Genomic DNA, 42,092 nt, shown 5'->3' on the forward strand with positions numbered 1-42,092 from the left:
GGGGGGGGGGGGGGCCCGGGGGGCGCCCCCGGGCCCCGCGGGGCCCCCGGGGGGCCCGCGCACGCACTCCGTCGCGAACCGTCACAGGGGAATGTTTCCATGCTTCTTCGGCGGGAGCGAAACCATCTTCCGCTCGAGCAGTCGCAGCGCGGAGACGATCTGCCCGCGGGTGTGCGACGGCGGGATGACCGCGTCGACATATCCGCGCTCGGCCGCGATGTACGGGTTGACGAGGGTGTCCTCGTATTCGTTCTGCAACTGCAGGCGCAACGCATCGACGTCCTCGCCGGCTGCGGCGGCGTCCTTGAGCTGCTTGCGGTAGACGAATCCCACGGCTCCGGATGCGCCCATCACGGCGATCTGCGCGGTCGGCCACGCGAGGTTGACGTCGGCGCCCATGTGCTTGGAGCCCATGACGTCGTACGCGCCGCCGTACGCCTTGCGGGTGATGACGGTGATCTTGCCGACCGTCGCCTCGCCGTACGCGTACAGCAGTTTCGCGCCGCGGCGAATAATGCCGTTGAACTCCTGCTCGGTGCCGGGCAGGAAGCCGGGGACGTCCACGAGCGTGATGATCGGGACGTTGAAGGCGTCGCACGTGCGCACGAAGCGGGCGGCCTTCTCGGAGGCGTCGATGTCCAGGCAGCCTGCGAACTGGGTCGGCTGGTTGGCGACGATGCCGACGCTGCGGCCGTCGATGCGGCCGAAGCCGATGATGATGTTCCGGGCGCGCTCCGCCTGGACCTCGAGGAACTCGTCGTCGTCGAGGAGACGGCGGATGACCTCGTGCATGTCGTACGGCTGGTTCGCCGAGTCGGGGATGATCGTGTCGAGCTCGAGGTCCTCGTCGGTGAGCGAATCCTCGATCGCGCCGTCGATCGGATCGGTCGGGGCGGTACGCGGGGCAGCAGCCTGGTTGTTGCTCGGCAGGTACGACAGCAGGTCGCGGACGTAGTCGAGCGCGTCCTGCTCACCCTCTGCGACGTAGTGCGCGACACCCGACTTGACCATGTGGGTATGTGCGCCGCCGAGGTCTTCCATCGTGACGTCTTCGCCCGTGACGGTCTTGATGACGTCGGGGCCGGTGACGAACATCTGGCTGGTCTTGTCGACCATGACGACGAAGTCCGTCAGCGCGGGGGAGTACACGTGACCGCCCGCGGCGGGGCCCATGATGAGGGAGATCTGCGGGATGACGCCGGAGGCCTGCACGTTGCGGTGGAAGATCTCGCCGTACAGTCCGAGCGAGACGACACCTTCCTGGATGCGCGCGCCGGCACCCTCGTTGATACCGACCAGGGGACGACCGGTGCGGACCGCGAGATCCATGACCTTGACGATCTTCTCGCCGTAGACCTCACCGAGGCTGCCACCGAAGACCGTGGCGTCCTGAGAGAAGACGCAGACGTCGCGGCCGTCGATCGTGCCGTAGCCGGTGACGACACCGTCGCCGACGGGGCGGTTCTCGGCCAGACCGAAGTTCGTGCTGCGATGGCGGGCGAGAGCATCGAGTTCGACGAACGAACCTTCGTCGAGCAACGCGGTGATGCGCTCGCGGGCGGTCAGCTTGCCTTTGGCGTGCACCTTCTCGATGGCGGCCTCACCGACGGGAGCCTGAGCCGTGGCCTGACGATTGCGCAGGTCGGCGAGCTTGCCGGCGGTGGTGTGAATATCGGGCGTACTCGCCGCCTCGGACGCGGAGGGCTCCTGGACAGTGGTCATGGGCAGTCAGCTTAGCGAGCGTCACATGCCTGTGCCGCGCCGGTCCCGGTTGTGTTGAATTATTGAACTGGACCTACCGGCGGGTAGGGGATTTCGACCCACCCTAGGCTGGGCGCATGGCCGGAAACCGCGAAACGCCAGATCTCGCTTCCCTGCGCGCACCCCTCGACGTGGCTCGCCTGCGCAGCGCTCTCACCTCGGGTGGGAGCGGCGCGTTCTACACCCGGCTCGACGTGGTGGACGAGACCGGCTCGACCAACGCGGACCTGCTCGCCGTCGCAGGAACGGGCGCCGATCGCCGCGCGCTGCTGGCGGAGTTCCAGAGCGGTGGACGCGGCCGGCACTCGCGTACCTGGAACGGTGTGCCGGCGGCCCAGGTCATCGTCTCGGTGCTCGTGCGCCTGCCCGGGTGCCCCCTGCGCGACCTCGGGTGGCTGCCGCTGATCGCCGGGATCGCCACCGTCGACGCCGTGCGCTCGGTCGGCGGGGTCCCGGCACAGCTCAAATGGCCGAACGACGTGCTGGTCGGCGGACGGAAACTCGCGGGGATCCTCGTGGAGGTCGCGTCCACCTCACCGGAGCCGGCAGCCGTCGTCGGCGTCGGGGTCAACGTGACCCTCACGGCAGAGGAACTGCCCGTTCCGACCGCCACGTCGTTGTTGCTCGAGGACGCCGGCGATCTCGACCGGACGCTGCTCGCGGAGACGCTGCTGGCCGCGTTCGCCGACCGGATCCGTGCGTGGGCGCGCGCGGGCTGGAACACGGCGGGGCCCGCCGCCGCGTACCGCGAGCGCTGCGGCACGATCGGGCAGCAGGTGCGGGCGGTGCTGCCCGGCGACACCGAACTGCGTGGCCTCGCCGTGGACGTGGACGACCAGGGCCGTCTCGTGATCCGGCCGGACGGCGGCGGCGACACGGTGGCCGTGGCCGCGGGGGACATCACGCACCTGCGTCCCGCCTGACAACCACGCCGACGAGGCGGGCGGTCACCGGTATGTGCCATCGTGGGCGCCATGGGATATCCCGACGACGCGCTGGCACCAGGGGAAGAGCTGCTGCTCCACCGTCATCCGCACTGGAAGGCGTTGATCGTTCCGGCGGCAATTCTCCTCGTCGCGACGCCGCTCGCAGGCTTCCTGCTGGGGGTCGTTGCCGCTCGGCTCGACGGTGCCGCAGCGACCGTCCTGAGCGTGGCGGTCGTGCTGCTGTGGCTCGCGGTCGTGGTGTGGCGCTCCCTCGTTCCGCTCGTGAGCTGGCTCAGCACGCACTTCATCGTCACCGACCGGCGCGTGCTGGTTCGCACCGGTGTCCTCACGCACACGGGAATCGACATTCCCATGGGCCGGATCAGCAATGTCCAGTTCCGGCACGGGCTCGTCGACCGAATGCTCCGCACCGGAACCCTCGTGGTGGTCTCGGCTGCCGACGATCCGCTCGAGTTCGACGACATTCCCGAAGTGCGGCAGGTCCACGCCCTGCTCTACCAGCAGGCATTCGACGCGCAGGACCGCACCGCGGCGGAAACCCGCCCCGCGCGGCACCCGCACGAAGAGGACACCCGGCGCAAAGCGTGGTAATCCCGACAACCGGGCCATCGATCCGTACGCTGAATCCGTGACTGCCGTACTACTCGCCGAAGACGACGACGCCATCGCGGCACCGCTTTCGCGCGCGCTCGGCCGCGAGGGTTACGAGGTGACGGTCGAACACAGCGGCCCGGTGGCGCTCGAACGTGCGCTGTCCGGCGACTACGACCTCCTCATCCTCGACCTGGGCCTGCCCGGTATGGACGGTCTGGAAGTGTGCCGTCAGATCCGCGCGGATCGGTCCGAGCTGGCCGTCCTCATGCTCACCGCCCGGACAGACGAAGTCGACTTCGTCGTCGGGCTCGACGCGGGCGCCGACGACTACGTCGGCAAGCCGTTCCGGCTCGCCGAACTGATGGCGCGGGTCCGTGCCTTGCTGCGGCGCCGGGGCTCGGGCGAACAGGACGATATCGTCGACGTGTCGGGGATCCGGCTCGAACGAGCCGCCCGGCGGGTTCTCGTCGACGGGTCCGAGGTCGCACTCGCCAACAAGGAATACGAGTTGCTGCGGGTCCTGCTCGAACACGCGGGGCAGGTGGTCTCGCGCGACATCATCCTCGAAGAGGTCTGGGGTGACACCGATCTGCGGGGGTCCAAGACCCTCGACATGCATATGTCGTGGCTGCGTCGCAAGATCGGCGACGAGGGACCCGCGGGGGAACGACGCATCGCGACGGTGCGCGGTGTCGGTTTCCGTTTGAATACCGACTAGCGGCCCGCGCACGTGCGTAGTCGCATCCTCAATGCGGTGATGGCCACCGTTCTGCTCGTCGCCCTCCTGCTCGGTGTTCCGCTCGCCTATACGGCCTACCTGTTCGTGGAGGACACCGCGCGGCGCGACCTGCAGGACCGTCTCGGGCGGATGGCCGACGAGATCATTGCGCAGGAGGGTACCGGTGGCGTCGTGGTCGGCGGACTCGACACCAGTTCCCTGCGCCTTCTCGTTCCCGCCGACGGCCGGGTCGTGGTGGTCTACCCCACCCCGGAAAACGTGGCGGCGCGCCTCGACATCGGGGCACCCGTCGTGGAGTCCCCGATCGTGGAGTCGCTCTCGATGGGCACATCGGGTTCGCTGCGGATCGAGGTTCCGTCGGAGAGCCTGCGCACCCTCCAGCAGCAGGTGCTCGCGGCCGTGACATTGCTCGTGCTGCTGTCCGTCGCCGTCGGCGCACTCGTAGCGGTGGCGACCGCCCGACGGCTCGCCGACCCCCTCCGGGACGTGGCTCGTCGCGCCGCCCGGCTGGCCGAAGGTGACTTCCGGCCCGCCCCACGCCGCCACGGAATTCCGGAACTCGATCGCGTGTCCGACGTGCTCGACGCCGCAGCCGTCGAGATCTCCAACCGCCTGCAGCGCGAACACGGCCTGGTCGGCGACGTCTCCCACCAGTTGCGGTCGCGCATGACGGCGATCCGGCTGCGACTCGACGAACTGTCCACCCACGACGACCCGGCGGTCGTCGAGGAGGCCGAGGCCGCGATGGCGCAGGTGGACCGGTTGACCGCTGCGATCACCGACCTGGTCCGGCAGTCCCGCAACAGCGCCGCCGAACTCCGCACCGAGGTCTCTGTGGTGGGCGACCTCACCGGCGTGATCGCGGATTGGCGCGGCCCGTTCCAGGAGGCCGGCCGCGAACTGGTGCTGAGCGGCGACCCGTCGTTGCGCTCGTCGGTGACGGGATCACGGTTGCGTGAGGCGGTCGCGGTGCTCGTCGACAACGCACTCGTTCACGGTGGCGGAACGTGCACGGTCTCGGTGCGCTACGTCGCCACGCGCGGAGATTCGACCGTGTGTGTCGAGGTCAGCGACGAAGGCGAGGGAGTGTCCGACGACCTGGTTCCGCACATCTTCGACCGCGGCTTCTCCGGTGGCGGCTCGACCGGACTGGGCCTGGCACTGGCACGGGCGCTGGTCGAAGCGGACGGCGGGCGCCTCGAACTGCAACGTCGCAGACCCGCTCTGTTCGCGTTGTTCCTCGGCGCGAGCAAAGATCACGCAGCGCCGGAGCGGCGAACCCGGGAACCGAGATGATCCGGACGGCCTGCCCGCGCTCGGGATCGGATCAGGTCCGGGGCTCGTCGGTGAGTTCGCCGGGCACGTTCTCGGGGGTCATCTCCTCGGGGAAGACGAACCGCCGGAAGCAGTAGAAGCGGAACATCATCTGCAGCAGGTTGCCGATGATGTACGCGCTGACGAAGTCCGCGATGTTCTCGACCGTGAGGCTCACTTCGGGAACCCGCAGGTTGAACACGTAACTCGAGATGTACAGCGGGATGAAGGACAGGACCACGCCGATCCCGCTCACGAAGAAGAACAGGAACGCCTCGTGCGCACGCTCGCGGCCGCCGCGATTCTTGAAGGACCATTCGCGGTTGAGGACGTAGGAGCAGAGCACCGCGATCACACCGGCGATGATCTTGGCCGTGACGGGCTTCTCCGACAGAACCGTGAGCTTGAGGGTGTAGAAGATCGTGGAGTCGATGACGAACGTGGTGCCGCCCACGATCGCGAACTTGATGAGCTCGCGATGACGAACCAACAAGTCCCGAAGGGGCTGCGGAACTCTGTTCAGGGTTTCATCAACGAATGACACTCGGAGAAGTCTACGAAACGTTTGCGTGAATTCACGAACCTTGCGAGAAACTATCAGCCACGCCACAGGTTCGTATCGTGCGCGACGGCCGGGCGGCGCACACCCTTCCACGAGCGCCGCACGATGCCCGCGACGTGCGGTGACACCGCTGCGAGGCACCTGCGACGGCCTGTGACAACATGGTTACCCGTGACCGGCAGATCCGATTCGTCTCCTCGATCCGACACCCCACGTGCACTCACCGGCGGTATGCCGGTCGTCACCATGATCGGTGGGGGCCAGCTCGCCCGGATGACCCACCAGGCCGCAATCGCGCTCGGCCAGACGCTGCGCGTCCTCTCCGGCAGCGCGGACGAGCCCGCGGCGCAGGTCAGCCCGGATGTCGTGCTGGGGAGCCACAACGATCTCGACGCGCTCCGCCGCGCCGCCACCGGCGCACACGCACTGACCTTCGATCATGAGGGCGTGCCCACCGAGCACCTCGAGGTGCTGCAGCGGGAAGGCGTGAACGTGCTGCCGCCGCCGCAGGCACTGATCTTCGCGCAGGACAAGATCGCGATGCGGAACCGGCTCGGCGCGCTCGGGGCACCCATGCCGAAGTTTGCCGAGATCACCTCCGTCGACGATGCGATCGCCGCACTCGACACCCTGGGCCGGCCCTACGTGCTCAAGGCGGCACGTGGCGGATACGACGGGCGCGGCGTGTGGATCCTCGACGACCGCGCCGAACTCGAGCGTGTCGTCGCCGAGCAACTCGCCGCCGGTGTGCCGCTCCTCGCGGAAGAGAAGATCGAGTGGACGCGCGAGCTGTCCGCGATGGTCGCCCGGTCCCCGTTCGGGCAGGGCGCATCGTGGCCCGTGGTGGAAACCGTTCAGCGCGACGGGCAGTGCGCCGTCGTCATCGCGCCGGCACCGGACCTCCCCGCCGACGTCGCGGCCGCAGCCGAACAGCTCGCCCTGCGCATCGCCGGTGAACTGGGCGTGGTGGGAGTCATGGCGGTCGAGCTCTTCGAGACCCGGTCCGGCGAGTTGATCGTCAACGAACTCGCGATGCGCCCGCACAACTCCGGCCACTGGGGTATGGACGGCGCACGCACCGGTCAGTTCGAACAGCACCTGCGCGCGGTGCTCGACTACCCGCTCGGCGACACGACTCCGCTCGCCCCGGTGACGGTGATGGCCAACGTCCTCGGTGCTGCCGAAGCACCCGAGATGAGCATGGACGAGCGCCTGCACCACCTGTTCGCCCGGATGCCCGACGCGAGGGTGCACCTGTACGGGAAGGGTGAGCGCAAGGACCGGAAGATCGGGCACGTCAATCTGCTCGGCGATCCGAGCGGCTCGATCGACGACCCCGCGTACGTCGCCGCGGTGCGGGAGCGCGCCGAACGTGCCGCGCACTGGCTCTCGCACGCGGTCTGGACCGATGGTTGGAACGAACACACGGGAGACAACGGTGAGTGACGTGTCGCAGGGTGCGCAGGTCGGCCTGATCATGGGCAGCGACTCCGACTGGCCGACGATGGAGGCCGCCGCCGAGGCGCTCGCCGAGTTCGGAATCCGCTTCGAGGTGGGCGTGATCTCCGCGCACCGCACACCGCAACGGATGCTCGACTATGCCGCGAACGCGGCGGGCCGGGGAATCAAGGTGATCATCGCCGGAGCCGGTGGCGCCGCGCACCTGCCGGGCATGGTCGCGTCGGCGACGCCGCTGCCGGTGATCGGTGTGCCGGTCCCGCTCAAGTATCTCGACGGCATGGACTCGCTGCTGTCCATCGTCCAGATGCCCGCCGGAGTGCCCGTGGCAACCGTGTCCATCGGGGGCGCGCGCAACGCGGGCCTGCTGGCGGCACGGATCCTCGGCGCGTCCGATCCGGCGCTGCGCGAGCAGATGGAGCGGTTCCAAGCCGGTCTCGAAAAAATGGTGCTCGAGAAGGACGACGCGCTGCGACGCACGCTCCTCGGCTGACAGACCGCCGCCGTGCAGACGACGTCGCTGGTGGAACGATGGAACCGGTGGTCCCGGGCGCACGTCGGAACGGTCGACGCCGTCCTCGCGGGACCGATCGTGTTGTTCGCGGTGGCCGCTGCGCTTGCCGTCGACGAGAGCTCACCGGCGGTCGTCGTCGTGGCTCTCGCTCTGTCCGTCCCGCTCGTCTGGCGGCGCATGTATCCGGTGGCCGCGGGCGGAATCGTCGCTGTCGCCTCGTACGCGCATCTCGCGTTCCTGCCGGAACTCGGGCCCGGGACCGCGATCGCGGTTCCCGTCGCGGTGTACTCGCTTGCGGCCTACGCCCCGCGCTGGGCCGCGAACGTCGCTCTCGTCGCCGCGGTGGCGGGAGGCGCGGGTGCCGGGGCGCGGTATCTGTCCCCGCCGGGCAGCCGACCGTTCGACGTCGCGGTCATGGCGGTGCTGGTCGCCGTGTTCCTCGGCGGGATCTGGGCGTTCGGGCGAGTTCGCGGCCTGCGGTTGCGGGAGGTGACGTCGCTGACCGAACGGAACCGGCTGCTCGAACTCGAACGGCTCAAGGAAGCGGAACTCGCCGCCACCCAGGAACGCACCCGGATCGCGCGGGAGATGCACGATATCGTCGCGCATTCGCTCACCGCGATCATCGCGCAGGCGGACGGCGGACGGTATGCCGCCGCGCAGCACCCGGAGACAGCCACGGAGGTGTTCGCCACCATTTCCGAGACGGGCCGCGGCGCACTGACGGATATGCGGTCGCTGCTGTCGGTGTTGCGCGAGGACTCGCCACGGGAGTTCACCACGACACCCGGCCTCGGCGATCTCGGCGCCCTGATCGACCGGATGGGCGACAGCGGTCTCGACGTGACGTTCACCGAGACCGGAACGCCCCGCGAGGTCTCCGACGGGCTCGGCCTGTCCGTGTACCGCATCGTGCAGGAGTCGCTGACGAACGTTCTCAAGCACGCCGGACCGAGCGCACACGCCGAGGTGACCCTGGACTGGCGCCCGGACCGCCTCGTCGTGGAGACCGTCGACGACGGGCGGGGTGCGGCCGCGCGGGTGGGGGCGCGGGCCGGGGGGCCCGGGCGCCCCCCGCACCCCCCGCCGGGCCCGGTTGCCCGCCGGCCCCCCGGGGGCGGGGCCGCGCGCGCGAGACGGCGGTGGGTACCGTGTTCGCGTCACGGTCCCTGCCTAGGCTGACGGACGTGTCCGATCCCGAAGTTCCGATCCGCGTCGCGCTCGTCGACGACCAGCAACTCGTCCGCGCGGGTTTCCGCATGGTCCTCGAATCGCAGCCAGACATCGACGTGGTGGCGGAGGCGTCCGACGGAGCAGCGGCCGTGGCCGAACTCGCGCGTGTGCACGCCGATGTCGTCCTGATGGACGTGCAGATGCCGCGGGTCGACGGGATATCCGCGACCCGGATGCTGCTGGCGGAACCGGATGCGCCCAAGGTCGTGGTGCTGACGACCTTCGACAACGACGAGTATGTCGTGCAGGCCATCGCCGCCGGAGCCAGCGGATTCCTCCTCAAGGATGCGCCGCCCGAGGATCTGCTCGACGCGGTACGGACGGTGTACCGGGGAGACGCGATCATGGCGCCGCGCGCGACGCGGCGACTGCTCCGGCACATTTCACCGATGCTCGGAGCGTCCGCGCATCCGCCTGCCGCGCAGGTGGACGTGCCCGCCGAGTTGACGCCGCGTGAACTCGAAGTCCTGGTCGCGATGGCGCACGGGCTGACCAACGGCGAGATCGCGCAGCGGTTCGTGTTGTCGGAGGCGACCGTGAAAACCCATGTGGGGCGGGTGCTGGCGAAGACCGGTTCCCGCGACCGGGTGCAGGCGGTGTTGTTCGCGTTCCGGTCCGGTCTGGTGCGCCCCGACGAACTGCTCGGCGCGGGCGAGTAGGCCCGCGGTCGGACCGGGACACGGCGATGTGTCCTACCGTGGGATGACACGGCCCCACGAGGATCGCTCCGCGCTCCGATGCGCTGCGGCCGCCGGATTTCTACGGTCGAACCATGACAAAACCTGGTTCTTTCCTGCCGGCGTGTTCGGCGCACGACGTCGTGCGTGTCTACGGTCGCGGCGACGCCGAAGTGCGCGCCCTCGACGGGGTGACCGTCGCCTTCGAACGCGGCCGGTTCACCGCGATCATGGGGCCGTCCGGCTCCGGAAAATCCACGCTCATGCACGCACTCGCCGGCTTGGACGGAATTGACGCGGGCCGCGTGGTTCTGCACGGAGACGCGCGGCGGAGCGACATCGACATCAGCTCCGCGTCCGACGCGGTCCTGACCGGATTACGACGCGACCGCATCGGGTTCGTGTTCCAGGCCTTCAATCTGCTGCCGGTGCTCACCGCCCGCGACAACGTGCTGCTGCCGATGCGTTTGGCCGGAACGCGTCCGGCCCCCGAGTGGTTCGACGAAGTGATCGGCCGACTCGGTCTCACCGAGCGCCTGGACCACTTCCCGCACGAGATGTCGGGTGGGCAACAGCAGCGGGTCGCGGTCGCGCGCGCACTGCTGGCGCGACCGGACGTCATCTTCGCCGACGAACCCACCGGCAACCTCGACTCGCACTCCGGCGCCGAGGTGCTCTCGCTGCTGCGGTCCAGCGTGCGCGAAACCGGTCAGACCGTCGTCATGGTCACGCACGACCCGGTCGCCGCATCGTATTCCGACCGGGTCGTCCTGCTGTCGGACGGCCGGCTCGCCGGCGAAATCCATGAGCCCACAGCAGATTCCGTGCTCGAAACGATGCGCGATCTGAGCGCGGGCCCGGTGTCGGTCGGATGAGACATCTCGTTCTCGCTCAGGCACGGGCACACCGCGGCCGATACGTCGCGTCGGCACTCGCAGTGGTCGTCGCGGTCGCCTTCGTCGTCGCGACGCTCGTTCTCGGCAGCACCGTCGACTCCGCGATCACCACGTCGACGGCGGCGCAGTACGACGGTGCCGCCGCCGTCATCACCGAGTCCGACTCCGACCTCGACCCCGACGGGGTCCTCACCGCGATCTCGGCTGTGCCGGGCGTGGAAGCCTCTGCCCTCGATGTGACGGGCCCGATAAAGGTCGCCGGAACCGATGGTTACAGCACCGCATCGACGGTGTCGGGCGACGTGTCGTTGCGGTGGCAGCGACTCGCCGACGGGCGCTGGCCGTCCGGCCCCGGCGAGGTGACGGTGGGCTCGTCGTCGCGCCACGCGATCGGTGATTCCCTGGCGATCACCGATATCGACGGGAAACCTGCGGCCGGCGACGTCACGGTGGTCGGTACGGTCGACCTTGCGGGGTCACCCCTCGCGCTGGATTCGCGCCTCGTGTTCGGCGACGTCGCGCAGGTCCGGGCCTGGGCGGGGGAGTACACCGAGTGGGAGATCAGGGTCGCGGGCCGGGGCGGGTCCGCGCTCACCGACGCACTCGCCGCCGCAGTTCCCGGCGCGCAGGTCACCACAGGTGCCGACCGGGCGACCGCGGTAGCGGGAAGCTATGTCGGCGACATCGGGGTACTCCGCAACGTGCTGCTGTGTTTCGCTGCCATCGCGGTCGTGGTCGCCGGATTGGTCATCTCCAACACCTTCGCGGTCCTGCTCGCGGCCCGGACGCGCGAGTTCGCGCTCATGCGCTGTGTGGGCGTCACATCCGCGCAGGTGCGACGCAGCGTACGTGCCGAATCCGTGATCGTCGGCTTCGTTTCGGCGGTCTTCGGCGTGCTCGCCGGATGTGGTCTCGCTGCCGCGGTCGTCGCGGTCGCCCGCGCCGCGGACGTGCCGATCCCGCTCACCTCGATCGCGGTGACCCCCGGCGCGATCGGCCTCGGCCTGCTCTTGGGCACCGTGGTCACCGTGATCGCCGCGAACGGCCCGGCCAGGGCTGCGACACGCGTGTCCGCACTGGCTGCGATGCATCCGCTCGAGACCCAGCCGGAACCGGTGCGGGACACGTGGGTGCGCAGGGTGTGCGCACTGCTGGCGATTGCCGGCGGTGCGGCACTGCTCGGGATCGGAGCGGCGGTGGGCAACGTCCTGATGGCGTGCCCCGGTGGGCTGATGCTGTTCGTCGGCGTCATCTTGGCCTCCCGCCGGATCGTGCCGGCCCTGGTGGGGGCGGTAGGGCAAGCGCTGGCCCGGTTCGGTGGCCCCGTGGCCGCGCTCGCCGCCGGTAATGCCCGCCGCAATCCCCGTCGTACCGCGTCGACCGCGACCGCGCTGTTCATCGGTGTCACCCTGACCTCCACGATCGTGGTGGGCATCGGCACACTCAAGGCCGGCGCACCGGCCTTGATCGACGAGAACTTTCCCGTCGACGTCGCGGTGATGTCGGTTCCCGGCGCATCCGACGGCACCGTGGACCGGTTCAGCGCACTCGACGGTCTGCGCGCGGGAACCGCGGTCGCGAATACGACCGTCGGGGTCGGGGAGACCGAATTCTTCGTCACCGGGGTGGATCCGGACTCTGCCGCACAGACACTGCGGGACGACGTTCGGTTGCCGCAGCCGGGAACGATCGCCCTCGAACCGGCGCTGGCCGAGACGCTGGGAGTCCGTGAGGGCGAGGCGGTCACCGTGCGTGGCGACACCGGGTCGCGCGAACTCACGGTCGTGACGGCGGGCCCCGGTGCGCCCGACCTGATCACGCTCGCCGACCTGCAGGCCATCGATTCCGAGACTGCCGACACCGTCTGGTTGCGGCTGGACGACGGTCTGACCGACGACCGGCTCGTCGCGGTCTCGGACGACATCGCGCGGGTGGCGGCCGACATCTCACCCGGCAGCGAGGTGGTGGGCGCGGTGGCGAACCGCCAGATGCTCGAGAAGGTGCTCGACACGATGTTGCTGGTCGTCGGGGGTCTGCTGTCGATCGCGATTCTCATCGCACTGATCGGCGTCGGAAACACGATGGCTCTGTCCGTGATCGAACGGCGTCGCGAGACCGGGATGCTGCGCGCGCTGGGCCTGTCCCGGTCCGGGGTGCGCAGTCTGCTGGTGCGGGAAGGCGTGATCATCGCCGGCGTCGCGTCGGTGCTCGGGGTCGCTCTGGGCCTGCTGCTCGGCACGGCCGGGACCGCGTCCGTGATCGGCGCCGGCTACGTCACGCCGGGCGCCGTCCCGTGGGCGCAGCTCGTCGCAATCGTCGTGGCCGGGAGCATCGCAGGTGTGGTGGCCTCATTGATCCCCGCGCACCGCGCCGGCCGCACCAGCCCCGTGGCGGCGCTGACCGGCTGACGGTCTCTGCGCGGCGCCGCCGTCGCCGTGACGGCGGCACCGGATCGCTAGGCTCGGAACCGTGCCCCCCGAACGCAGGGTCCCGAGCCGCGCGGTCCGCGCATCGCGCGGTGTGCCGTCCGCGCGTGTCGCCACCGCGGCTGCATTGCTCTGGGCCAGGTTGTGGGGCGCCGCAGTGACCTTCGACGACGAGTGCGGCATCTACGTGTGCGCCGGTATGCGGGGCGGCTTCGCGCGCGGAGGGACGACAGTCGGCGGCGCGTTTCTCACCCGCGCCCAGCCGACCCGGCGGTTGCTGCGTCACGAGGCCGTCCACGCCGATCAGTGGGCACGATACGGTCTCGGGTTCGCCGTGCGGTATTGGTGGGAAGAGATTCGAAATCCTGGTTCTCGCAACAGGTTCGAGATCGAAGCAGGACTGGAGGACGGCGGCTACCGGAAGATCACCCGTCCAGGCGCACGGTGACCTTCTCGCTCACGACGCGCCGTTCCTCGGCGGCCGGGTCGGGACGGGAGACCTGCACGAGCGACGCGCCTGCCGTCAGCACGGCGAGCAAGCCGCCGATCAGCGCGTCGGGCGTCTCCCAGGTCCGTGACGAGAGCACCCGGTCCGCGGCGGTGATCCCCGCGCTCTGTGCGGCGTCGCGCGCGGCGGCGAGTACGCTGCCGGCGGAGCGCCCGTCGAGCACCGAGCCACCGTCGCCCGCCGAGCGGAACTGGTCGCCGTGCACCCGGACGTTCGTCGCGTAGTCGGTGACACCGGGCGGCAGATCCGCGACGGGCGCACCGAAGGCGTCCAGCGAGAGCGCGGCCACCTCCGGAACCTGTTCGACGTCGGCGAGACGATCGGGCGTCACGAGAGCCACTTCCACGTCGTCGGAGGGCTCGAGGACGACTTCGGCACCCGCCCACCACGTGCCGAGAAGCACAGCGGCAGTCTGCCAGTGCGCCGGAAGCAGGACCGCCACCTGCGCGCCGGGCAGCACACCGAACTCGTCACGCAGAAGGTTCGCCGTCTTCGCCGCCCAGTTGGCCAGCGTGACCGCCGACAGTTCGATCCGGGCTCCGGTCGCGTCGTCGTACCAGGTGATCCGCGGACCCGCCGGATCGGTGGTGAGGATCGGTTCGAGCAGGGTGTCGGTCAGTGTGGTCACATCTACCTCGTTCGTCGGGCGGTGGTTGGTTCGCGTGTCGATCGCGGGCGGCCGGCGGTGCGGTCAGTTGACGCAGCGCGGGCCCTCCGACCCTGCGTCGATCGGAGGCGCGGCCGGAGCAGGTGTGGCGGTGCCGTCCGCGGGGGTCAGGCCGGACGAACTCGAGGTGGTGGTCGACTCCGAACCGGCGAAGGTCGAGGTGCCGGGACCGCTGTAGTCACCGGCGAGCACCACGCGCACCGTTCCCTCGGGCAGCGTCGGATCCGTCGCCGTGTCGAGCCCTCCGAGCGCAGCGGCCACCGCGCGCGTCTCGTCGGACTCCTCGCCGGCGCCGTACACGGTCGACGACGAGACCGCCGAGCCGGTGTAGTTGCCCACCTCGCCCTCGATGTACCCCTCGGACGAGAGTTCGGCCGAGACCACCGACGCGAGGCCGGCCACGTCGCCGGCGTTCGTGACGTCGACGGTCACTGTCGACGGCTCGATGTCCGGTGCCGGTGTGGCGGACGTGGTCCTGTCGTCGTCGGGTGCCCGATCGTCGGAGGTGCGTCCGACCAGACCCGCCACGAAGTCTCGTACCTCGTCGGGGTCGACCTGCACCACGGATTCGCCGTAGTCGGTCATCGCGTTGATGTCCTCCACGGGGATCGTCGAGAACGTCACGTCGCCTCCGGCGAGGCCTTGCAATTGGGTCGCCAGATCCATGATGTCCCAATCGGAGTCGAGCACGACCGACCGCTGCACCGCTGCCGTCAGCTGATTCACCTTCGACGGGTTGCTCAGGGTCTTGGCGCTGAGCACCTTCTGCGCGAGCGACGCCATGAACACCTGCTGGCGAACGATCCGATCGAGATCCCCGCGGGGCAGACCGTGTCGTTGCCGCACGAAGCTGAGCGCGTCGGGGCCTTCGAGCGTCTGTTGTCCGGCATCGAACCGTGCGCCGGAGAGAGGCTCGTCGACGGGAGCGTTGAGGCACACCTCCACACCGCCCACCGCGTCGGTCAACAGCACGAAGCCCAGCAAGCCGACTTCGGCGTAATGGTCGACGGTGACGCCGGTCAGGTCGCCCACGGACTCGATGAGCGCTTCCCGGCCCGCCTTCGTCGACTCGGTCTCTGCCTCGGCGGCGTCGGAGCCGGACTCCACCAGTTCCAGCCGTGTCGTTTCCTTCGTTGCGCCGTAGGCGGCGTTGATCTTCGACATGCCGATGCCGGGAACATCGACGTAGGTGTCGCGCGGGATGGACAGCGCGGTCGCGGAACGCCCGTCGTTCGGCACCCGGATCATGATGATGGTGTCGGTGTTGTTGGCGACCTCCTCGCCGGCGCGCAACGCGTCGAGTTCGCGCTGCGACAGCGGGTTGCCGTGCGCATCGGTGCGGCTGTCGGTGCCGACCAGCAGAATGTCGACCGCACCGTCCTCCCCGCCGCCGAGGCCGAGACCGCCGATCGATGCGAGCGAAGACCGCAGCGAGTCGATCCGTTGCCAGGCGATGCCGGTGACCACGAGTGCGAGAGCCGCGGCGACCGCCGCGATCATCTGCAAGGGCCGTCCGGTGAAGACGCGGGGTGCCGCGGCGACCGCGGGGCGACCGGGATCGCCGCTCCGGCGGGGCCGGCGCGGTCGTCTGCCCGTGGCGGCGGCCGCCCCGGGACCGTCGGCGATCGGTGTTCCACCCGCGCGAGAGCGGCGGCCGCCCGTCGGGCGTCGCCCGCCGGTACGGCGGCGGGGCGGCTCTGGCGGCACCTGGTCCTCCTGTCGGGTGGATCGCTTCTGTCGTGTCGAGCACTGCTGTTGTATCGCGCACTGCTGTCGTGTCGAGCACTGCTGGGCAGGCTGATGTCGGGTGTCCGGACTTCCCCTGAAGGCTACTGGGGCGGGTGCTCCAGGGGCACGCACCACTCCGGCGTGCCAGACTTCACAGCGTGTCCACCCTCCTCGTCACCGGTTCCCACGGACAGCTGGGCCGTGCGCTCCTCGCCCGGGCTGCCGCATCCGGGATACCCGTTCGAGGCGTCGGTTCCACAGAGATGGACATCACCGATCCGGTAGCCACCGCCGCGACGATCGAGCCGGGTGCGGTGGTGATCAATTGCGCCGCGTACACCGCGGTCGACGCAGCGGAAAGCGACGAGGCCCGCGCGGCAGCCGTCAACGGAACGGGGCCCGGGGTGCTCGCCGCGACCTGTGCGGACAAAGGTGCCCACCTGATCCACGTTTCCACCGATTACGTGTTCGCGGGCGACGCGACCGAGCCGTACCGCACGGACGCCGCGACCGGCCCGCGCACCGCGTACGGACGGACGAAACTAGCCGGCGAGCGCGCGGTGCTGGGCACGTTGCCGTCGGCGCATGTCGTGCGCACCGCATGGGTGTACACGGGAGACGGCACGGATTTCGTGGCCACCATGCGGCGGCTCGAGCGTGAGCGGGACACCGTGCGGGTCGTCGACGACCAGCGTGGATCGCCGACCTATTCGCACGACCTCGCCGACGGACTGCTCGAGCTCGCCGCTCGGACGGATCTGCCCGGCGGCGTGCTGCATGCCACCAACGGCGGCGACGCCACCTGGTTCGACCTCGCGCAAGCCGTGTTCGCGGAGGTCGGCGCAGATCCGGTACGGGTGCAGCCGTGCGGGAGCGACGAGTTCGTGCGGCCCGCCCCGCGCCCGGCGTATTCGGTGCTCGACGGCGGGGGGTGGGCACGTGCCGGTCTCACGCCCTTGCGACCGTGGCGAGACGCGCTGCACGCGGCCATCGGATCGGTGGACACGCGCAGATGACCTGCGAGTGCGCAGCCTGTGTTTCACCGCACACCGAGAGGGTCGCTATGGTTGCCCGCGTGGATTCGACGCTGGCCGTGGTGACGGTGACGTACTCGCCCGGCGAGCACCTCGAGAACTTTCTGACTTCGCTCGCCGGAGCGACCGAGCGCCCGACGCGGGTGATCATGGCCGACAACGGGTCGACCGACGGTACGCCGGAGGCAGCTGCGGTCGCGCATCCGAACGTGGAGCTCCTGCGCACCGGCGGCAACATCGGTTACGGCGGCGCGGTCAACCGTGCCGTTGCCGAGATCGAGTCGTCGGTCGAGTTCGTGGTGGTCGCCAACCCGGACGTGCGATGGGAACCGGGGTCGCTCGACGCGCTGATCGAGGCGGCCGGCCGGTGGCCGCGAGCCGGCTCGCTCGGCCCGCTGATCCACGAGCCCGACGGAAGCATCTACCCGTCCGCTCGTTCGGTCCCGACCCTCGCATCCGGTGCCGGGCACGCGCTCCTCGGAACGGTGTGGCCCGCGAATCCGTGGACCCAGCGGTACCGCCAGGAGAACGAGGAGATCAGCGAACGGTCCGTCGGCTGGCTGTCCGGATCGTGCCTGCTGCTGCGCCGATCCGCATTCGACGCCATCGGCGGATTCGACTCGCGCTACTTCATGTACATGGAAGACGTCGACCTGGGCGACCGGCTGGGCCGCGCCGGGTGGCTCAACGTGTTCGTTCCGTCCGCGCACGTGACCCACGCCAAGGGCCACGCCGCCGGGCGACATCCCGAACTCATGCTTCCCGCACACCACGAGAGCGCGTACCGGTTCCAGGCCGACCGTCATCCGCACAGGTGGCAGGCGCCGCTGAGATGGGCACTGCGGGGCGGACTGCTCGTGCGATCGAAGCTTGCGGTCGCGGCCGCGGTGCGTGAGCGCGCCAGGGCAAGCGCCGAGCCGGACGTTCAATCCGGCAACGACACGAAACAGGGGAGACCATGACCAGTGCTGCAGCATCGCATACCGATGCGGTGATCCTGGTGGGCGGCAAGGGCACGCGGCTGCGACCGCTGACGTTGTCGGCACCGAAGCCCATGCTGCCGACCGCCGGGGTGCCGTTCCTGGTCCACCTTCTTGCACGGATCCGCGAGGCGGGGATCAAGCACGTGGTGCTCGGCACGTCGTTCAAGGCAGAGGTCTTCGAGGAGCACTTCGCCGACGGCTCGGACTTCGGCCTCGAGATCGAGTACGTGACCGAAACCGAGCCTCTCGGTACCGGCGGCGGTATCCGCAACGTGCTGCCCAAGCTGCGCGGCGACCACGTGATGGTGTTCAACGGCGACGTGCTCGGAGGCACCGATCTCGGCGCTGTGCTCGACACCCACGTGCGCAACGAAGCGGACGTGACGATGCATCTGGTGCGCGTCGGCGATCCGCGTGCCTTCGGGTGCGTGCCGACAGACGCCGACGGACGGGTGACGGCGTTCCTCGAGAAGACACAGGATCCGCCGACCGACCAGATCAACGCGGGCTGCTACGTCTTTCGCCGGGAGATCATCGAACAGATCCCGGAGGGCCGGCCGGTGTCGGTCGAGCGGGAGGTCTTCCCGACCTTGCTCACCGAGGGCAAACGCGTCTACGGCCACGTCGATGCCGCCTACTGGCGCGACATGGGGACGCCGGAGGACTTCGTGCGCGGTTCCGCCGACCTGGTCCGCGGAATTGCGCCGTCGCCCGCGCTGCACGGGCCCCGCGGCGAGTCGCTGGTGCACCCGAGTGCCTCGGTCGGTCCGGGCGCGCTGCTGATCGGCGGCACGGTCGTGGGGCGCGGAGCGGAGATCGGCGCCGGCGCGCGCCTCGACGGTGCGGTGATCTTCGACGGCGCCCGGATCGAGGCCGGGGCGGTGATCGAGCGGACCATCATCGGATTCGGTGTGCGCGTGGGTCCACGGGCGTTGATCCGGGACGGCGTGATCGGCGACGGCGCCGACATCGGAGCCCGGTGTGAATTGTTGCGCGGTGCGCGGGTGTGGCCGGGGGTGCAGCTCCCGGACGGGGGCATCCGGTTCAGCACGGATGTGTGAGAGGTTTCAGTGGGATTCGAACGTTATGTGGCATTGGGTGATTCGTTCACCGAGGGTGTAGGCGACCCGGATCCGTCCCGGCCCAACGGGTTACGCGGCTGGGCCGATCTCGTTGCGGAGCAGCTTGCGCTCGCGAGCGACGACTTCGCCTACGCCAATCTCGCGATCCGGGGGCGGTTGCTGCGTCCGATCATCGACGAGCAGGTCGACACCGCGGTGGCGATGAAGCCCGATCTGGTCACCATCTACGCCGGTGGCAACAATCTGATGCGGCCCAAGGTCCACTTCGACGATCTCGCCGCCGATTACGACGAAGCGATCGGCCGACTGGCCGCCACCGGCGCCCGGGTGCTGATGTGGACCGCGTACGACGGCAGCTGGGCGCCGGTGTTCGGCGCGCTGCGCGGACGCTGGGCCGTGTACAACGAATTGATCCGGGAGATCGCCGACCGGCACGACGCGACCATCGTCGACTTCTGGCGCTTCTCCGAATACCGCGATCTCCGGATGTGGGACCCCGACCGGTTGCATCTGTCGCCGGCGGGCCATCACAACATGGCGCTCCGGGTACTCGATATCCTCGGCGTCTCCCACAGCCTGCCGCTCGTCCGGCTCGACGCGCCGGTGCCTCTGACGCCGACGGCGCAGCGCGCCGACGATCGCCGGTGGATGCGCGAATTCCTGTTCCCCTGGGTGGGGCGCCGGCTGCGCGGACTCTCCTCCGGTGACGGAGTGACGCCGAAGTACCCGTCGCTCACCCCGATCGGGGTCTGACCCGCGGGTTCGTCAGCGCCGCGCGTACGCGAGCCGCACGAGGTGGTCGATCGTGTCGCGCTCGGCGCCGGGCGGAAGTGCGTCGACGGGCCACCACCGCAGATCGGTCGACTCGTGGCTGCGTACCGGTTCGGCGCCGGCGGGTGCCGTCACCAGGAACCGCAGGTCCAGGTGGCGGGTGGGAACGCCGAGCGAGCACGTGATCGGATGCGTGTGCGCCGAGAGCAGTTCGGGGTCGATCGTCAGACCTGCGATCCCGGATTCCTCGGTGGCTTCCCGCAGCGCTGCGTCGACCACGGTCTCGTCGGACTCCTCGCAGTGCCCCCCGAGCTGGATCCACCGGCCCACCCGCGGATGCAGTGTGAGGAGCACGTTCCGGTGGTCGGCGTCGAGTACCAGCGACGACGCGGTGATGTGCCCGGGCACGTGCGCGCGCAGGCATCCGTCCGGTGCGGAGTCGAGAAACGCGAGCATCGTGTGCCGCAACGAATCCGCGTCGGCGGAGTCGGGATGCCACGCGGTGAGGCGATCGACCGCGGACCGGTGCAGGGAACGTGACGACATCGCTACAGCTCCACGAAGGCGGGTCCGGGATCGGCGGGCTCCCGGGGCGACGGGTCGTCGAGGGGATATCCCACGGCGACAGCTCCGAGCGGTGACCAATCGGCCGGCAGCCCGAGTTCGTCGCGGACGACCTGGGGCGCGAAGATCGTCGAACCGATCCAGCAACTGCCGAGCCCGCGGGTCGCGAGGGCGACGAGAAGGCCCTGAACCGCGGCGCCCGCAGCGACGGTGAACATCGTCGCCTCGGCGGCGGTGCGTTCCGCGTCGGGATAGTGGTGGGCGCCGTCCGGAACCCAGAAGGGAACGACGATTTCGGGGGCGTCGTAGAGGATCGAGCCGCGAGAGAGCCGGCGCTCGATCGCGACCGGATCGAGACCGTCGCGTTCGAGGTCGGCGGCCCACTGCTCACGCATGCTGTCGAGCAGGCGTCGCCGGACCTGCTCGGTGCGCACCCAGACGAATCGCACCGGGCGAGTGTGGTGAGGCGCGGGTGCGGTGAGCGCGTCCGCGACGGCTTCGCGAAGATCCTCGGGATCGACCGGTTCCGAGGCGAATTCGCGCACCGAGCGACGCAACAGCAGTGCTTCGCGGCGTCCGCGTTCGAGGGCTTCGGCGGTGCCGAGCCAGAACAGGTCCTCGTCGCCGCTGCGGATGAGTGCGCGTGCGTCGGAACCGTCGTCGGGCAGATCGAGTCCGCGGACCACCGCGACGGGCACGCCGCCGAGCTTGCCCTTGACGAGATCGCCTGCCGCGGCGATCTCGTCGGCGACGGCCACCGCCGTCACGAGCAGTTCGTTGCCCTGGGCGTCGCGCGAGCCGGCGTATTCGTGCAGTACCGGCAGACCGGCGGAACCGATCGCGGCGTCGGTCTGGCCGTTGCGCCAGGCGCGGCCCATGGTGTCGGTGACCACGACCGCGACGGTGACGCCGAGCAATGCGGAGAGACGGTCGCGCCGCGCGGCCGCGCGCGCGTCGGGATCTTCGGGCAGGAGCGCGAGTTCGGCGCCGTCGACGTTGGAGCCGTCGATCCCCGACGCGGCCTGCACGATGCCCAGCCGGTTCTCGGTGATGAGGGTTCGGCCCTTGCGGGCGAGCACACGTACTGCCTCCTGGTCGACCAAGCGGCGCCGCAGGGCATCGCGGGCGTCGGGATCGGTGGGCGCGGAGACGATCCGGCCTTCGACCTTGGAGATCACCTTGCTCGTGACGACGACGACGTCGCCGGTCGTCAGCCAGGGTGCCGCGGCGGCGATCGCGGCGGCGAGGTCGTCGCCGGGGCGGAATTCGGGAAGCCCGGGCACGGGCAGGATTTCGAGGGGCCCGCCGGGGGCATGGTCACGCACCGAGGCGTGGGGCGCGGCGTCGGGGGACATCACAGGGTTACTCCAGCGAGTTCCAGAGCGGCGCGGGCCATATCGGCGGTCGCGTCGGGGTCGGTCATGAGCAGCGGGACGGAGCGGACCTCCACGCCCGGAACGTCGGCGCTGTCGGTGTCGTGCACGAGCCAGCCGTCGAGGATGCCCGTACCGTTGCGGCCGCCGTAGTAGCGGCCGACCGCTTCGGCCGTGGTGTCGACGCCGATGACGTCGAGGCACGCGTCGGCCATGCCGCGCAGCGGTTTGCCGCCGACGACGGGGGAGAGGCCGACGACTTTCGCGTTCGTCGTGCGCAGCGCGCCGCGCACACCCGGGATCGCGAGGATCGCACCGATGCTCACCACGGGGTTGGACGGTGCCAGCACGACCGCGTCGGCGTTCTCGAGGGCGTCGAGGACTCCGGGGGCGGGCTTCGCCTCGTCGGCGCCGATATGCGCGAAACTGTGCGTCGGGACCTGAGCGCGGTGGCGGACCCACCACTCTTCGAAGTGGATCGCGCGCTGGAGGCCGTCGGCGGGATCGGTGATGACCACGTGGGTTTCGCTGCGGTCGTCGGACACCGGCAGCAGTGTGACGCCGGGCTTCCACCGGGCGCACAGCGCCTCGGTGACCGCCGAGAGCGGGTACCCGGTGCGCAGCATCTGGGTGCGGATCAGGTGGGTCGCGATGTCGCGGTCGCCGAGACCGAACCAGTCGGGAACGGCACCGTACGCGGCGAGTTCTTCCTTCGCGTTCCAGGTTTCGTCCACACGGCCCCAGCCGCGCTCCTCGTCGATTCCGCCGCCGAGGGTGTACATGCAGGTATCGAGATCGGGGCAGATCCTCAGCCCGTGCATCCACACGTCGTCACCGACGTTGACGATGGCGGTGATCCGGTGGGGTGCGTCCGGATTCGTGTCGGCGCCGGGCGAGATGCCGAGAAGTTGGCGCAGACCTGTGAGAAAACGCGCCCCACCGACACCCCCGACCAATACAGTCACATTCACGGGGCAAGCCTAGGCGGTGCGCGCCGTACCCGGTTCAGCGACGTCCGAAACCGGAAGTGGCAAAGTCGTCGATAGTAAGCGACGGTTATCCCACAGCTTGACCGCGACACGCCCGACGTGTCTAATCACATACGTGTCATTCCGAGTTTTCGGATCGAGATCGATTGCGGGGACCCGCTTTCGAACGAAGGTTCGAGGGGTGGCCGCGGGGGAGATCCCCGGTCCAAAGATCGGCGCTGCAGTTGAGGAGGCGACCTATGGCCGACGAGCGCGAGGGATTCGAGATCGTTCGGATCGGAACTGCAGTCGAGAGTGTCTGTGACGAGCCGGATAGTGGGGCACCGATCCTGAATCTCGTTTCGGGATTCGACGACCTCATGGAGGGCGACGAACAGTGGCAGGAGCGCGCACTCTGTGCGCAGACCGACCCGGAAGCATTCTTCCCCGAGAAGGGTGGTTCCACACGGGAGGCCAAGCGCATCTGCCTGGGGTGTGAAGTTCGGGGCGAATGCCTCGAGTACGCCCTCGCTCACGACGAGCGGTTCGGTATCTGGGGTGGACTGTCGGAAAGGGAACGGCGGCGCCTCAAGCGCGGCATCATCTGACGGGACGCAGGGTCCGGTACGGGGAGTTCGGGCCCGGGTCCGGTATTCCAGGGAAGCCGCGTGGCGAAGGCCGGGTTGATCGACGGGGGTCGAGCAACCCGGCTTTCGTCTGTCTGCGTCGGTCTTCCCGAGTCGCCGTCGTGTTCGTCGGCGCCGACGGGGTGGAACCGAGGTCACTCCTCCTCGTCGAATCCTCCGAGTCCGGGGTCGACGACCTCCGGTTCGATGCCGAGATAGGTGGCGACCTGGTGCACCAGCACGTCGTGGACCAGATCGGCAAGATCCTCCGGGTCTTTCGCGCGGAGTTCGAGCGGCCGGCGGAAGAGCACGATGCGAGCGCGGGTGGCGGCACCTCGGCGATCGATGCCGGCGGGCACGAGACGCGACAGCGGGACCGGTCCGTCCGCAACCACCTCGTCCGGCCAGTTGACCGTATCGGGATCGCGAGCACGGATCTTGGGCACTTCGTCGACTGCGATGTCGAGTTTGGTGAGGCGCGCGTGCCAGCGCGAGTCGATGGGGGCGAACGCCGTCAGCACCAGAAGGTCGAACTTCTCGGCTCTCGACTTCCACACGGGGAGTTCGTGCGGAAACACCGGCCCCCGAATTCCCCGGCCGCGCCGCGTCACGGATCGGGACGAGAGCGGGCGGGAACGACGTGCACGGGCCATGTAGTGGACACTACGACACGAAAAATCCGTGGGCTCGAAACGGTGTGTCCGAATAGTCCCGGGGGCTCCGGCGCGCTACGCTCCCTCCCGTGAGAACACTGCGTCGATGCTGCCGGCCTGGGTGCAAGAACCCAGCTGTTGCGACGCTGACCTACGTGTACTCGGATTCCACCGCTGTCGTCGGTCCACTGGCCACCGTTGCCGAACCTCACTCGTGGGACCTGTGCGAAACGCACGGTTCGCGAATCACCGCCCCCAAGGGGTGGGAACTGGTGCGGTACGAGGGTGCTTTCTCGTCGGGTACGCCGGACGAGGACGACCTGACAGCGCTGGCCGAGGCCGTGCGGGAAGCCGGACTCGGTGAGCGTGTCCGTGGTGAAACCGACGCTGCGCAACCGGAGAGTTCGCCGCGCGTCGCAGTCGCTCCCGCGGGGCGAACAGGACGCCGCGGTCATCTGCGGGTCCTTCCCGACCCCACGTCCTGACGGCTTCGCACTAGGCTGACCACGGGCCGTGTCACGAAGGATGGCGCGGCTCGAGTCGAGTAGCAGGAGCGGAACAAGTGGCGAGATCTGCCGAGTCGGTGTCAGCCGTGATCAAGGCGTACGACGTCCGAGGTGTCGTGGGGGAGCAGATCGACGAGGACTTCGTCCGCGAGGTCGGAGCCTCGTTCGCGCGTCTGATCCGGAGCGAAGGCGCCTCCGACCGTGTGGTCGTCGGGCACGACATGCGTGAGTCGTCGCCGAAGCTGTCGCAGGCATTCGCCGACGGGGTCACCGCACAGGGCCTCGACGTCGTGCTGATCGGGCTGGCCTCCACCGACCAGTTGTATTTCGCATCCGGGTTGCTCGACGCGCCCGGTGCGATGTTCACCGCGAGCCACAATCCGGCGGCCTACAACGGCATCAAGCTGTGCCGCGCGGGCGCGAAGCCGGTCGGGCAGGAGACGGGACTCGCGATCATCTCCGCCGAACTCGTCGACGGCGTCCCCGAGTACGACGGAACGCCCGGTGTCGTGAGCGAGCGCGACGTGCTCGCCGACTACGCGTCGTTCCTCCGCGGGCTGGTGGATCTGTCGCAGATGCGGCCGCTCAAGGTTGCGGCCGACGCGGGCAACGGAATGGGCGGGCACACGGTGCCCGCGGTCTTCGGTCCGCTGCCCATCGATCTGGTGCCGCTGTACTTCGAACTCGACGGCACGTTCCCCAACCACGAGGCCAACCCCCTCGATCCCGCCAATCTCGTGGACCTGCAGCGGCTCGTCGTGGAGTCCGGCGCCGACGTGGGCCTTGCCTTCGACGGCGACGCGGACCGGTGCTTCGTCGTCGACGAGCGCGGCGAACCCGTCACCCCGTCGGCGGTCACCGCCCTCGTCGCAGACCGGGAACTCGCGAAGGAGCCGGGAGCGACGATCATCCACAACCTGATCACCTCCCGCGTCGTGCCCGAACTCGTCCTGGAGCAGGGCGGCGTTCCGCTACGGACCCGGGTGGGGCACTCGTTCATCAAGCAGCAGATGGCCGAGACCGGCGCCGTGTTCGGCGGCGAGCACTCCGCGCACTACTACTTCCGCGACTTCTGGGGCGCCGACTCCGGCATGCTCGCAGCGCTGCACGTCCTCGCGGCTCTGGCAGCGCACGACGGCACGCTGTCCGACCTCATGTCGTCCTACGACCGGTACGCGGCATCGGGCGAGATCAATTCCACGGTCGCCGATGCGGCCGACCGCACCGAGGCCGTCATCGCCGCGTTCTCCGACCGCGCCACGTCCGTCGACCGCCTCGACGGCGTCACCGTGGACCTTCCGGATCATGCGTGGTTCAATCTGCGCGCCTCGAATACCGAACCGCTGCTCAGGCTCAACGTGGAGGCGCGGACCCAGGACGAGGTCGATGCCCTGGTCGAGGAGATTCTTGCTGTTGTGCGTGCGTGACGTAGGTAGTCGCGCGGGGAATAATCGAGGTGCTCGGCGTCGGGGTGGGGGCCCCAGGGCGGGCGGAAGGAAGGTGACGCGGTCGTGACGGCACCCTTGCCGCTGTTCGACTTCGACGACGTGGACGGAGTGATCGCAGCAGACGTCGACGGCGTCCTGCGCAGCGCCGCTCTCGGCGGAGCGCAGATCCGTGCGGTCGCCACCGCCGTCGACGAACGGCTTCTGGACGGCCTCGCCGATGTGCGGCCGCGCAGCGTGGTCTTCGTCGGCACCGACGCACGGTCGAGCCGCGCCGCCGAACTGGTCCTGTCGTTGTTCGCCGAGCACGCCGCTGCCCCGTTGGTGTACGCCCCGGAGACACCGCCGTGGGTGGGTGCGCTGGACGTCGTGGTGGTGGCCGGAAACGATCCCGGCGATCCGCAACTCGCACGATCGATCGATGCGGCCCTGAGGCGCAGCGCCGAAGTGATCGTCGACGCCCCCGACGAAGGTCCCGTGCGGGCTGTCGCAGCCGGACGGGCGGTGCTCCTGGCTCCGCGCGTGCAGGTGCCGGCTCGGTATGCGCTGGCACGGCACGTCGCCGTGTTCTACGCCGTCCTCGCGGTCATGCGCGACGTGCTGCGGGGGGACGCCCTCCGGGTGGACCTCGCCCGGCTCGCGGACGCGGTCGATCAGGAGGCGCTCCGCGATCACCCCTCGAACGAGGTGTTCCACAATCCGGCGAAATCCCTCGCGGTACGCATGCAGTCGCGGCGGGTCATCGTCGCGGGGGACCGTCCGGTGACTGTCGCGCTGGCACGACACGCGTCGGAGTCGCTGCTCCAGGGTGCGGGTGTCGTCGCGTCCGCTGCGGCGCTGCCCGATGTGCTGGCCGCTCGTGAGCGACTGATCGAGGTCCTCACGGCCGCCGGTGAGCGATACGACCCCTTGTTCCACGACGAAGAACTGGACGGTCCGGCCCCGCTCGCGCCGGCACGCGTCTTCGTGTTCAGTACGGATTCCGACCGGCTCGCGGCGCAGCGCCGCGGTGCTGCGCTACCCGACGCCGAGCTGGTATCGGTGGTAGGGGAATTCGAATCCGACACGGTCCCTCCCGTGCTCGAGCAGATTGCGGTATTGATGGTGCGAATCGACATGGCGGCGGCCTATCTGAGACTGGCCGGGGGACGATAGTGCACTCACTCGAGGGGGCGGTGCGGTCGTACGCATGGGGCTCGCGCACCGCGATCGCGACGTTGTGCGGCCGCAAGGTGCCGTCCGATCACCCGGAAGCCGAACTGTGGCTCGGGGCGCATCCCGCGGACCCGGCGCGGGTGATTCTTCCCACCGACGAGAAGCTTTCGCTGCTCGAGGTCCTCGATGCCGACCCGCACGGGCATCTCGGTCCGTACACTGTCGAGCGATTCGGGACGCGGCTGCCGTTCCTGCTCAAGCTTCTCGCAGCGGAGGAACCGTTGTCGTTGCAGGCGCACCCGAGTGCGCGGCAGGCGGCCGAGGGTTTTGCCCGCGAGGACGCACTGGGATTGCCGATCGATTCGCCCATCCGCAACTACAAGGACGCCAGCCACAAACCCGAACTGGTGGTCGCGTTGACGCGGTTCGAGGCGCTCGCCGGATTCCGCGATGCGCATCGCACCGTTGCGCTGCTCGAGGCCCTGCACGTGCCCGAACTCGAACCGTATCTGGGGCTGCTTGCCGGGCAACCGGATTCCGACGGCTTACGGGCGCTGTTCACCACGTGGATCACTCTGCCTCCCACTGCGCTGCTGGCCTTGCTGCCTCGTGTGCTCGACGGGTGCGTCGGCTACCTCACGGGAACGGAGAACGGGCGGGAGTTCGTCGAGGAAGTACGGACCACGCTGCAACTCGCCGAGTTCTATCCCGGCGACGCCGGGGTCCTGGCGTCGCTGTTGCTCAACCGCATCACCCTCGAGCCCGGTGAGGGGCTCTACCTGGCAGCCGGCAATCTGCACGCCTACCTGCACGGCATGGGCGTCGAGATCATGGCGAACTCGGACAACGTCCTGCGCGGCGGTCTGACGCCCAAGCACGTGGACGTGCCGGAACTGCTGCGGGTGCTCGATTTCGGTTCTGCAGCGGTGCCGATTCTCGATGCCGAGCAGATCGGACCGTTCGAGTGGCGGTACCGGACCCCGGCACCGGAGTTCGCGCTCTCTCGCGTCGAACCCGGACCGGGCGACGAAGTCGTGATCGCTCCCGGCGGCCCGCAGATCCTCCTGTGCACCCATGGTGCGGTGAGCGTCGAGTGCGCCGGAACGACCGTGGACCTGGACTCGGGTGATTCGGTGTGGCTGTCGCATTCCGACCCGGAGACGGTCGTGCGGGGCCGCGCGGACGGCGCACAGGTGTTCCGTGCGCGCCTCGGTGAACTCCCGGCACTGTCTCGCGACTGACGGTTCTTCCGGTACGACCGTCGATCCGTCACCGTGCGGTGACGGGCATTCCCTGTACGGGGCTCCTCTGCCGCCCCGCTGCGCGTGTGGCAGTTTACAAATCCTCAAGAATGTCTAGACCTCGGACGCGATCCGTCCTATAGTCCAGATCACAGTGATGTGTGTCACGACGTCGGGATGTCCGGCCGGGTGACCCACACGGGTGACGAGGAGACAGACATGAGTACGGACTCGGCGGCGAGCCCGCTGGACATGCCGGATGTGCAATGGCGTGACCGCAAGAAGAAACTGTGGCTGCTCGGCCTCGTCCCGCCCACCGCGCTCTTCCTTGCCACCGCGCTCATCTGGGCCGGAAACGCACTGGGCTGGCAGGCGGTGACCCCGGCGCTGTGGTGGATCGGGCCGCTGCTCGTCTACGTGATGGTCCCGACGCTCGACCTGTTCGTCGGGCCCGACGGTGAGAACCCGCCGGACGAACTCGTCGAAGCGCTCGAGAACGACCGCTACTACCGGTACTGCACGTACATCTACCTGCCGTTCCAGTTCGCCAGCCTCGTGTTCGCCTGCTACCTCTGGTCGGCCGACAACCTGTCGTGGCTCGGCATCGACGGCGGCCTCGGTATCGCGTCGAAGATCGGCCTGGCGCTCTCCGTCGGTGTCGTCGCCGGTATCGGTATCAACACCGCGCACGAACTGGGCCACAAGAAGGTCGAGCTGGAACGGCGACTGTCCAGGATCGCCCTCGCACAATCGTTCTACGGCCACTTCTACATCGAGCACAACAGGGGACACCACGTCCGCGTCGCGACACCGGAGGACCCGGCATCCGCTCGCTTCGGCGAGAGCTTCTGGGCGTTCCTGCCGCGCACGGTCGTCGGCAGCGTGCGCTCCGCGTGGCGGCTCGAGCGGGCCCGCCTCGAGCGGCTCGGCAAGCCCGTGTGGAGCCTGCGCAACGACGTGCTCAGCGCGTGGGCACTCTCGGCTGTGCTCTTCGGCGGCCTCATCGCAGTCTTCGGGATCGGGATCGCGCCCTATCTGGTGATCCAGGCGGTCTTCGGCTTCGCGCTGCTCGAAGCGGTCAACTACCTCGAGCACTACGGTCTGCTCCGGCAGCGCACCGCCAACGGCCGGTACGAACGGTGCAGTCCCGCCCACAGCTGGAACAGCGATCACCTCGTGACCAACATCTTCCTCTACCACCTGCAGCGGCACAGCGACCATCACGCCAACCCCACCCGCCGCTACCAGACGCTGCGGAGCATGGAGATGTCGCCGAATCTGCCCGCCGGGTACGCCACGATGATCGGGCTCGCCTACATTCCGCCGCTGTGGCGCAAGGTCATGGACCCCCGGGTGCTCGATCACTACGACGGTGACATCACGCGGGTCAACATCCAGCCGAGCAAGCGCGAAGCGATCCTCGCCCGCTACGGCGCCGCTGCACAGGAAGGGAACTGATCCTCGGATGACTGCGTACCGCTGCCCGGTGTGCGACTTCGTCTACGACGAAGCGCTCGGTGCCCCGCGCGAAGGATTTCCCGCCGGCACCGCATGGGATGCCCTTCCCGACGACTGGTGCTGCCCCGACTGCGGGGTCCGGGAGAAGATCGATTTCGAGGAGTATGCGCGATGAGCACCGAATTCCGGCTGTTCCGCTGCCTGGTCTGCGGCTTCGAGTACGACGAGAAGCTCGGCTGGCCCGACGAGGGGATCGAGCCGGGGACGCGCTGGGAGGACATCGACGACGACTGGTCGTGCCCGGACTGCGGTGCGGCCAAGGCCGACTTCGAGATGATCGAGATCGTCCGGCGGTGAACAGCCGTCGACAGGACATCTCGTTCGGCTTTGACGCGCACGCGGAGCCGTGAGAGCGTCACGGCCATGGCGAGTGCGCAACCGGGTAGCGGCGGCAACGACGGCAGGGGTGTGTCGCCGAACGGCAACGGTGTGACCACCTCGCCGGGTGACACCGCCGGTGCGTCGTCCGCGCGGGTGCTGTTCCACGAGGCGAGCCGGGTGCTCCTGCGCTCGACGATTCTCGACGCGATGCGGGACCTGCTCCTCGAGCGCGACTGGTCGGCCGTCACCATGAGCGACGTCGCGCGCGCCGCGGGAATCAGCCGGCAGACGTTGTACAAGGAGTTCTCGTCGCGGCAGGGGCTTGCCCAGGGCTACGCGCTGCGCCTGGTCGACGAATTCGTCGACGCCGTGGCCGACTCGGTATACGCGCACGTCGGCGACGCGCGTGCGGCCCTCGTCGGAGGATTCACGTCGTTCTTCACGGCGTCGGCGGCCGATCCGCTGGTGCGGTCGCTGCTCCACGGCGAGGCCAAACCCGATCTGCTGCGCCTGATCACCACCGATGTCGCGCCGATCCTCGAGCGGGGCTCGGTCCGGCTCGCCGACACCTTCGAGCACAGCTGGGTGTCGGCGTCCGGCACCGACGCCGGCATCCTGGCCCGCGCGATCGTGCGGGTCGCGCTGAGCTTCATCTCCATGCCGCCGGTCTCGGGCAACGACGTCGCCGCCGACCTCGCCGACCTGCTCGTTCCCTTCGTGGAGAAGGCTGCGGTGCCCGGCTGACCGCGACCCGCCCGTTCGTACCGGCCGTACCGTGACGCCGCAGGTTGTATAGCCTGGTTGCAACTGCTTTGTTCGAAGAATTGTCTGCCGACAGGAAGAGGCATTTGCACGTGTCTGACACCACGCTCGTCGCCGACCGGATCAACGGTCTCGATTTCAAGGTCGCCGATCTGTCCCTCGCCGAATTCGGGCGCAAGGAGATCCGCCTGGCCGAACACGAGATGCCGGGACTGATGTCGCTGCGTCGCGAATACGCCGAGGTGCAGCCGCTGAAGGGCGCACGGATCTCGGGCTCGCTGCATATGACCGTGCAGACCGCGGTACTGATCGAGACCCTCGTGTCGCTGGGCGCACAGGTCCGATGGGCCTCGTGCAACATCTTCTCCACCCAGGACCACGCTGCGGCCGCGATCGTCGTGGGCCCGCACGGCACGCCCGAAGAACCCAAGGGTGTGCCGGTGTTCGCATGGAAGGGCGAGTCCCTCGAGGAGTACTGGTGGGCGGCCGAGCAGATGCTCACCTGGCCCGGTGAACCCGCCAACATGATTCTCGACGACGGTGGCGATGCCACGATGCTCGTGCTCAAGGGCGCGCAGTTCGAGAAGGCCGGCGTGGTCCCGCCCGTCGACGAAGAGCACGATTCCGCCGAGTACAAGGTGTTCCTGCAGTTGCTGCGCAACTCGCTCGAGGCCGACGCCGGCAAGTGGTCGGCGATCGCCGCGTCGGTGCAGGGCGTCACCGAGGAGACCACCACCGGTGTGCTGCGCCTCTACCAGCTCGCGGCCGCCGGCGAACTGACGTTCCCGGCGATCAACGTCAACGACTCGGTCACCAAGAGCAAGTTCGACAACAAGTACGGCACCCGGCACTCGCTGCTCGACGGCATCAACCGCGGCACCGACGTGCTCATCGGCGGCAAGACCGCTCTGGTGTGCGGTTACGGCGACGTGGGCAAGGGCTGCGCCGAGGCGCTGCGCGGCCAGGGCGCACGTGTGTCGATCACCGAGATCGATCCGATCAACGCGCTGCAGGCCCTCATGGACGGCTACGACGTCGTGACGGTCGAAGACTTCATCGGCCAGGCCGACATCGTCATCACCTCGACGGGCAACAAGGACATCATCACCTTCGAGCACATGAAGGCGATGAAGCACCAGGCGATCCTCGGCAACATCGGTCACTTCGACAACGAGATCGACATGGCCGGCCTCGAGCGGTCCGCCGACGTCACGCGGATCAACATCAAGCCGCAGGTTGACGAGTTCACCTTCGCCGACGGACATTCGATCATCGTGCTGTCCGAGGGACGTCTGCTCAACCTCGGCAATGCGACCGGTCACCCGTCGTTCGTGATGAGCAACTCGTTCGCGAACCAGGTCATCGCGCAGATCGAACTGTGGACGAAGCCGGACGAGTACGACAACGAGGTCTACCGCCTGCCCAAGCACCTCGACGAGAAGGTCGCCAAGATCCACGTCGAGGCGCTCGGCGGCAAGCTGACGAAGCTGACCAAGGAGCAGGCCGAGTACATCGGCGTGGACGTCGAGGGCCCGTACAAGCCCGAGCACTACCGCTACTGATTCCGAGATCGGCGGCGAGAAGCGCAGCGTTATGGGTGGTCTGATTGTCGTCGAAGGTCTCGACGGGGCCGGAAAGCGGACATTGTCCGCCGGCCTCGTCGAGGCGTGGCGCGCCGCGGGCGCGCGCGTGGCCACACTGGCGTTTCCCCGCTACGGCCGATCGATCCACGCCGATCTGGGCGCCGAGGCGCTGCGGGGACAGCACGGCGACACCGCGTCGAGTGCCGAAGCGATGGCGTTGCTGTGGGCACTCGATCGGCGCGACGCCGCCGACGAACTGCGGAAACTCCTCGCTGCCAACGACATCGTGCTTCTCGACCGCTATGTCGCGTCCAACGCGGCGTACACCGCGGCCCGGCGCCACGAGGATGCCGCAGGGCCGTCGGTCGAGTGGATCCGGAACCTCGAATACGAACGCTTCGCGCTTCCCGTGCCCGATCTGCAAGTGCTGCTGCGGGTCCCTGTCGCGCTCGCCGCAGAACGGGCCAGGAGTCGCGCGGAGTCGGACGCCGCGCGGGAACGCGACGCGTACGAACGCGACGGCGACCTCCAGTACCGGACCGGAGAGGTGTACGACGGCTTGGCGCAGCGGCACTGGATGTCACGGTGGATCGTGGCGGGCGCCGAGACCGATACGCAACAACTCGCCGTTCGCATCTCAAATCTGCTTCACGAAGGTGAAGGGGTGACACGATAGAGCTTATGAAGCCGAGGATTCTGGTAGTCGACGACGATGCAGCACTCGCCGAAATGCTCACAATCGTGCTGCGCGGCGAAGGATTCGAGCCGTTCGTGGTGGGCGACGGGACGCAGGCGCTCGGTGCCGTGCGCGAAATCCGCCCGGACCTCGTCCTGCTCGATCTCATGCTTCCGGGCATGAACGGCATCGACGTCTGCCGCGTGCTCCGCGCCGATTCCGGCGTGCCCATCGTGATGCTCACTGCCAAGTCCGACACCGTCGATGTGGTTCTCGGACTCGAGTCGGGCGCCGACGACTACATGGTCAAGCCCTTCAAGCCGAAGGAACTGGTGGCGCGCGTGCGCGCCCGGTTGCGCCGCACCGAGCAGGAACCCGCCGAAGTACTCTCCATCGGCGATATCACCATCGATGTTCCGGCACACAAGGTCACCCGCGGCGACGAACTGATCTCGCTCACCCCGCTGGAGTTCGACCTGCTGGTGGCGCTCGCGCGCAAGCCGCGTCAGGTGTTCACCCGTGAGGTGCTCCTGGAACAGGTCTGGGGTTACCGGCACGCAGCCGACACCCGTCTGGTGAACGTTCACGTCCAGCGCCTGCGTGCGAAGGTCGAGAAGGATCCCGAGAACCCGGAAGCGGTGCTCACGGTGCGGGGGGTCGGCTACAAGGCCGGACCGCCGTGATCCGTGGTCAACCTCTGCGGCGGCGGATCGCACGGAGAACGCTGCCGCTCGTAAGGTGGTCGCGGGCCATGAGCAGCAGGCTCGCGCACACCTGGCGACGATCGCTCCAGCTACGGGTGGTCGTCTCGACCCTCACGCTGTCGCTGATCGTGATGCTCGTGCTCGGCGTGGTGCTCATCAGCCAGATCACCGACCGGCTTCTGGAAGTCAAGATCGACGCCGCGACCGAGGAGATGGACCGCTCCCGCGCGCTGGTCGAAGGACAGCTCGCCGGCGCCGCCGCCTCCGGCTCGCGGGCGGTCCGGCTCGACGGCGCCGCCGCGACCCTGACCAGCCGCGGTAGCGACGGCGGTCAGGACACCGGCGTCGCCGGCACGTTCGACCCGGTTCTCATCGTTCCGGGCGACGGTCCGCGCGCGCCCACCGCGAGCGGGCCGGCCGAGCAGATCCCGCAGAATCTGCGCGCCTTCGTCCAGAACGGGCAGGTCGCATACCAATTCGCCACAGTCTCGAACCCCAACGGCTATACCGGCCCGGTACTGATCATCGGCAGCCCCACCGACTCGGCCATCTCGACGCTCGAGCTGTATCTGGTGTTCCCCCTCGGCGGTGAGGAACGCACCCTCGCGCTCGTTCGGGGCACGCTGGTGGTCGGCGCGGGTGTCCTGCTCGTGCTGCTCGCCGCGATCTCGATGATCGTCGCCCGCCAGGTGGTGCTGCCCATCCGCTCCGCCTCCCGCATCGCGGTGCGGTTCGCCGACGGCCGCCTCAAGGAACGCATGCCGGTGCGGGGCGAGGACGACATGGCGCGACTCGCCATGTCGTTCAACGAGATGGCCGAGAGCCTGTCGCGGCAGATCACCCAGCTCGAGGAGTACGGCAACCTGCAGAAGCGGTTCACGTCCGATGTGAGCCACGAGCTTCGTACCCCGCTCACCACGGTGCGGATGGCCGCCGATCTGATCCACGACGGCAGCGACGAGCTGGATCCCTCGCTCAAACGCGCGTCCGAACTCCTCGTCGCCGAACTCGACCGGTTCGAGGGCTTGCTGGGCGACCTCCTCGAGATCAGCCGCCACGACGCGGGTGTCGCCGAGCTCGCCTCCGAACGGCTCGACGTCCGCATGTGCGCCCGGGCCGCGGTGTCCACGGTGCGCCACCTCGCCCGCGAAACGTCGACGGAGTTGATCGTCGACATGCCTTCCGAACCCGTCGAGGCCGACGTCGATCCACGTCGAGTCGAACGGATCCTGCGGAATCTTCTCGCCAACGCGATCGACCACGGTGAGGGAAAACCGATTCTGCTCCGCCTGCGGGCCGACGACAACGCGGTGGCGTTCGTCGTCCGCGACCAGGGCATCGGCCTGCGTCCGGGTGAGGAGAAGCTGGTGTTCAACCGCTTCTGGCGATCCGACCCGTCGCGGGTGCGCCGTTCCGGTGGTACCGGTCTCGGCCTCGCGATCAGCGTCGAAGACGCCAACCTGCACAACGGAAAACTCGAGGCGTGGGGCGAACCGGGCCGGGGCGCGAGCTTCCGGCTGACGTTGCCGCGCGAACGCGGCCGGAAGGTCGGACGCAGCCCCGTCCCCCTGGTGCCGGGCGCCGTCCACGCGGTGCAGGGCAAACCGCCGCAGTCTCCCGGACACGAACCGGCCGGTGGTTCCTCCGCGGAGGTCTCGGCCGACGGTGCCGGTCGGGTGGACAACTCGACGCCGTCACCCTCGGAAGGAGCGCCGACATGACACGCGCCGCACGGATCCGTACCGCGCTCACCGTGGTGATGTGCGTGGCGGCGCTGGTCGTCTCCGGGTGCGCGACCCTGCCCGACTCGTCGTCTCCGCAGGCCATCGGCACCATCGATCCCGCACCCGCGACCACCGAGGTCAGCGCACCCGTCCCCGGCCGCGAACCGGATCTGTTGCTCCGCGATTTCCTGCAGGCCAGCACCGAACCCACGAACCGGCACGTCGCGGCCCGGCAATTCCTCACCCCGGAGATGTCCGGACGCTGGGACGACGCGGCGAGTGCGACGATCGTGGACAAGGTCGACGTTCTCGTCGAGAACCGCAACAGTGACCGGGCGACGTACGTCGTCCGCGCGAACATCGTCGGCTACCTGGAAGAAGGCGGCGTCTACCGGGCGGCCGGGGGCGAATTCGAAGCGAAGTTCACGCTCGTGCGGACCGACGGTGAGTGGCGGATCGACGCGATGCCCGACGGGGTCATCATGGATCGGCCACGCTTCCTCAACAGCTATCAGCGACGTTCGCTGTACTTCGTCGAACCGGCGGGCGAGACGGTCGTTCCCGACCCGCGGTGGATCACCGGCAGTCCGGAACAGACCGCCTCCCAGCTGATCGGCCTGCTCGTCGAGGGGCCGAAGGCATCGTTGGAACCTGCCGTGCGGAACCTGCTCGAGGACGTCACTGTGGTCGGTGCCGTCACCAAGGCCGACGGGCGCACCGGGCAGGTCGGTGTCGGGCTCGGTGGCATCCGCGTCGACTTCCAGGGCATCGGGGCGATGAGCAAGGAAGACCGGGAACTGCTCGCCGCGCAGGTGGTCTGGACGCTCGCCAACGCCGACATCTCGGGTCCGTACGTGTTGCTGGCGGATCACCAGCCACTCGACGAACGGTTCCCCAACGGGTGGACGACCGCCGATGTCGCGTCCATGAACCCCCTGGCCACCTCGAGTGCCACCATCGGTCTGCACGCGCTCCTGCGCGGTGGCCTGGTGGGGGTGGCCGAGACAGGTGTCACCCCGGTTCCCGGGTTCTTCGGCTCCGCCGCCAACCTGGAATCGATTGCGCTCTCGCGCGACGGCGAACTCGTGGCAGCGGTCGCGGAGACCGGGGGCGTCGCACCCGAGCCCGCCACGCAGCTGATCGTCGGCGCGTACGGCGACGACGTCGCCGAACCGGCGGTCGACGGTAATTCGATCACGCGCCCGACCTGGTCGCCGGACGACACCTCCGTCTGGGCGGTGGTCAACGGAATGGCGGTGGTGAGAGCCGTGCGGGAGCCGGGCACCGGCCGCGTCACCGTCGTGGGCGTCGAGGCGGGCGCCCTCCGGGCGGTAGGCGGACGGATCACCGAACTCCGGCTGTCGCGGGACGGGGTACGAGCCGCGCTCATCATCGACGGACGCGTATATGTCGCGACGGTCGTGCAGACGCCGAACGGCGAATTCTCCCTCACCAACCCCCGCGAGATCGGGTTCGGCCTCGGAGGGCCGGCGCTCTCGCTCGACTGGAGTACCCCCGATACCGTCGTGGTCTCGCGGGCGGCGTCCGACATGCCGGTCGTGCAGATCGCGGTCGACGGGTCCCGGACGGACGCGCTGCCCAGCCGGAACCTGACGCCGCCCGTCATCGCCGTCGAGGCGTCCACCACCGCCGAATTCGTCGCGGACTCGCGTGCGGTGTTCCAGCTCAACAACCGCGATCCCGCCGACGACCGCTATTGGCGCGAGGTCCCGGGGCTTGCCGGGCTGACTGCGATCCCGGTGTTGCCGGGCTGACACAGCCCCTCGAACCTGTCGGTGGTGGACGTCACACTGCCGGAATGCTGTCGTCCCTCTTCGACCTCGTGCTGCCCCTTGCATGCGGTGGGTGCGGTGCGAGCGGGACCGCATGGTGTCGCGCGTGTGCGCGGGTGCTGAACGATCCACCGGCGCTGGTCCGGCTTCGGGGCGACCCGGGAGTACCGGTGTGGAGTCTGGGCCCGTACGCCGGTCCTCGGAGGCGCGCGGTGGTCGCCGCGAAAGAGCGCGGCCGCCGGGATCTCGCCGACCCCCTCGGACTCGCCTGGGCGGTGGCGGTGTCACGCCTGCGCCGGTGGGGTGAACTGCCCCCGGGGCCGACGACCGTCGTACCGGCTCCCACTCGTGCGCGGGCCGCCCGAGCGCGCGGGGGCGACCCTGTCTCGCGCGCGGCGCAGGTTGCGGCGAGCCACGACCCGCATCTGTTCGTGCATCCGCTCCTCGTCTCGGCCCGGGGCGTACGGGACTCGGTGGGTTTGTCCGCCGCCGAGCGCCGCCGCAACCTCGCCGGCCGGATCCGGCTTGAGGAGGGAGGTGTTCCGCGGACGCGGCAGGTGCTCGTGGTGGACGACATCGTCACCACGGGAGCCACCGCTGCGGAGTCCGTGCGGGTGTTGCGCCGGGGCGGTTTCGACCCCGTCGGAATGCTCGTTACAGCACACGCATGAGGCCGCTGTGGTAACGGCGGGTGTCCAAAAAGTGAATTGGACCGCAACGATGGCATGCGTCCGGCAGACCGACTACCGTTGCCCTCAGACCCGGAAACGAACAGGTAGAAGGGTGTAACGCCCATTCTTCCGGTTCCGGGCGGGCGCTATCGCGCTCATCGAACATGCCGGTGCGCAGTTGGCACCGGCCGTACTCGGGAGGTACTTGTGACGACCCCTTCGAAGACCCAGGCTTCCGTTGCCGAGGCAGACGCCACCACGGAAGGCCCCCAGGCCGAGATCGTCGTGAAAGGCCGCAACGTAGAGGTGCCGGATCACTTCCGGATCTACGTGTCCGAGAAAATTGCTCGAATCGAACGATTCGATCCGACGATTTTCCACTTCGATGTCGAGTTGCAGCACGAGCGCAACCGCCGACAGAGGAAGAGCGCCCAGCGAGTCGAGATCACGGCGCGAGGCAAGGGACCGGTCGTTCGCGCGGAAGCTTCCGGCGACAGTTTCTACGCGGCATTCGAATCGGTGATCGCCAAGCTCGAATCCCGGCTGAGGCGGACGAAGGAACGCCGGAAGGTGTCGTACGGCGAGAAGACCCCCGTCTCCGTCGCGGAAGCCACCGCGGCGCTGGCGCAGGACGACGAACTCGCGATCTCGCCGGATCTGCCGCTCGACGGCCAGGAGCAGGAACCCGAAGGTCCCGGCAGGATCGTCCGCGTCAAGGAGCACAAGGCCGAGCCGATGACGGTCGACGACGCCCTCTACGAGATGGAACTCGTCGGTCACGACTTCTATCTGTTCCACGACAAGGAGACCGACAAGCCGTCCGTGGTGTATCGGCGCCACGCTTTCGACTACGGTCTCATCAAGCTCGTCTGAGCAGTGCCCGGAGCAGCTGCGGCGTGACGCCGTCGCAGTAACTCCGGGAGAACGCCTACCATGGAATCCGGCCGGGGTCCGCAAGGCCTCGGCCGGATTTCTTGTCCGTGCAGGTACCCGAGATTGAGGACGAACACACCAGTGCTGTCGCTGACGAAGCTGCTCCGGATCGGTGAAGGTCGCATGGTCAAGCGGCTCAAGCAGATCGCCGAGCATGTCGAATCCCTCTCCCCGGAGTTCGAAGCCCTGACCGACGCCGAACTGCGGGCCAAGACGGACGAGTTCCGTCACCGCTACCAGGATGGGGAATCGCTCGACGAGTTGCTTCCCGAGGCCTTCGCGACCGCCCGGGAGGCGTCGTTCCGCGTCCTCGGTCAGAAGCACTACGGCGTTCAGATCATGGGTGGCGCCGCCCTGCACTTCGGCAACATCGCCGAGATGAAGACCGGTGAGGGCAAGACCCTGACCTGCGTGTTGCCGGCATACCTCAACGCCATCTCGGGAGACGGCGTCCATGTCGTCACCGTCAACGACTACCTCGCCAAGCGCGACTCCGAGTGGATGGGCCGTGTGCACCGGTTCCTCGGACTCGAAACCGACGTGATCCTGTCCGGCATGACTCCGGCGCAGCGCCGTGCGGCCTACAACGCCGACATCACGTACGGCACGAACAACGAGTTCGGCTTCGACTACCTGCGCGACAACATGACGCACTCGCTCGACGACCTCGTCCAGCGCGGCCACAACTACGCGATCGTCGACGAGGTCGACTCGATCCTCATCGACGAAGCGCGCACCCCGCTCATCATCTCGGGCCCCGCCGACGCGTCGAGCAAGTGGTACGCCGAGTTCGCGCGCATCGCGCCCCTGCTCAAGAAAGACGTCCACTACGAGGTCGACATCCGTAAGCGCACGGTCGGTGTGCACGAGGCCGGTGTCGAATTCGTCGAGGATCAGCTCGGTATCGACAACCTGTACGAAGCGGCGAATTCGCCGCTCGTGAGCTACCTGAACAACGCCATCAAGGCCAAGGAGCTCTACGCCAAGGACAAGGACTACATCGTCCGCAACGGCGAGGTCGTCATCGTCGACGAGTTCACGGGCCGCGTGCTGTCGGGACGCCGCTACAACGAGGGCATGCACCAGTCGATCGAGGCCAAGGAACACGTCGAGATCAAGGCCGAGAACCAGACGCTCGCCACGATCACGCTGCAGAACTACTTCCGGCTCTACGACAAGCTTTCGGGCATGACCGGTACCGCCGAGACCGAGGCTGCCGAGCTGCACCAGATCTACGACCTGGGCGTCATCCCGATCCCGACGAACCGTCCGATGGTCCGGGTGGACCAGGGCGACCTGATCTACAAGACGGAAGAAGCGAAGTTCGCCGCCGTCGTCGACGACGTGGTCGAGCGCCACGAGAAGGGCCAGCCGGTCCTGATCGGTACCACGAGCGTCGAACGTTCGGAGTACCTGTCGAAGCAGTTCACCAAGCGCGGCGTTCCCCACAACGTCCTCAATGCGAAGTTCCACGAGCAGGAAGCGCAGATCATCGCGGAGGCCGGGCGGACCGGCGCGGTCACCGTCGCGACGAACATGGCCGGTCGTGGTACCGACGTCGTGCTCGGCGGCAACCCCGACATCATCACCGACACCCTGCTGCGCAAGCGGGGACTCGATCCGGTCGAGACCTCGGAGGAATACGAGGCCGCGTGGGACGAGACCCTTCCCGCGGTGCAGCGACAGGTCAAGGAAGACGCGGACCGGGTGCGCGAGGCCGGCGGCTTGTATGTGCTCGGCACCGAGCGTCACGAGTCGCGCCGTATCGACAATCAGCTGCGTGGCCGCTCCGGCCGTCAGGGTGACCCGGGGGAGTCGCGCTTCTACCTCTCGCTCGGCGACGAGCTGATGCGACGCTTCAACGGCGCTGCGCTGGAGTCGATCATGACCCGGCTCAACCTGCCCGACGACGTCCCGATCGAGGCGAAGATGGTCTCCAAGGCCATCAAGAGCGCGCAGACCCAGGTCGAGCAGCAGAACTACGAGATCCGCAAGAACGTCCTCAAGTACGACGAGGTGATGAACCAGCAGCGCACCGTCATCTACGAGGAGCGTCGCCGCATCCTTCGTGGCGAGGATCTCGAGGGCCAGGTGCAGCACATGCTCACCGACGTGGTCTCGGCCTACGTCGACGGCGCCACCGCCGACGGTTACGTCGAGGACTGGGATCTCGAGCAGTTGTGGACCGCGCTCAAGACTCTCTACCCCGTCGGCATCGACTACAAGACGCTGCTCGCGGAGAACGAGGATCTCGACCGCAACGACCTGCGTGAGGCGCTTCTCGACGACGCCCGTGCCGCGTACGCGCGCCGGGAGGCGGAACTCCAGGCGCTGGCCGGGGAGAACGCGATGCGCGAACTCGAGCGGCGGGTCCTGCTCTCGGTCCTGGACCGCAAGTGGCGTGAGCACCTCTACGAGATGGACTACCTGAAGGAAGGCATCGGCCTGCGCGCGATGGCGCAGCGCGACCCGCTCGTCGAGTACCAGCGCGAGGGCTTCGACATGTTCACCGCCATGCTCGAGGGCCTCAAGGAAGAGTCGGTCGGCTTCCTGTTCAACCTCAAGGTCGAAGCGGCGCAGCCGCAGGCTGCCGCGGGCAACGGGGTGTCGGTGACACCGGCGTCCGCTGCCGCTGCGTCCCGGACGGCACCCCCGGTCGGGCAGCCCGTTCCGGCGCGGGCACCCGCCCAGCCGGCGCCCGCGCCCGCTCCCGCCGTGCTGCGCGCACAGGGTCTGGACGAGGGCGAACGTCGTCTCACCTACAGTGGCCCCGCCGAGGACGGTCGTGCGCACGTCGCACGTCGCAGTGGTGGCGACGGCGCCGCACCGGCCGCGCATGCCGGCACCCGCAAGGAACGTCGTGCGGCTGCGCGACGCGACGCGAAGTCCGGCCGCCGGCACTGACCGTCGGTGAACTCCTTCACGCCCCAGTGGGCCCTCCGCGCCCCCGGGGGGGGGTGGGGCCGGGGGGGCGCGGCCTCG

General features: G+C 68.7%; 40 protein-coding genes. 32 read left to right on the plus strand and 8 right to left on the minus strand.

Annotated features, from left to right (window positions below):
- Positions 1-81 precede the first annotated feature (81 nt).
- Positions 82-1,722, minus strand: a complete 1,641-nt coding sequence (locus TVH25_RS07840) for an acyl-CoA carboxylase subunit beta (RefSeq protein ID WP_378527637.1) — start codon at positions 1,720-1,722, stop codon at positions 82-84.
- 116 nt (positions 1,723-1,838) lie between these two features.
- Between TVH25_RS07840 and TVH25_RS07845 the strand changes: the two genes are divergently transcribed.
- The 4 genes from TVH25_RS07845 to TVH25_RS07860 are packed head-to-tail and all read left to right on the plus strand — an operon-like array spanning position 1,839 to position 5,337.
- Complete coding sequence (locus TVH25_RS07845; RefSeq protein WP_296549034.1) at positions 1,839-2,684, plus strand: biotin--[acetyl-CoA-carboxylase] ligase; 846 nt, start codon at positions 1,839-1,841, stop codon at positions 2,682-2,684.
- Between the two features lie 51 nt (positions 2,685-2,735).
- Positions 2,736-3,299, plus strand: a complete 564-nt coding sequence (locus TVH25_RS07850) for a PH domain-containing protein (protein ID WP_296549035.1) — start codon at positions 2,736-2,738, stop codon at positions 3,297-3,299.
- A gap of 37 nt (positions 3,300-3,336) precedes the next feature.
- Positions 3,337-4,020, plus strand: a complete 684-nt coding sequence (locus TVH25_RS07855) for a response regulator transcription factor (RefSeq protein WP_296549036.1) — start codon at positions 3,337-3,339, stop codon at positions 4,018-4,020.
- Positions 4,021-4,032: 12 nt separating this feature from the next.
- Complete coding sequence (locus TVH25_RS07860; RefSeq protein ID WP_422423758.1) at positions 4,033-5,337, plus strand: sensor histidine kinase; 1,305 nt, start codon at positions 4,033-4,035, stop codon at positions 5,335-5,337.
- Between the two features lie 31 nt (positions 5,338-5,368).
- On the opposite strand, the gene TVH25_RS07865 is transcribed toward TVH25_RS07860, so the two are convergent.
- Positions 5,369-5,899, minus strand: a complete 531-nt coding sequence (locus tag TVH25_RS07865) for a GtrA family protein (protein ID WP_378527633.1) — start codon at positions 5,897-5,899, stop codon at positions 5,369-5,371.
- A 189-nt stretch (positions 5,900-6,088) separates the two neighbouring features.
- Here TVH25_RS07865 and TVH25_RS07870 point away from each other — a divergent pair, with 189 nt between their 5' ends.
- The 7 genes from TVH25_RS07870 to TVH25_RS07900 all read left to right on the plus strand — a co-directional run bounded on the left by TVH25_RS07870 (position 6,089) and on the right by TVH25_RS07900 (position 13,569).
- Entirely contained in the window at positions 6,089-7,363 is a 1,275-nt protein-coding gene (locus TVH25_RS07870) for a 5-(carboxyamino)imidazole ribonucleotide synthase (protein ID WP_422423760.1), read from the plus strand.
- Positions 7,326-7,868 carry a 5-(carboxyamino)imidazole ribonucleotide mutase gene (gene purE / locus TVH25_RS07875; protein WP_072699464.1) on the plus strand — a complete coding sequence of 181 codons (543 nt, stop codon included), beginning with the start codon at positions 7,326-7,328 and terminating at the stop codon, positions 7,866-7,868. The genes TVH25_RS07870 and purE overlap by 38 nt, the downstream gene beginning before the upstream one ends.
- A gap of 12 nt (positions 7,869-7,880) precedes the next feature.
- Complete coding sequence (locus TVH25_RS07880; RefSeq protein WP_422423761.1) at positions 7,881-9,071, plus strand: sensor histidine kinase; 1,191 nt, start codon at positions 7,881-7,883, stop codon at positions 9,069-9,071.
- The gene (locus TVH25_RS07885) at positions 9,068-9,781 is read left to right on the plus strand and encodes a response regulator (protein ID WP_378527693.1); all 714 of its coding nucleotides are present in this window, start codon (positions 9,068-9,070) and stop codon (positions 9,779-9,781) included. Before TVH25_RS07880 ends, TVH25_RS07885 begins: the two co-directional genes overlap by 4 nt.
- A 113-nt stretch (positions 9,782-9,894) precedes the next feature.
- A complete protein-coding gene (locus tag TVH25_RS07890; RefSeq protein ID WP_296550434.1) occupies positions 9,895-10,674 on the plus strand; it encodes an ABC transporter ATP-binding protein in 780 nt (259 codons plus the stop codon).
- The gene (locus tag TVH25_RS07895) at positions 10,671-13,103 is read left to right on the plus strand and encodes an FtsX-like permease family protein (protein ID WP_422423762.1); all 2,433 of its coding nucleotides are present in this window, start codon (positions 10,671-10,673) and stop codon (positions 13,101-13,103) included. Before TVH25_RS07890 ends, TVH25_RS07895 begins: the two co-directional genes overlap by 4 nt.
- Before the next feature lie 61 nt (positions 13,104-13,164).
- Positions 13,165-13,569 carry a hypothetical protein gene (locus TVH25_RS07900; RefSeq protein ID WP_422423763.1) on the plus strand — a complete coding sequence of 135 codons (405 nt, stop codon included), beginning with the start codon at positions 13,165-13,167 and terminating at the stop codon, positions 13,567-13,569.
- On the opposite strand, the gene TVH25_RS07905 is transcribed toward TVH25_RS07900, so the two are convergent.
- Both TVH25_RS07905 and TVH25_RS07910 read right to left on the minus strand, forming a co-directional pair.
- Positions 13,547-14,257, minus strand: a complete 711-nt coding sequence (locus tag TVH25_RS07905) for a TIGR03089 family protein (RefSeq protein ID WP_422423764.1) — start codon at positions 14,255-14,257, stop codon at positions 13,547-13,549. The genes TVH25_RS07900 and TVH25_RS07905 overlap by 23 nt on opposite strands.
- 63 nt (positions 14,258-14,320) lie before the next feature.
- Positions 14,321-15,796, minus strand: a complete 1,476-nt coding sequence (locus tag TVH25_RS07910; protein ID WP_422423774.1) for an LCP family protein — start codon at positions 15,794-15,796, stop codon at positions 14,321-14,323.
- Between the two features lie 386 nt (positions 15,797-16,182).
- Between TVH25_RS07910 and rfbD the strand changes: the two genes are divergently transcribed.
- From rfbD to TVH25_RS07930, 4 genes are read left to right on the plus strand one after another with little or no spacing between them, the layout of a single operon-like run.
- Positions 16,183-17,040, plus strand: a complete 858-nt coding sequence (gene rfbD, locus TVH25_RS07915) for a dTDP-4-dehydrorhamnose reductase (RefSeq protein WP_169619813.1) — start codon at positions 16,183-16,185, stop codon at positions 17,038-17,040.
- Positions 17,041-17,099: 59 nt separating this feature from the next.
- A complete protein-coding gene (locus tag TVH25_RS07920) occupies positions 17,100-18,020 on the plus strand; it encodes a glycosyltransferase family 2 protein (protein ID WP_169619812.1) in 921 nt (306 codons plus the stop codon).
- Complete coding sequence (locus tag TVH25_RS07925) at positions 18,017-19,102, plus strand: sugar phosphate nucleotidyltransferase (protein ID WP_422423765.1); 1,086 nt, start codon at positions 18,017-18,019, stop codon at positions 19,100-19,102. The genes TVH25_RS07920 and TVH25_RS07925 overlap by 4 nt, the downstream gene beginning before the upstream one ends.
- Positions 19,103-19,111: 9 nt before the next feature.
- A complete protein-coding gene (locus TVH25_RS07930; protein ID WP_296550432.1) occupies positions 19,112-19,876 on the plus strand; it encodes an SGNH/GDSL hydrolase family protein in 765 nt (254 codons plus the stop codon).
- A gap of 12 nt (positions 19,877-19,888) precedes the next feature.
- Here TVH25_RS07930 and TVH25_RS07935 read toward each other — a convergent pair whose 3' ends face one another.
- The 3 genes from TVH25_RS07935 to cofD are packed head-to-tail and all read right to left on the minus strand — an operon-like array spanning position 19,889 to position 22,802.
- Positions 19,889-20,440 carry an NUDIX hydrolase gene (locus tag TVH25_RS07935; RefSeq protein ID WP_169619809.1) on the minus strand — a complete coding sequence of 184 codons (552 nt, stop codon included), beginning with the start codon at positions 20,438-20,440 and terminating at the stop codon, positions 19,889-19,891.
- Between the two features lie 2 nt (positions 20,441-20,442).
- Positions 20,443-21,813, minus strand: coding sequence for a coenzyme F420-0:L-glutamate ligase (locus TVH25_RS07940; RefSeq protein WP_422423775.1), 1,371 nt, complete (start codon positions 21,811-21,813; stop codon positions 20,443-20,445).
- Positions 21,813-22,802 (minus strand): 2-phospho-L-lactate transferase, encoded by a 990-nt coding sequence (gene cofD / locus TVH25_RS07945; RefSeq protein WP_169619808.1) that lies wholly within the window; start codon positions 22,800-22,802, stop codon positions 21,813-21,815. Before cofD ends, TVH25_RS07940 begins: the two co-directional genes overlap by 1 nt.
- A 377-nt stretch (positions 22,803-23,179) precedes the next feature.
- On the opposite strand from cofD, the gene TVH25_RS07950 reads away from it, so the two are divergent.
- Positions 23,180-23,407 carry a WhiB family transcriptional regulator gene (locus TVH25_RS07950; RefSeq protein WP_169619998.1) on the plus strand — a complete coding sequence of 76 codons (228 nt, stop codon included), beginning with the start codon at positions 23,180-23,182 and terminating at the stop codon, positions 23,405-23,407.
- Between the two features lie 173 nt (positions 23,408-23,580).
- On the opposite strand, the gene TVH25_RS07955 is transcribed toward TVH25_RS07950, so the two are convergent.
- Complete coding sequence (locus TVH25_RS07955) at positions 23,581-24,078, minus strand: metallopeptidase family protein (protein ID WP_169619807.1); 498 nt, start codon at positions 24,076-24,078, stop codon at positions 23,581-23,583.
- Positions 24,079-24,167: 89 nt separating this feature from the next.
- On the opposite strand from TVH25_RS07955, the gene TVH25_RS07960 reads away from it, so the two are divergent.
- From TVH25_RS07960 to secA, 16 genes are all read left to right on the plus strand, one after another.
- Complete coding sequence (locus TVH25_RS07960) at positions 24,168-24,563, plus strand: DUF3499 domain-containing protein (protein WP_169619806.1); 396 nt, start codon at positions 24,168-24,170, stop codon at positions 24,561-24,563.
- Positions 24,564-24,640: 77 nt separating this feature from the next.
- A complete protein-coding gene (locus TVH25_RS07965; RefSeq protein WP_169619805.1) occupies positions 24,641-26,011 on the plus strand; it encodes a phosphomannomutase/phosphoglucomutase in 1,371 nt (456 codons plus the stop codon).
- Between the two features lie 84 nt (positions 26,012-26,095).
- A complete protein-coding gene (locus tag TVH25_RS07970; protein WP_422423766.1) occupies positions 26,096-27,184 on the plus strand; it encodes a tobH protein in 1,089 nt (362 codons plus the stop codon).
- Positions 27,184-28,425 (plus strand): mannose-6-phosphate isomerase, class I, encoded by a 1,242-nt coding sequence (manA, locus tag TVH25_RS07975; RefSeq protein WP_296550427.1) that lies wholly within the window; start codon positions 27,184-27,186, stop codon positions 28,423-28,425. Before TVH25_RS07970 ends, manA begins: the two co-directional genes overlap by 1 nt.
- A 219-nt stretch (positions 28,426-28,644) precedes the next feature.
- On the plus strand, positions 28,645-29,883 hold the full coding sequence (locus tag TVH25_RS07980; protein ID WP_169651681.1) for an alkane 1-monooxygenase: 1,239 nt from the start codon (positions 28,645-28,647) through the stop codon (positions 29,881-29,883).
- Between the two features lie 7 nt (positions 29,884-29,890).
- Positions 29,891-30,058 (plus strand): rubredoxin, encoded by a 168-nt coding sequence (locus TVH25_RS07985; protein ID WP_169619801.1) that lies wholly within the window; start codon positions 29,891-29,893, stop codon positions 30,056-30,058.
- Positions 30,055-30,240, plus strand: coding sequence for a rubredoxin (locus tag TVH25_RS07990; protein ID WP_169619800.1), 186 nt, complete (start codon positions 30,055-30,057; stop codon positions 30,238-30,240). The genes TVH25_RS07985 and TVH25_RS07990 overlap by 4 nt, the downstream gene beginning before the upstream one ends.
- A 66-nt stretch (positions 30,241-30,306) precedes the next feature.
- The gene (locus tag TVH25_RS07995; protein WP_422423768.1) at positions 30,307-31,008 is read left to right on the plus strand and encodes a TetR family transcriptional regulator; all 702 of its coding nucleotides are present in this window, start codon (positions 30,307-30,309) and stop codon (positions 31,006-31,008) included.
- Between the two features lie 110 nt (positions 31,009-31,118).
- Positions 31,119-32,588 (plus strand): adenosylhomocysteinase, encoded by a 1,470-nt coding sequence (ahcY, locus tag TVH25_RS08000; RefSeq protein ID WP_169619798.1) that lies wholly within the window; start codon positions 31,119-31,121, stop codon positions 32,586-32,588.
- Between the two features lie 31 nt (positions 32,589-32,619).
- Positions 32,620-33,285 (plus strand): dTMP kinase, encoded by a 666-nt coding sequence (locus TVH25_RS08005; RefSeq protein ID WP_422423769.1) that lies wholly within the window; start codon positions 32,620-32,622, stop codon positions 33,283-33,285.
- 5 nt (positions 33,286-33,290) lie between these two features.
- The gene (gene mtrA / locus TVH25_RS08010) at positions 33,291-33,968 is read left to right on the plus strand and encodes an MtrAB system response regulator MtrA (protein WP_072699446.1); all 678 of its coding nucleotides are present in this window, start codon (positions 33,291-33,293) and stop codon (positions 33,966-33,968) included.
- Between the two features lie 68 nt (positions 33,969-34,036).
- A complete protein-coding gene (gene mtrB / locus TVH25_RS08015; protein WP_422423770.1) occupies positions 34,037-35,710 on the plus strand; it encodes an MtrAB system histidine kinase MtrB in 1,674 nt (557 codons plus the stop codon).
- Positions 35,707-37,488, plus strand: coding sequence for an MtrAB system accessory lipoprotein LpqB (lpqB, locus tag TVH25_RS08020; protein ID WP_169619795.1), 1,782 nt, complete (start codon positions 35,707-35,709; stop codon positions 37,486-37,488). The genes mtrB and lpqB overlap by 4 nt, the downstream gene beginning before the upstream one ends.
- A 44-nt stretch (positions 37,489-37,532) precedes the next feature.
- The gene (locus TVH25_RS08025; RefSeq protein WP_422423771.1) at positions 37,533-38,177 is read left to right on the plus strand and encodes a ComF family protein; all 645 of its coding nucleotides are present in this window, start codon (positions 37,533-37,535) and stop codon (positions 38,175-38,177) included.
- A gap of 207 nt (positions 38,178-38,384) precedes the next feature.
- Positions 38,385-39,050: a ribosome hibernation-promoting factor, HPF/YfiA family gene (gene hpf, locus TVH25_RS08030; RefSeq protein WP_169619793.1), complete on the plus strand. Its 666-nt coding sequence runs from the start codon at positions 38,385-38,387 to the stop codon at positions 39,048-39,050.
- 141 nt (positions 39,051-39,191) lie between these two features.
- Entirely contained in the window at positions 39,192-42,014 is a 2,823-nt protein-coding gene (gene secA / locus TVH25_RS08035; RefSeq protein WP_422423773.1) for a preprotein translocase subunit SecA, read from the plus strand.
- Positions 42,015-42,092 lie beyond the last annotated feature (78 nt).

It is taken from the genome of Rhodococcus sp. 7Tela_A2 (assembly GCF_049311045.1).
Classification (GTDB): Bacteria; Actinomycetota; Actinomycetes; order Mycobacteriales; family Mycobacteriaceae; genus Rhodococcus.

Coding starts and splice junctions, on each gene's coding strand:
- lpqB (WP_169619795.1), top strand. CDS start 35,707: ATGACACGCGCCGCACGGATCCGTACCGCGCTCACCGTGGTGATGTGC.
- TVH25_RS07950 (WP_169619998.1), top strand. CDS start 23,180: ATGGAGGGCGACGAACAGTGGCAGGAGCGCGCACTCTGTGCGCAGACC.
- TVH25_RS07985 (WP_169619801.1), top strand. CDS start 29,891: ATGACTGCGTACCGCTGCCCGGTGTGCGACTTCGTCTACGACGAAGCG.
- TVH25_RS07935 (WP_169619809.1), bottom strand. CDS start 20,440: ATGTCGTCACGTTCCCTGCACCGGTCCGCGGTCGATCGCCTCACCGCG.
- TVH25_RS07840 (WP_378527637.1), bottom strand. CDS start 1,722: ATGACCACTGTCCAGGAGCCCTCCGCGTCCGAGGCGGCGAGTACGCCC.
- mtrB (WP_422423770.1), top strand. CDS start 34,037: ATGAGCAGCAGGCTCGCGCACACCTGGCGACGATCGCTCCAGCTACGG.
- TVH25_RS07980 (WP_169651681.1), top strand. CDS start 28,645: ATGAGTACGGACTCGGCGGCGAGCCCGCTGGACATGCCGGATGTGCAA.
- TVH25_RS07890 (WP_296550434.1), top strand. CDS start 9,895: ATGACAAAACCTGGTTCTTTCCTGCCGGCGTGTTCGGCGCACGACGTC.
- mtrA (WP_072699446.1), top strand. CDS start 33,291: ATGAAGCCGAGGATTCTGGTAGTCGACGACGATGCAGCACTCGCCGAA.
- TVH25_RS08005 (WP_422423769.1), top strand. CDS start 32,620: ATGGGTGGTCTGATTGTCGTCGAAGGTCTCGACGGGGCCGGAAAGCGG.
- TVH25_RS07940 (WP_422423775.1), bottom strand. CDS start 21,813: ATGTCCCCCGACGCCGCGCCCCACGCCTCGGTGCGTGACCATGCCCCC.
- TVH25_RS07990 (WP_169619800.1), top strand. CDS start 30,055: ATGAGCACCGAATTCCGGCTGTTCCGCTGCCTGGTCTGCGGCTTCGAG.
- TVH25_RS07955 (WP_169619807.1), bottom strand. CDS start 24,078: ATGGCCCGTGCACGTCGTTCCCGCCCGCTCTCGTCCCGATCCGTGACG.
- TVH25_RS07845 (WP_296549034.1), top strand. CDS start 1,839: ATGGCCGGAAACCGCGAAACGCCAGATCTCGCTTCCCTGCGCGCACCC.
- TVH25_RS07995 (WP_422423768.1), top strand. CDS start 30,307: ATGGCGAGTGCGCAACCGGGTAGCGGCGGCAACGACGGCAGGGGTGTG.
- TVH25_RS07925 (WP_422423765.1), top strand. CDS start 18,017: ATGACCAGTGCTGCAGCATCGCATACCGATGCGGTGATCCTGGTGGGC.
- purE (WP_072699464.1), top strand. CDS start 7,326: ATGGTTGGAACGAACACACGGGAGACAACGGTGAGTGACGTGTCGCAG.
- TVH25_RS07895 (WP_422423762.1), top strand. CDS start 10,671: ATGAGACATCTCGTTCTCGCTCAGGCACGGGCACACCGCGGCCGATAC.
- TVH25_RS07910 (WP_422423774.1), bottom strand. CDS start 15,796: ATGATCGCGGCGGTCGCCGCGGCTCTCGCACTCGTGGTCACCGGCATC.
- TVH25_RS08025 (WP_422423771.1), top strand. CDS start 37,533: ATGCTGTCGTCCCTCTTCGACCTCGTGCTGCCCCTTGCATGCGGTGGG.
- TVH25_RS07850 (WP_296549035.1), top strand. CDS start 2,736: ATGGGATATCCCGACGACGCGCTGGCACCAGGGGAAGAGCTGCTGCTC.